The organism is Thalassospiraceae bacterium LMO-SO8, from assembly GCA_031655335.1.
Classification (GTDB): domain Bacteria; phylum Pseudomonadota; class Alphaproteobacteria; order Rhodospirillales; family Casp-alpha2; genus UBA1479.
On record CP134226.1, the window covers coordinates 2,708,201 to 2,765,871 of the forward strand.

The 57,671-nt window shown below is 60.7% G+C and carries 48 protein-coding genes (1 of these 48 cut by a window edge); 12 read left to right on the forward strand and 36 right to left on the reverse strand.

Annotated features, from left to right (window positions below; translation table 11 throughout):
* Positions 1-21 precede the first annotated feature (21 nt).
* The 21 genes from fliN to RJ527_13055 all read right to left on the reverse strand — a co-directional run bounded on the left by fliN (position 22) and on the right by RJ527_13055 (position 24,594).
* Positions 22-384 carry a flagellar motor switch protein FliN gene (gene fliN, locus RJ527_12955; GenBank protein ID WND74948.1) on the reverse strand — a complete coding sequence of 121 codons (363 nt, stop codon included), beginning with the start codon at positions 382-384 and terminating at the stop codon, positions 22-24.
* A 9-nt stretch (positions 385-393) separates the two neighbouring features.
* A complete protein-coding gene (locus RJ527_12960) occupies positions 394-1,578 on the reverse strand; it encodes a FliH/SctL family protein (protein ID WND74949.1) in 1,185 nt (394 codons plus the stop codon).
* A gap of 62 nt (positions 1,579-1,640) precedes the next feature.
* Positions 1,641-2,660 carry a flagellar motor switch protein FliG gene (fliG, locus tag RJ527_12965; protein ID WND74950.1) on the reverse strand — a complete coding sequence of 340 codons (1,020 nt, stop codon included), beginning with the start codon at positions 2,658-2,660 and terminating at the stop codon, positions 1,641-1,643.
* Positions 2,661-2,726: 66 nt separating this feature from the next.
* Complete coding sequence (gene fliF / locus RJ527_12970; GenBank protein WND74951.1) at positions 2,727-4,346, reverse strand: flagellar basal-body MS-ring/collar protein FliF; 1,620 nt, start codon at positions 4,344-4,346, stop codon at positions 2,727-2,729.
* 191 nt (positions 4,347-4,537) lie between these two features.
* Entirely contained in the window at positions 4,538-4,801 is a 264-nt protein-coding gene (locus RJ527_12975; protein WND78056.1) for a DUF1153 domain-containing protein, read from the reverse strand.
* Between the two features lie 363 nt (positions 4,802-5,164).
* On the reverse strand, positions 5,165-5,863 hold the full coding sequence (locus RJ527_12980) for an N-acetylneuraminate synthase family protein (protein ID WND74952.1): 699 nt from the start codon (positions 5,861-5,863) through the stop codon (positions 5,165-5,167).
* 20 nt (positions 5,864-5,883) lie between these two features.
* Positions 5,884-7,344: a glycosyltransferase gene (locus RJ527_12985; protein WND74953.1), complete on the reverse strand. Its 1,461-nt coding sequence runs from the start codon at positions 7,342-7,344 to the stop codon at positions 5,884-5,886.
* A 514-nt stretch (positions 7,345-7,858) separates the two neighbouring features.
* Positions 7,859-10,261, reverse strand: coding sequence for a flagellar hook-basal body complex protein (locus tag RJ527_12990; protein WND74954.1), 2,403 nt, complete (start codon positions 10,259-10,261; stop codon positions 7,859-7,861).
* Between the two features lie 104 nt (positions 10,262-10,365).
* Positions 10,366-11,100: a flagellar hook capping FlgD N-terminal domain-containing protein gene (locus RJ527_12995; GenBank protein ID WND74955.1), complete on the reverse strand. Its 735-nt coding sequence runs from the start codon at positions 11,098-11,100 to the stop codon at positions 10,366-10,368.
* Positions 11,101-11,145: 45 nt separating this feature from the next.
* Positions 11,146-12,969, reverse strand: a complete 1,824-nt coding sequence (locus tag RJ527_13000; protein ID WND74956.1) for a flagellar hook-length control protein FliK — start codon at positions 12,967-12,969, stop codon at positions 11,146-11,148.
* A 201-nt stretch (positions 12,970-13,170) separates the two neighbouring features.
* Positions 13,171-14,880, reverse strand: coding sequence for a GNAT family N-acetyltransferase (locus RJ527_13005; GenBank protein WND74957.1), 1,710 nt, complete (start codon positions 14,878-14,880; stop codon positions 13,171-13,173).
* 4 nt (positions 14,881-14,884) lie between these two features.
* Positions 14,885-15,835 (reverse strand): Gfo/Idh/MocA family oxidoreductase, encoded by a 951-nt coding sequence (locus RJ527_13010; GenBank protein WND74958.1) that lies wholly within the window; start codon positions 15,833-15,835, stop codon positions 14,885-14,887.
* 65 nt (positions 15,836-15,900) lie between these two features.
* Positions 15,901-16,650 (reverse strand): glycosyltransferase family protein, encoded by a 750-nt coding sequence (locus tag RJ527_13015; protein WND74959.1) that lies wholly within the window; start codon positions 16,648-16,650, stop codon positions 15,901-15,903.
* A gap of 6 nt (positions 16,651-16,656) precedes the next feature.
* Positions 16,657-17,937 carry a DegT/DnrJ/EryC1/StrS family aminotransferase gene (locus tag RJ527_13020; GenBank protein ID WND74960.1) on the reverse strand — a complete coding sequence of 427 codons (1,281 nt, stop codon included), beginning with the start codon at positions 17,935-17,937 and terminating at the stop codon, positions 16,657-16,659.
* A gap of 19 nt (positions 17,938-17,956) precedes the next feature.
* Positions 17,957-18,739, reverse strand: a complete 783-nt coding sequence (locus RJ527_13025; GenBank protein ID WND74961.1) for an NTP transferase domain-containing protein — start codon at positions 18,737-18,739, stop codon at positions 17,957-17,959.
* A complete protein-coding gene (locus tag RJ527_13030; GenBank protein WND74962.1) occupies positions 18,712-19,794 on the reverse strand; it encodes an N-acetyl sugar amidotransferase in 1,083 nt (360 codons plus the stop codon). Before RJ527_13030 ends, RJ527_13025 begins: the two co-directional genes overlap by 28 nt.
* Before the next feature lie 55 nt (positions 19,795-19,849).
* Positions 19,850-20,593, reverse strand: coding sequence for an imidazole glycerol phosphate synthase cyclase subunit (locus RJ527_13035; protein ID WND74963.1), 744 nt, complete (start codon positions 20,591-20,593; stop codon positions 19,850-19,852).
* Positions 20,594-20,597: 4 nt separating this feature from the next.
* A complete protein-coding gene (hisH, locus tag RJ527_13040) occupies positions 20,598-21,212 on the reverse strand; it encodes an imidazole glycerol phosphate synthase subunit HisH (GenBank protein ID WND74964.1) in 615 nt (204 codons plus the stop codon).
* Complete coding sequence (locus RJ527_13045; protein WND74965.1) at positions 21,209-21,949, reverse strand: NTP transferase domain-containing protein; 741 nt, start codon at positions 21,947-21,949, stop codon at positions 21,209-21,211. The genes hisH and RJ527_13045 overlap by 4 nt, the downstream gene beginning before the upstream one ends.
* 35 nt (positions 21,950-21,984) lie before the next feature.
* Positions 21,985-23,799, reverse strand: coding sequence for an asparagine synthase (glutamine-hydrolyzing) (gene asnB / locus RJ527_13050; GenBank protein ID WND74966.1), 1,815 nt, complete (start codon positions 23,797-23,799; stop codon positions 21,985-21,987).
* A gap of 81 nt (positions 23,800-23,880) precedes the next feature.
* Positions 23,881-24,594: a formyltransferase family protein gene (locus RJ527_13055; protein WND74967.1), complete on the reverse strand. Its 714-nt coding sequence runs from the start codon at positions 24,592-24,594 to the stop codon at positions 23,881-23,883.
* A gap of 180 nt (positions 24,595-24,774) precedes the next feature.
* On the opposite strand from RJ527_13055, the gene RJ527_13060 reads away from it, so the two are divergent.
* A complete protein-coding gene (locus RJ527_13060; GenBank protein WND74968.1) occupies positions 24,775-25,653 on the forward strand; it encodes an AAC(3) family N-acetyltransferase in 879 nt (292 codons plus the stop codon).
* A gap of 9 nt (positions 25,654-25,662) precedes the next feature.
* Here RJ527_13060 and RJ527_13065 read toward each other — a convergent pair whose 3' ends face one another.
* Genes RJ527_13065 through RJ527_13080 form a run of 4 tightly spaced genes read right to left on the reverse strand, consistent with a single transcriptional unit; the run spans position 25,663 to position 30,092 of the window.
* Positions 25,663-27,042, reverse strand: a complete 1,380-nt coding sequence (locus RJ527_13065; protein WND74969.1) for a class I adenylate-forming enzyme family protein — start codon at positions 27,040-27,042, stop codon at positions 25,663-25,665.
* Positions 27,039-27,284, reverse strand: coding sequence for an acyl carrier protein (locus RJ527_13070; protein WND74970.1), 246 nt, complete (start codon positions 27,282-27,284; stop codon positions 27,039-27,041). The genes RJ527_13065 and RJ527_13070 overlap by 4 nt, the downstream gene beginning before the upstream one ends.
* Before the next feature lie 10 nt (positions 27,285-27,294).
* Positions 27,295-29,142, reverse strand: coding sequence for an HAD-IIIC family phosphatase (locus RJ527_13075; GenBank protein ID WND74971.1), 1,848 nt, complete (start codon positions 29,140-29,142; stop codon positions 27,295-27,297).
* Positions 29,139-30,092 carry a class I SAM-dependent methyltransferase gene (locus tag RJ527_13080; GenBank protein ID WND74972.1) on the reverse strand — a complete coding sequence of 318 codons (954 nt, stop codon included), beginning with the start codon at positions 30,090-30,092 and terminating at the stop codon, positions 29,139-29,141. Before RJ527_13080 ends, RJ527_13075 begins: the two co-directional genes overlap by 4 nt.
* A 267-nt stretch (positions 30,093-30,359) precedes the next feature.
* On the opposite strand from RJ527_13080, the gene RJ527_13085 reads away from it, so the two are divergent.
* The 5 genes from RJ527_13085 to RJ527_13105 are packed head-to-tail and all read left to right on the forward strand — an operon-like array spanning position 30,360 to position 34,417.
* Complete coding sequence (locus tag RJ527_13085) at positions 30,360-30,668, forward strand: hypothetical protein (protein ID WND74973.1); 309 nt, start codon at positions 30,360-30,362, stop codon at positions 30,666-30,668.
* A gap of 44 nt (positions 30,669-30,712) precedes the next feature.
* The gene (locus tag RJ527_13090) at positions 30,713-31,438 is read left to right on the forward strand and encodes an SDR family oxidoreductase (GenBank protein WND74974.1); all 726 of its coding nucleotides are present in this window, start codon (positions 30,713-30,715) and stop codon (positions 31,436-31,438) included.
* Positions 31,439-31,491: 53 nt separating this feature from the next.
* On the forward strand, positions 31,492-32,133 hold the full coding sequence (locus RJ527_13095; GenBank protein WND74975.1) for an MBL fold metallo-hydrolase: 642 nt from the start codon (positions 31,492-31,494) through the stop codon (positions 32,131-32,133).
* Complete coding sequence (locus RJ527_13100; GenBank protein ID WND74976.1) at positions 32,130-33,134, forward strand: ketoacyl-ACP synthase III; 1,005 nt, start codon at positions 32,130-32,132, stop codon at positions 33,132-33,134. The genes RJ527_13095 and RJ527_13100 overlap by 4 nt, the downstream gene beginning before the upstream one ends.
* The gene (locus RJ527_13105) at positions 33,131-34,417 is read left to right on the forward strand and encodes an SDR family oxidoreductase (GenBank protein ID WND74977.1); all 1,287 of its coding nucleotides are present in this window, start codon (positions 33,131-33,133) and stop codon (positions 34,415-34,417) included. The genes RJ527_13100 and RJ527_13105 overlap by 4 nt, the downstream gene beginning before the upstream one ends.
* 71 nt (positions 34,418-34,488) lie before the next feature.
* Here RJ527_13105 and RJ527_13110 read toward each other — a convergent pair whose 3' ends face one another.
* A complete protein-coding gene (locus RJ527_13110; GenBank protein ID WND74978.1) occupies positions 34,489-35,775 on the reverse strand; it encodes a DUF4910 domain-containing protein in 1,287 nt (428 codons plus the stop codon).
* Between the two features lie 256 nt (positions 35,776-36,031).
* On the opposite strand from RJ527_13110, the gene RJ527_13115 reads away from it, so the two are divergent.
* On the forward strand, positions 36,032-36,793 hold the full coding sequence (locus tag RJ527_13115) for a class I SAM-dependent methyltransferase (GenBank protein ID WND74979.1): 762 nt from the start codon (positions 36,032-36,034) through the stop codon (positions 36,791-36,793).
* Between the two features lie 30 nt (positions 36,794-36,823).
* On the opposite strand, the gene RJ527_13120 is transcribed toward RJ527_13115, so the two are convergent.
* Positions 36,824-37,282: a flagellar biosynthesis repressor FlbT gene (locus RJ527_13120; GenBank protein WND74980.1), complete on the reverse strand. Its 459-nt coding sequence runs from the start codon at positions 37,280-37,282 to the stop codon at positions 36,824-36,826.
* Positions 37,283-37,857: 575 nt separating this feature from the next.
* Here RJ527_13120 and RJ527_13125 point away from each other — a divergent pair.
* From RJ527_13125 to RJ527_13135, 3 genes are all read left to right on the forward strand, one after another.
* On the forward strand, positions 37,858-39,126 hold the full coding sequence (locus RJ527_13125) for a flagellin (protein WND74981.1): 1,269 nt from the start codon (positions 37,858-37,860) through the stop codon (positions 39,124-39,126).
* 323 nt (positions 39,127-39,449) lie between these two features.
* Positions 39,450-40,721, forward strand: coding sequence for a flagellin (locus RJ527_13130; protein ID WND74982.1), 1,272 nt, complete (start codon positions 39,450-39,452; stop codon positions 40,719-40,721).
* A gap of 150 nt (positions 40,722-40,871) precedes the next feature.
* The gene (locus RJ527_13135; GenBank protein ID WND74983.1) at positions 40,872-42,242 is read left to right on the forward strand and encodes a tetratricopeptide repeat protein; all 1,371 of its coding nucleotides are present in this window, start codon (positions 40,872-40,874) and stop codon (positions 42,240-42,242) included.
* Here RJ527_13135 and RJ527_13140 read toward each other — a convergent pair.
* The gene (locus tag RJ527_13140; GenBank protein ID WND74984.1) at positions 42,239-44,233 is read right to left on the reverse strand and encodes a DUF115 domain-containing protein; all 1,995 of its coding nucleotides are present in this window, start codon (positions 44,231-44,233) and stop codon (positions 42,239-42,241) included. The genes RJ527_13135 and RJ527_13140 overlap by 4 nt on opposite strands.
* A gap of 212 nt (positions 44,234-44,445) precedes the next feature.
* Between RJ527_13140 and RJ527_13145 the strand changes: the two genes are divergently transcribed.
* Both RJ527_13145 and RJ527_13150 read left to right on the forward strand, forming a co-directional pair.
* A complete protein-coding gene (locus tag RJ527_13145; protein WND74985.1) occupies positions 44,446-45,348 on the forward strand; it encodes a hypothetical protein in 903 nt (300 codons plus the stop codon).
* Positions 45,349-45,629: 281 nt separating this feature from the next.
* Positions 45,630-46,472 carry a hypothetical protein gene (locus tag RJ527_13150; protein ID WND74986.1) on the forward strand — a complete coding sequence of 281 codons (843 nt, stop codon included), beginning with the start codon at positions 45,630-45,632 and terminating at the stop codon, positions 46,470-46,472.
* Between the two features lie 61 nt (positions 46,473-46,533).
* On the opposite strand, the gene RJ527_13155 is transcribed toward RJ527_13150, so the two are convergent.
* The 8 genes from RJ527_13155 to RJ527_13190 all read right to left on the reverse strand — a co-directional run.
* Positions 46,534-48,510, reverse strand: a complete 1,977-nt coding sequence (locus RJ527_13155; protein WND74987.1) for a tetratricopeptide repeat protein — start codon at positions 48,508-48,510, stop codon at positions 46,534-46,536.
* 56 nt (positions 48,511-48,566) lie between these two features.
* Positions 48,567-49,070 carry a flagellar biosynthesis regulator FlaF gene (locus tag RJ527_13160; protein WND74988.1) on the reverse strand — a complete coding sequence of 168 codons (504 nt, stop codon included), beginning with the start codon at positions 49,068-49,070 and terminating at the stop codon, positions 48,567-48,569.
* A gap of 168 nt (positions 49,071-49,238) precedes the next feature.
* Positions 49,239-51,644, reverse strand: a complete 2,406-nt coding sequence (locus RJ527_13165) for a hypothetical protein (protein ID WND74989.1) — start codon at positions 51,642-51,644, stop codon at positions 49,239-49,241.
* Between the two features lie 11 nt (positions 51,645-51,655).
* Positions 51,656-54,007 (reverse strand): flagellar hook-associated protein FlgK, encoded by a 2,352-nt coding sequence (flgK, locus tag RJ527_13170; GenBank protein ID WND74990.1) that lies wholly within the window; start codon positions 54,005-54,007, stop codon positions 51,656-51,658.
* 36 nt (positions 54,008-54,043) lie between these two features.
* Positions 54,044-54,487, reverse strand: a complete 444-nt coding sequence (locus RJ527_13175; GenBank protein ID WND74991.1) for a hypothetical protein — start codon at positions 54,485-54,487, stop codon at positions 54,044-54,046.
* A 28-nt stretch (positions 54,488-54,515) separates the two neighbouring features.
* Positions 54,516-54,845 (reverse strand): rod-binding protein, encoded by a 330-nt coding sequence (locus RJ527_13180; GenBank protein WND74992.1) that lies wholly within the window; start codon positions 54,843-54,845, stop codon positions 54,516-54,518.
* Positions 54,845-56,005: a flagellar basal body P-ring protein FlgI gene (locus tag RJ527_13185; GenBank protein WND74993.1), complete on the reverse strand. Its 1,161-nt coding sequence runs from the start codon at positions 56,003-56,005 to the stop codon at positions 54,845-54,847. Before RJ527_13185 ends, RJ527_13180 begins: the two co-directional genes overlap by 1 nt.
* Before the next feature lie 293 nt (positions 56,006-56,298).
* Positions 56,299-57,671, reverse strand: the 3' portion of a protein-coding gene (locus RJ527_13190) for a flagellar hook-basal body complex protein (protein ID WND74994.1). Its footprint extends 250 nt past the window's final position; 1,373 of the gene's 1,623 nt are visible here — the last part of the coding sequence; its start codon lies off the right edge, out of view; the stop codon is at positions 56,299-56,301.

Below are 57,671 nucleotides of genomic sequence, written 5' to 3' on the forward strand. Positions count from 1 at the left end.
GTCTCTCCTGGCCGGTCCGTGTTAGCGGTCGGTCTTGATGATTTCCGTCATGGTCACGCCCAGACGGTCTTCGACGACCACCACTTCGCCGCGCGCGACCAGCCGGTTGTTGACGTAGATGTCGATGGCCTCACCGACCTTTCGGTCGAGTTCGATGACGGCGCCCCGGCCAAGGCGCAAAAGCTGGCTGACCTGCATGGTCGCCTTGCCGAGAACGGCGGAAACCGTCACCGGGATATCGTAGACCGCTTCCAGATCACGCGCGCTTTTCGGCAGGTCGGTGACTTCCGGCAGGCCCGAGGGGCTTGCCGACGGTGCGGAACCGTCGCCGCCGTCACTGCCGTTGGACACGAATTCGCCCAGTTCAAAATCGTCTTCGGCCATGGTTCTCTCCTAGTCCTTCAGATCGTCTTCGAGTTCCAGATCCGCGCCGCCGATCCGTTTCGGTTCGGGCGCCGCTTCTTCGCTTGATGGGGATATGCCGTCCTGCATGCCTTCGGGGGCCGCGTCGGCGATCAGGTCGTCCGACGGCACGGGGGGGTGGCTGTCTTCTTCGCTGACCGGGGCGGCGGGTGCCTCGGCCTCGATTTCCGCCATGATTTCCTCCGACGGCACCGGCGGGGGGCCGTCCGCGGCCGCGTCGGACGGGGAGGGGGCGGGCTCGGTCACGGGTTCGGCCCCGGGGGGCGCCGTCATTTCCGCGGTCTCGGGCAATGTCTCCGGGGTCTCGATCGCCGGTTCGGCGGTCTGATCGTTGTCCGCGCGGGTGTCGGCGGCGATGTCATCGACAGGTTCCGGGGTGATGTCGGCGGGCGTTTCCGCCGGTTGGACGGCTTCAAGCTCGGCGGCGGGAGATGCCGGCGCCTGCGCCGCGTCCGCTGCGTTCGCCGCCGACGCGGGATCGGCCTCGGGCATTGCCGGGCTCTTCAGGTTGCGGGCGATGATGTCGTCGAGTTCGCGGGCCAGGTCGCTGGCGCTGCGCATCACGCCGCCCGACGACCATTCCAGCCGGCAATCGCCGACGGCCAGGGCCGGATCGCCCAGAAGCTTGATATTGCCGCGGAACCCGGACATTTCCGAAACGGCCTGAATGCGGTCATGCAGCGCTTCGGCAAGGTCCGCGGGAACGCGGACGATGACTTCCGGTTCGCCGGACAACTGGTCGAGCACCGTCTCGAGCATGGATTGCACCTGATCCTGGGCGGTCTTCTGGTTCAAGGTGGGGAACAGCTTGCGGACCAGCGCCGCCGCGACGGATATGGCGTGATGCGTCAGATTTTCGTTCGCTTCGGCCTGGGTCTCGAACAGGGATTGCGTCTGCTGCATGATCGAATTCAAGGTATCGGCGATTTGCTTATCGACCGTCGATGACGCTTCCTCCGTGCCCAACCGCTTGCCTTCGGCAAGGCCTTCCTCGCGGGCGCGGGCCAAATCGTCCTCGGAAAAGGTGGGGGCTTCCGGTTCAGGCTCGGGTTCCGGCTCGGGCTCGCCCGCTTCGCGCATGGCGGCCTCGGCGGCAGCCTTGGCACGAGCCTTCTCGCGCCGCTCCGCCAATTCGTCGAAGTCGGTATCGAACATGAACTTCTTGTAAGGGGTCTCGCCCACTATCTCTGCCTTCATTATCATTGTTTTTCAGCGCCCTAGAACACCAGTTCGCCTTCTTCGTCGCCGGTGGCGATGACGATTTCACCGCTGTCGGCCAGGTTCTTGGCGACCTGCACGATGGCCGACTGGGCCTCGTCCACGTCCTTCAGGCGCACCGCCCCCATGGCCTCCATGTCTTCCTTCATCATCTTGCCGGCGCGTTCCGACATGTTGGAGAAGAACAGATCCTTGACCTCGTCCGACGCGCCCTTGAGGGCCAGCGCCAGCTGTTCCTTCTCGACCTGACGCAGCAGGGTCTGGATGCCGCCCGGATCGACCTTGATCAGGTCGTCGAAGGTGAACATCAACTGCTTGATGCGCTCGGCGCTTTCGCGGTTGCGTTCCTCGAGCGCCGTCATGAAGCGGTTTTCCGTGTTGCGGTCGAGGGAGTTGAAGATGTCGGCCATCAACTCGTGGCTGTCGCGCCGCGCCGTGCGCGCCAGGTTGGTCATGAATTCGTTGCGCAGGGTGCGTTCGACGTGGTCGATCACATCCTTCTGCACGGCCTCCATGCGCAGCAGGCGCATGATCACTTCCATGGCGAAGTTTTCCGGCAACAGGGCAAGAACACGGGCGGCATGGTCGGTACGGATACGCGACAGGATGACGGCGACGGTCTGCGGATATTCGTTCTTCAGGTAGTTGGCGAGCACCGCTTCGTTCACGTTGCCCATCTTGTCCCACATGGTGCGGCCGGCGGGGCCGCGCATTTCTTCCATGATGGCATCGACACGTTCGCCCGACAGGGCCGCGTTGAGCAGACGTTCGGCGGCGTCGATGGAGCCGACCAGACCGCCCGCCGACGACAGCTTGTCGGCGAATTCGACGAACAGGCGTTCGATGACCGAGGAATGGACGTTGCCGAGCGACGACATGGACGCGGACAACTCGCGGATTTCCTCGTCGTCCATGCGCTCGAACAGCATGGCCGCCTGGTCCTGGTGCAGGGACAGCAGGAAGATCGCCGCTTTTTCGGTGCCCGATAGGGCTCGGTAGTCGTCCTTGATGCGGGCCATTGACCTGCTTCTCCTCGCCCTCGTCTCTCTTCCGCGTTGTACAGGGAAGGGGCCGGGGGCCTTCGCTTACGCTTCCTGGTACATCCAGGCCCGAATGATGGAAAGGGCCTCTTCCGGGTGTTTCTCGACGATCTCGCCGACCTTCTTGACCGAGGACGCCTTGACCCGGCCCTCGACGCGGTCGATGTCGATGAGTTCCTCGAACTGCTCCTCTTCCATTTCGGCCGGGGCGGGCGCCGACGGTCCGCCCAGAAGACCGGCGGCATGGGAACTGGTATCCGCCAGCAGGCGGCCCGCGGCCTCCTGCGCCGACGGAATGGATTCGAATGCCCGGCTGACCAGCGGCCGCACGACCAGCAGGATCACCAGGATACCCAGGATACTCAGAACCAGGATTTCCGCCAAGCGCAGCAGATCGTTCTTGCCCAGGCCGAAGAACAATTCCAGGGGCTCTTCAAATTTGACCGGCGAGGTGAATTCCATGTTCACGACCTCGACGGAATCGCCGCGGTCGGCGTCGAAACCGATGGTCGAGCGCACAAGGGTGGACAGCAGTTCCATTTGTTCCGCGGGGCGGGGCGTATAGGTCGGGTTGCCGTCCTTGTCCTTGCCCTGAATCCCGTTGACCAGGACCGCGACGGTAACCCGCTTGAGGGCGCCGTCGGTTTTCACGTGGTTGACGGTCTTCTTCGAGATTTCGAAGTTGACCGTTTCCTCGGTCGAGCTTTCGTCGGATTGGGCGCGGGCACCTTCGCCGCCGCCGGGGGCGGCGTCGGGCAGGTTGGTGCCCACGGTGACGGCATCGGTTTCCGATTCCTGATTTCGGGCGGCCCGTTCCACGGTCTGGGTCGACCGCACGACCTGGCCGTCCGGGTTATAGATTTCTTCGGTGGTGGACACCCGGTCGAAATCCATATCGGCATTGACTTCGGCCCGGACGTTTCCGAAACCAACAGTCTTTTCAAGGAGTTCTTCGATCGTGCGCGCCATGCGGGCCTCGACGCCGCGGCGTCGTTCCTCATTCTTGGCGGCGATCGTGTTGACCGACTGGTCGTCTTCGAACCCGGGTGACAGCAACTTGCCCTTGTCGTCGATGATCGTGATGCGGCCCGGTTTCAGACCCGGCACGGCGGAGGCCACCAGGTTCTGCACGGCGGAGACCTGTTCGTGGTCCAGGCGCTTGTTGCTGCGCATGGCCAGCACGACCGAGGCGCTGGGTTGCTGTTCTTCGCGGGAAAACAGTTGCCGGCGGGGCATGACAAGATGCACGCGGGCACGATGGACGATGTCCATGGACTGAATGGTGCGGCCCAGTTCGCCTTCCAGGGCGCGGCGCAGGTTGACGTTCTGCAGGAAATCGGTGGTGCCCAGGGTGTCGGTCTCGTCGAAAATCTCGAACCCGACCTTGCCGCCCACGGGCAGGCCGCGGTCGGCCATTTTCAACCGTAATTCCAAAGCCTTATCAGCCGGAACCCAGACCGAGGTGCCCTGGTCACGGACTTCGGCGGGAAAGCCCAGACGGCCGACTTCCGCGGCGATGGTATTTGAATCGGTGGTGTTCAGTTCACTGAACAGAAGCGCCATATTGGGTTGGCCCAGCTTGGTCAGCAGGAAGATGAAGAACCCGAGCATCAGGAACATCACCCCGCCCATCATGGCGAGGCGAACCGGTCCCAGACCGCGCATTGCTTGAGTAAGTGCTTCCACTTGCGTCCCCCGTGGTTGCAGGAGTGTAAACCGGCTGGTTTCCCCAAACGGCTCCGGGCGTTATGCAGCGCCCTGAACGATCAGGAATTCCGTTATTTGCAGGTTATTGGGGGGGCGGTGAACAAGTGGTTAACGGTGGGCAATTTTTGCCCACCTGGGGACCGGCGCCGTCAGTTGCGGACGACGAGGTCCGGGCGCTGCGACTTGCGCTGCGCGATGTTGCGGTACACCTGAGTCCGGGTCGTGTGCAGACCCTTGAGGCCGTGATCGTCGATCAGGCGTTCCCAGGTACGGTATTCGTCCTCGGACAGGGAATAGCGCCGGCAGGCATCCTGTAGGGACAATAGCCCTCCGCGCACGGCGGAGACGACTTCGGCCTTGCGCCGGGCGACCCATCGTTTGGTGCCGGGCGGGGGCAGGTCCTCCAACCGCATGGGTTGTCCCAGCGGGCTCAGCGGTTCGACGTTGCCGCCTCCGGCTGAACGTCCGTTCCGAGCATCCTGATTGTGGCGCTTGAGCAAGGTCATGATGGCAACTCGTGTTCCGTCTTCCCTGGCGGCGGTGTGTCCGCTTGTCCGTTGTGAAGCCCAGTTTAGGGGCCGGATCTTTAAAGAAAGGCTAAAGAGCAGCGTTAATTTTTCCTGAATTCGGGATAGACCGTCGAACTTCCGGGCAAGAGTGGGGGGCGCATGCGCCGGCCACTAAGAAGGCACGACAAGGCGACCCCTTTGGCGGGTGGATCGTGGAATGAGCATGGAAATGGTGCACGACAACCCGGCCGCGCGACGGCAAAATGGCTAGGGCAAGGCGCGGTGGAGCCGAGAGATTTCACGCCCAAGTCGGACCATTTCCGCGAATTCTTCAGGCGTGGCGCTCAGCGCATGGTCCTTGACCACCTGCGATGCCTTGTTCAGCGTGAAATGCTTCTCGATGAATTGAGCGCCCCGGGCGATCGCCATCAGGGCTGCGGCAGACCCCTGATAATGGCAGCTGTATCCGAAATACGTATCTTCGCCGTACCGCTCGGGGAATCCCACGAGATCTTCGGGAAAGCTCGGATAGTGGGAGCGGCAGAATATGTAGCGCAGGTTTCCCCCTGGGGCACCGAAGGGCCAGTCTTCGCCGGTCCACATGCCAAGCGAGACGAAGGTCTCTTTTCCGGAATCAATCAAGCGCCGGACCAGGTCCGGATGATCGATGACGGTGCGCGAGGCAACCTTGTATCTGGAAAGGCCCGCTGCTTCCGCAAGCGGCAGGGCTTCCGGCTTGATGATCGAGGCCAACAACTCGATTTCATGGAAATCGCACCATTTGCGCAATTCGATCGCGCGTTCCGGGGTGATGCAGTTGATTTCGTCCGGTTTGTCGCGCCAGCCAAACTGAAACTTCGCGACGTCGGCGCCGGCAGCCTTTGCGCGGCGGATCATCTCGTACACGAGATTGAAGTTTCCGTCGTGATTAACGCCGATTTCGGCAACGAAAAGTGGAGTGGTCAATGGAGTATACCTTGTTGATGTCACAAAACGTTTTCGATGATCAGGCGAACCAGTTGGAAATCTTCCGGAGTGCGGATCCGGTAACTATGGAGCATCGGCATCAGGAAGTGGCCGACGCGGGATCCGCGAAAACTATCCTTTGTGATCGCTTCTCTCCAGGCGACCCGGATCGCCCGATTGTCCGCATAAAGGGCATCACGTTCAAACCGAAGCTGCATGTGCCGATCTCGGGAGACCGGCGTTAGGCCGTTCGAACCGTGAATGTAATGAAAGTCGGAATCCTCGTATACGCTGACGACACTGTCGGTGTTGTGGACCTGGAGTGTATTGACCGCGTTCTTGACATGGTCGGCGGTTAACAGAGGCGCGTTCGAATTGATGAATGCAACGATGTCCGGGTTCTTGCCATGGGTCGCTTCCAGGTCTTCCAACGCATGGTGAATGACGTGCTCGGCTTTGGCGAAATCGTCGCAAAGTTCCGGCGGGCGCTTGATCACCAGTACGTCGGGATGCCGCTTTTCGCAGTACTCGAACACTTCCTGGGCATCCGTCGTGACAACGATCTGGTCGAACACTTCGCTGTTGCGCGCGACATCCACAGTGTAGTCGATCAGGGGCTTGCCCTTGATTTCCCGGAGCGCAAGACCGGGCAGCCCCGGATAGCTGTATTTGGCGCCGATCAATCCTACGGTCGTGAGTTGGACGCCGTTCTGCCGCCGGCTGCTTCGATTGACGTGGGCGGCCCGGATTTCCGACTGCGCGGACAAGATCAGGTTGGTGTCGCGGCTGAGCGAGGCCCCGTGTTGCCGGTAAAAGAACAGAGGCGTGCTGACGTTGGCGACCGGATAGCGTCCAACGATCCTCAGCCAGATGTCATATCCGTCCTGCGCTTTGAGGCTTTCGTCATAACCGCCGATCGACTTCAGCACCCGCTTTCGGATCATCGTGCAGGCGCCATGAGCGGGCAGGTCTAAGACCTTGACCTCGCGCCCGATTTTTTTTCGGATGTCGACATCGATGAGTTCCCCGCCTTCGCCGACATAGAAATAATTGGGATACACCAGTGCGATTTCAGGATTTTTTATGAGGTAGGCCGACAGCACCAGCAGGGCGTTTTCATCCAGGTAGTCATCGGCATCAAGGCGCATGATGAAATCGCCCCTTGCCTCCTGTATCGCGCGGTTGGCGCAATACTGTAGGCCCCGTGCCTCTTCGTTCTTGAAGACCCGTATCTTGTTCGGCGCGATCTGCGCGTAATGCCGTGCGATCTCTTCGCTTTCGTCCGTCGGACAATCGAGGAAGATCAAGATCTCCCAATCATCCATGGTTTGGCTGAAAACGCTTTCGATGGCCTCTCTCATGAAGCGGCCGTAGCTGCGCGTGGGTATGTAGACACTGACTTTGGGACGATGGAACGCCTGCGTTTGCGACAGGAGGGGTTTTCCCAGTCCAGCGCCAGAATGCGAATGATCGTTTTTCATGTTTCGTCCCGTCGCAGCCGCCGGAGAACATTCAGACGGCAGGCTTGTAAAGGTCGGGCAGAGATCAATCGACCGAACATCAAGGGGCGCCTGAATCCGGTTTGGAAAGCGGAATTGGCTTCCGGTTGAGCAGGGCGCCGGGGCCCATCGGGGCACTGCTTGAGGTGGCCTTTCGACTGTTTGCAGAAATGGGCGCATCGGGCTGGAAATACCCTGCGTAAGATCAATCCGATTCGTCTCCGTCTTGTCGATTGCCCAAGGGGGGGCAGCATTTTTGCCTTGGTTTCGATACATTTGCAAATCGCTTCCACTACGAACAGCATCGGTGGAAAGATTCCACGCCGCGTATATGTTGCGATTTATTGTTAAAGAAAGGCTAAAGACCCGCCTTAACTTGCCCGGATTTTGAGTTCGTTTCCAATATGGAAACGGTCAAGAAAAAGGCCCTGGAACCCGCTGTTTCTTGGGTTCCAGGGCCTTTATTCGTTGCCGGCGCCTAGCCAACCGTTACGGGTTAACGGAGCCGGACCAGTTCGTCGAGCATTTCGTCCGCCGTGGTGATGATCTTGGTGGCGGCGGAGAAGGCGCGCTGCACGACGATCATCTTGGTGAATTCTTCCCCGATGTCGACGGTCGAGGCTTCAAGCGCCGACTGGGTGATGGCGCCGGCGGGGCCGGAGTTGGCGGACCGCAGGGTCGGATCGCCCGAGGCCTGGGTCGAGTTGAACACGTTCCCCGTGCGCGAGCCCAGTTCGTTGACGTTGACGAAGGTGGCGATCGGGATCTTGAACACAGGGCGGGTTTCGCCGTTGTCGAACAGGGCGGTGATCAGGCCGTCTTCCCGCACCGTGATCCCGGCGAAGGTCCCGAATTGCGAGCCGTCCTGTTCGATGAAGCCCGGGGTGAATTCATCGCCGAACTGGGTCAGGCCGTCGGCGATGCCGATGGTCCCGAAATCCAGGGACACCTGATCCGTGTTCGCCGGGTCATCGTCAAAGTTGGCGGCGCCGTTGGAGAAGCCCAACATCTCGATTTCCGACACCGCGATATTCGACGGAAGACCGGAGGAATCGAAGGTGATGGCGGCGGTCTTGTTGATGGTGAAGGCACTGCCGTCCGTCAGGTCCGCGCCCGTGAAGTCGATGGCGGTATTGCCGTCCGGCCCGGTCGGCAGGGTCGTCGTGCCGCCGGAGTTGGCGAAACCGCTCGAGAAGGTAACGTCATAGGTTCCCGACGTCAGGGTGTTCAGGACGAGCGTGTCCGTGATCGTGAAGTCGGCGGCTTCCGTGGCGTTGCTCGCCAAGCGGCGGCGGACGGTGGAGGCGCCGGAGGCGAACTCCGGATCGTTGGATTCAATCGACGTTTCCAGGGCGATCAGGACATCCCGGATATTCGCCGCGGTCGTCGAGCCGGCGAGGCCCGTGATATCGACCAGGTTGGAGCCGACGATGGACTGGACCGCATCGGTATCGAATTCGTAGACGATGCCGTTGATGGTGATGGCATCGCCGTCGTCAGGTGTGCGCGTGAATTTGAATTGGAACTGGTCCTGATACAGATTGTCGATCTGCTTGACCGTGTAGGACTCGGTCTGTTTGGTCGCCGCGGCGCCGCCCGACGTCAGCAGACCCGACGGATCGACCACGATGGATCCGGTCCCGTCCTCGGCGAACCGCACGGTCGACGCGTTGAACGGCGAGACCGAAATCCGGTTGTTCGTGAACCCGCCGTGGTTGGCGAAATCCGAGTCCGAGCTTTTCACCTTGTTGACAAGCGCGGTGACGAAGTTCGCGGTCGTCGAGGCCGAACTGGTATCGACGATCTTCAGGGTGTCGGTGTCGTCCGGGGTGATGCTGGCGCCGGTGTTCACGGGGCCTTCGTTGGCCAGCGGGCCGTCGACGGTAACGGTAAGGCCGTTGGCGCTGACCGATTGAATGATAAACGTGCCGTTGTTACCGGCGGTGCCGGCGACCGTGATTTCATCGCCCGGCGCAAGGGCGGAGAAGGTGCCCGCCGTGACGGCCGTAATTGTTTCCGCAGGCGTGGCGAAGGTGAGGGTGTTGGTCGTGTTCGGCGTGAAGGTGCCGAAATTCTGGAACCGATATTCGATGCCGTCGATGGAAATCGACGACCGGTTGGCAGGAATGGATTGGAATTCGACCTGGCCGCGGCTGTCGAAGGTGTTGCCGTTGGCGTCTTCCAGGGTCAGGACGTCCGTGCCCGAAGGCGGATCGACAGCCAGATCCCACTGGTTGTCGCGGCCGCCGCGGGTGTACTGGAACGAAATCGTCCGCGCGCTGCCCAGGCTGTCGAAGAACTGCACGTCCGAGCGGTGGGTCTGGCCGGCGGTCGCGCTTGCCGGCAGGTTGGCGCCGACCGCGATGCCCGTGGTCGCCGTCGCCGTGCCGCCGACCCGGTTCAGGTTCACCGTGGTCAGGAAGTCCGTCGAGATGACGTTGGTGTTGGCGATCAGGATGTCCGGGTTGTTGGGCGTGATGTTGCCGTCCGCATCCACGGGGAAGGCTTGCAGGTAGAAGCCCGCCGTGTTGCGCAGGAAGCCGTTGTTATCCTGGAAGAACTGGCCCGCCCGGGTGAACAGGTATTCGTTGGACAGCGACGGCGTGGCGGCTTCGTTGACCACGAAGAAGCCCTGGCCCGAGATGCCCAGGTCGGTCTGCGACGTGGAGGATTGCAGCAGGCCCTGGATGCCGGCGTCGGTTCGGGGCTTGGATTGCACGCCACCGGCCGAAAAGAACGTCGACGAGGTCTGCCGGGTGACCAGGGTCTGGAAGTTGACCTGCGTGCCCTTGTAACCGATCGTGTTCACGTTCGTGATGTTGTCGGCGATGGCGCCCATGGCGCTGGACTGCGCGGTAAGACCCGACACGCCCGAACTAAGTGCACCAAAAAGACCCATGTTACTTCCTCCTTACAATGCCGGTGGAAGGGTTCCAAATCCGGCTGTCGTCAGTCCTCGAAATTCGTCTCATGCCCCGGTGTCGGGACCGTCAGTTCACGTCCTCAGGTCGCGGCTTGGGGGTCCGGTTCCGGATCAGGTTCCGGCTCCGGCTCAGGATCCGGCGCCGCCGCCTGCTCCGGCTTCTGCACGGACAGGACGTTGTCCTGATCGACGCGCAGCGGGCCGATGAACAGGGTGGTTTTGCCGTCCACCACGCCGCCGCCCGTGACACGGCCGAAGGTGGTGTGGAACACGTCGAGCAGATTGCCCTGACGGTCGAAGGCCGTGACCTGCACCCGGTAAAGACCGTCCGGTTGCAGCTTGCCTTCGTTGGACGTGCCGTCCCATTCCACGGCGTGAATGCCCGGATCCGTCGACCCCTGAGCGGTGAATACCTGCTTGCCGTCCATGTTCGAGATGGTGATCTGGGTTTCGACCGAACCCAACGGCATGGCGTAGGTGAAGCGTCCGTAACCCTCGTCGAGAACAATGTCCTGGCCTTCGACTTCGACGATGTTGTCGATGAAGCCGACCAAGCTTGCGAGCTTGTTGGTTTCCTGCACGGCAAGCAGTTTTTCCAGGTTGGAGTTCTGGTAAATCTGCTGTTCCACGCTGGCGAACTGCACAAGCTGCGAGGTGAACTGTGTCGCGTCCATGGGATCGAGCGGATCCTGGTGCTGCAACTGGGTTGTCAGCAGGGTCAGGAAACGGTTCAGGTCCTCTTCCAGGCCCTGGGCGCTTTGCCCCGCTTGGGTATCGGTGTTAACCGAGCCTGAAATTCCGTTGATGATGGACATCGATCCGTTTCCTATTCCATGACCTGTTCAGCCGGGGCGTACCCTCTACGCCCTGACGTCGATCCGGCCGTTGTGGAGGATGCCCATTTCGTGGGCGGCCACGGCCGTTTCCATGACGTCGGACGCAAGAGTGTCGTCCTCGACTTCTTCGCCGCCTGTCTTGCCGGAGGCGAGTTGCTGCTGCTTGTTGCCGTCGTCCTGACCCTTGAGGTTGTAGTTCAGGTCGCCGGACTGCATGTCCAGGCCCGCATCCTGCAGGGCCTTCGAAAGCTGGTCGGAATCGCGGCGCAGCATTTCCAGCGTTTCCGGTTTGTCGGCGGTCACCATGGCGACCGTGCGGCCGTCGTGGGCAACTTCGAGGCGGACCTCGACGCGGCCGAGATGCTGCGGATACAGCCGGATGTTGATCTTGTCGGCACCGGCCTTGATCGCCTTGTTGATCTGCACGGTGACCTGATCCACCACCTTGTTCTTGGCGGCGTGCTGAGGCTGCTGCTGATGGGCCGTTTTCTGGGCCTGCTGCGCCTGATGCGAGGATTGGGTCTGGCCGGCGTTGGCGTTGGCCTGGGTGGCGTTGCCGTCGCCCGAGGTGTTGGCGCCGTGCGTGCCGGCGTTCGAGGCACCGGACGAAGCCTGCACCGGGCCCTTGGCGTCGGCGGTGATCTGCGCCGCGGTCTGGGCCTGGGTCGCCTGGCCGGTCTGTGCCTGGGCCTGAACGGCCTGGCCCTGCATCGGGTTCTGATGGCTCTGGACCAGGGCGGCCTGGGTAACCGGATTCTGGGCCTGGGTCTGCTGCGCGTTCTGCGCCTGCTGACCCGACTGCGCCGACTGCTGCTGGCTGTTCGCCAGGGCGGACGCCGCGCTCAGGGCCGACAACGGCCGGCCATTGGCCATGGCCGCGTCATCCTGAACGTTGACGTTCACCGCCAGCTTGGTATCGCCGCCCACGGCCTCGGCAATCTTGCCGGCCTGGGCTTGCAGAAGCGACTCGGCCTGCTTGGCGCCGTCCCCGTTGGCTTGTCCGTTGGTCTGAAGGTTCGCGATGTTGCGGATGTGCTGCGCCTGCTGGTTGGCGCGGATCAATTCGTGGTTCAGGGCGCGCTGATTCTGACCGGCCTGCGGGTCGGCCTTGGCCGTTTCCACGACCTCGTCACCGACTACCTGGGTGGTCTGCGTCACCTGTTTGGTTGCATCCTGGCCCTGAGCCTGAGTGGCGAGGGTGGCCAGCACGGCATCGGCCTGGCTGCCGGCAAGGGAAGCCTGGACCAGGGTTGCGTTCTCGCCCTGGTTCTGGGCCTGCGGCTGGGTGCCGGCCTGATTGCCGTTGCCCGAATCAGTCCCCGCATTGGCGTTCTGCGTGCCCGACTGGCCGTCCGAAGCCTGGACATTGTCGCCACGTTCGGCATTGCCGTCACGGTTGACCGCATCCTGGCGGCGGCCGTCGGAGTTGCCGCGGTCGTTGTCTGCCTGGGTGTTGCGGTCGGTGGCGGCAACGTCGGACTGGTCGGCGCGACGGTCGTCGCTATAGCCGCGTCCGGCATCGTCGCTCTGGCTGACCTCGTGGTCGTTGCCGAACTGGCGCTTGCGTTCCTGATAACGTGAAGTCTGTTCCACTTCCGTGCGTTCGACGCCGCGTGAAGCGGAACGGTCACGATAAGTTTCCTGACGGTTGTCGGACGGTCGGTCCATGCGGGCGACATCGCGCGCCGCGACCTGCTGGGTCTTGGACGCGTCCATGATCTTGCCCTGCATGTCCATGACCAGGGCCTGGAACGTGTCGAACAATTGCGAGTGGGTGGCGAACCGCCCTGCTTGGCGTGCCGCGCCTACTCCAGCAATACCCGAACTTGTGGCCGTAACGTGATCCATCGTGCTCATTCCTTACGCTTCGTTGGCTATCGATCCAAAAATCGGGCGTTCTGCTCCGCGAAAGTCATGAGCAAGCATCGGGCCAGTTGACGAGAAATCATCAACATATTGAAAAATAAGAATAAATTTCTGAGGTGATGCCGGGTGGACTGGGCAATACGGGGCCAACTCGGCAATTTTTGACCGGCAGGGGGAAAGAAGTTACCGCGCGGGCGGCCAATCACGGGCTCGGCGGCAGGCATAAATGATGTCCATGGCGCGGCCATCGATCGGGGTCGGTCCCGGTCGGCGATGGGTCTCCCGCATGCCGCTTTTTTCCATGACCCTCAACATGCCGGTGTTGCCGGCCAGGGTGCCCGCCGTGACTCGGGCGAGGCCGAGGTCGTTGAACAGATGGGTCATCACGGCGATCCAGGCCTCGGCCCCCAGGCCGGTGCCCCAGGCCGCGCGGTCGCCGATCAGGATGCGGATGTCGCCGGTTCGCGTGCGGGGATCGACATCCGTCGAGATGTTGCCGATGTGGCAGCGCCCGCGCGTCTTGTCGCGGATCGCCCACAGGCCATGGGGCGTGCCGGCGAAGCTTGCGATGAAGTCGCGGCAGCTCTCCCGGGTATGGGTCCTGTGGCGTTGTTCGGAAAACCGCACGACCTCGGGGTCGTTCAGCCAGCCCACGTAGGTGTCGGTCAGCAGGTCGTCCGGGAACGGTTGCAGCACCAGCCGCGGGGTTTCCAGAACCGGCGGCAAATAAGGCAGCGTTCCGTCCGGGGCCGGGGGCTCGTCCCGTGCCACGGCGGCCAGGGCGCGGGCGATGCGTCCGGCGGCGGCGAAGCGCGGGGCGGCGGCGGCACGCGCGGCCATGAACCCTGCCGGATCGGTCAGGGCATGGGCCAAGGCGCCGCACAAGGCGTCGCGCGTGGTGACATGGGGAACCGGGCCGTTTTCGCCGCCGGTCAGCCACTGGATTTCACTGTTCCTGGGCAGGACGGACAACACGGCGCTGCCCATAACGGCGGCCTCGGCCAACAGCGACGTCGACAGGCCGACCACAAGGTCGGCGGCGAACACCGCCGCATGGGCGCTGCCGCCCGCGCTGATCGCCGCGATTTCGGCATCATAGGCGGCGTACAGGCCCGCCGGTGTCTTGGGATGCAGGCGGAGCGCCACATGTGCCTCCGGCGCGACGCGGGCGGCGGCGTCGAGTAACTCTTCCAAAACGATCTCGGTGCGTCCGTCGGTGTCCCCCCGGCCGTGCAGGGAATAGTCCGGTCCGCGCCGGAATTCCGCGGGGTCGAGCCCGTCGGACAGTTCGGCGAGGAACAGGATCAGGGGGCCGTCCTTGGGCAGATCGGGAAAGACCTCCCGGCGCACGGCGGCGCGGCCCTTTGCGGCCAAGGCGTCGCCCGCGTCGCGCACGCGGTCGAACACCGGATTGCCGGTCACGCGGATGCGCGCCGGATCCACGCCAAGCGCCATGTAGGCGGCGCGCACGGTCTCGTCGGTGACCAGCAGCCAGTCCGTCAGATGGGTCAAGGGCCCGTCTCCCCGGCCGCGAAGGCGCTGGTCGGCGCTGGTCGGCCCATCGATCAGACAAACGGTCGGGATGCCGCGGCGGCGTGCCGCGTCAGCCAAGGCGAAGGCGGGTGTCTCCGGATTTTCCGAAGTGCCGATGACGACCAAGGCCGGTTTCCCTCTGCTCAAGAGCTGGGGGATAGCGGGATTTTCACCGACGTCATGCACGGCCTCTCCGCGGTCCTGGAGATAACCCAGAGCCGTGCCTGTGGCGTAGAGGGACAATTTTGCACCTTCGCCCCGCAGGGCGGCGTTCAGTCCCAGGACCATGTTGGCCGCGCCTGGGTCTTCCACGTAAACCAGAATCTCCACCAGGGTGGATGATTGTGTCGCATCGGACATGATGTCAATCCACTGGCAGACGCGCACCGCCCTCGGCGGCCGAGCTTAAAATCCGTTCCTTGATCTTTTCGTTGATCAAGGCGGAGGCCAGGGACGACCATGGCGCTGCCGTCCCGGCGGCGATGGCGGCCAGGTTGTCGTACATCCGATAGAGGCTGTCGCTGACGGTTGATTTCAAAATCTCGCCGGCATCCGGTGAAACTTCGTGGGCGTTTTCCAGGCCCCTGTTGTCGGCCACGGGGAAAAATGTCGCGCTTAATCCTTCGAGCAGCACCGATAGCCGCCCACGTTCCCCCCAGATGTCGAGACCCACTTCGCGGTAATGATGGAAATCGACCGTGCCGAAGGAAGCGACCGTGCTGTCTTCCAAGGTCAAGGCAAAGGGCAGTTGAAGGTCGCCCGGGACCGTGGAGTCGGGGCTCGGCACGGCGGGGCCGAGAGCCTGCACCGTCGTTACATCGCCCAGCAGCATTCGGAGAAAGTCGATCATATGGCTGCAATTGTTGGCGAGACCCTTGCCGTAGATGCCAAATACCGCCTGTGGTGCGCCGATCCGCGCCTTCAGGCCGCCGGCCGCGAGGTCGCGGAAGTTTCGGTCAGCCCGCCGCCAATAGTTGACCAAAACCGGAATGCCGCGTTCGGCGCAGATCGTGGCGAGGGCTTTCCCGTCATTGTCGTTGGGGCCGCTCAACGGTTTTTCCACAAGCACGGCCTTCAGGTCCGGCATCGCGGCGACAGCCTCTGCCCGCTGTCCGGGCGGTGTCGCCAGGACGGCGATCTCGGGCCGTACTTTTTCAATGGCGGCTGCAAGGTCCGTTTCGACGACCGGAATTTGCCATTTGTCGCGGGCACCGATAAGGGCGGCTTCACGCAGATCGACCGTGCCTAACCAATCGAACGCGGGGTGCGCCGACAGAACGGAGGCATGGCTCGCGTATTCGAAATAGCGGGCCATTTTCAGATCCTGACCCAGGCCGGACGCTATGTCCCCGAAGCCAACCATTAAGGTCCGGTACGCCGTCATCGAACGGGTTTCTCCTCGCAATGGCGATTGATCTCGCGAAGCGCCGGTTCTGCGGCGAAAAGGCCCAGGATTTCAGGGACACCGAAGGCGTCGCCGTATTGCGGGACAAGGCGTCCATAAATTTCCCGGATCAAGGCGAGGTCTTCCGGGTAGTCCATCTGCAAGCGTAGCTCCGGGGAGGTTTCCGACGCCGGAGCGGTCAGATGATGGATACGGTAGGTCTCTGGGTTTTCGTAGAAATACAGGGAGACATGCTCACGAATTGCCGGATCGTTCTGGGTTTCGGCGACAAACGCCAGATCGTCGAGCCGAAACACCTGGGCATCGATACCCTGGGGCCAAGTCAGGCGTTGGGTGGTGCTGACGACATCAAATTCCCCTTCGTTGAATTTGGTCACCGCCAGGTCGATGACGCGAGGATCCAGCAGGGGGGCGTCACCGCAGATTTCGACGACGATGTCGCCGGCCATCATGCGGTGGGCGTTGACGACGCGGTCAAGTACGTCTTCCTCGCTGCCGCGATAACAGGGCAGGCGGCGTTCCGCGGCCCAGGCGGCAATGGGATCGTCGGCCGGATTGACGGTCGTCGCGAGGACGATCGCATCCAAGGTCCGGGCCTGTTCAAGCCGCCGAACCAGGCGTTCCAACGCCGGCTCCCCGGCCACGTCCATTAAGACCTTGCCGGGTAGACGTGATGCCGACATGCGGGCCTCGATGCTGGCGACGATACGGGGCGCGGTTTGCATGTCAGGTCAGCCGGTTTCGGCAAGGGCGTTCAGGTCGCGGCGATGGGCGTGTACCTTGCGGATCGCGTCGACCATTTTTTCGGCCATAGCATCATCGACGTCATAGGCGCACGGTTCGAAGCAGATCGCTTCATTCTCATGCAGTCTTTCGGTGACAGGGCAGAGACCATCGTCATAACGCCGATCCGTCAGGGTGAACGGCCAGCCTTCGCGACCGATCGCCACGCGCCGTTGGAACAACGGCAGGCGATAAAGCGGTGGCACGTAGGCGAGGTAATGGGGGAAACCCTCTGCCGCCAAGGCCTTCGAGAACAACTCGCGGCTGACGCCGATGGCCTTTGCGTCGAATTTGACGAGCCAGATGTAATAGTTGTGGCGGCAGCCCGCGCGGACCACGGGCACCGTCCAGCCTTCCAGGTCGCGGGTGCCGTTGGACAGGGTTTCGGCCAGACGTTCGCGGACCGAGACATGGCGTTCGACATCCGCCAACTGCACCAGACCGACGGCGGCGGACAGTTCGGTCATGCGGAAATTGAAACCGACCATGTTGACTGCGTCAGAGACGCCGTCATGTCCAACCAGGTTTTCGCCGTGGTTGCGGATTAGCTGGATGCGGCTGGCGAGATCGTCATCGTCGGTGACGCAGACCCCGCCTTCTCCTGTATGGATGTGTTTGTGATAGTTCAGGCTGGCGATGCCGATATGGCCGATCTTTCCGGTCGCCACGCCCTCTTCGGAACCCAGGGGTGCCTGGGCGTTGTCCTCGATCAGATAGATGCCGTGCCGGTCGGCGAGGTCGCGCAGTTGGCGGAGCCGCGCCGGATGGCCGAACAAATTGACGGCCACGATGGCGCGGGTCTTCGGCGTGATCTGCGCCGCGACCTTTTCCGGATCGATGCAGAAGGTTTCGTCCTCGATATCGGCGAACACGGGAATGCCGCCGTAAATCAAGGGCGACACCGCCGTCGCCGACATGGTCCAAGGCGGCACGATGACCTCGTCGCCGGGGCTCAGGCCGATGGCGCCCATGGCGGCGATCAGGCCGGACGTATTGGAATTGACGCTGACGGCATGTTTCACGCCGAAGCGCGCGGCCCAGGCGGCCTCGAATTCGCGGACCCTGGGTCCGCCCAGGAATTCCGGCCCCGGCGAGCCGAAGAAGCCGGACAGGCATCCTGAATCGATGACCTTGCCGACGGCGGTTTTTTCCGCTTCTCCCATGGAAGAATAGGAGGGGGGTTCATTGGCGATTACGGGCGTTCCGCCGAGGAGTGCAAGCTGGCTCATTATCGTCGCCTATATTCCTTCATTCCGCCGTCGATGCTGTTAGTTCATTGCGCAAGTCGACGGTGGACAGGTGGTCGAGTGGATTGCCACGCTCCACAAGCCGGACCTTCAGCGCACGGGCAAGCGCGAGGTCTTCGGGCGTGTCGAGGGTCAGGGGCGTCGTCCGCAGGCCCGGCCGGGATGCGGAAACGTTGACGATGGAGAACGCCTCCGGGTTCTTGTAGATGAACGTCGTGACGTGTTCCCGGTCTTCGGGATCGGTCGCCGTTTCGTCGAGCCGCGCCAGACAGTTCCCGGACAGCGCCTCGACCGTAATGCCGGGCGGAAAGGTCGGGGGAAACCGGTTGGTGGTGATATCCGGGGAGGTCTCTGCGTGGCGCGACAGGACACGGTCGATAACCGCTGGGTCCATGAAGGGGCTGTCGCCGGAGACGCGGACCAGGGGGTCCAATCCGAAATGCGCCGCGCAGGCCGCAGCCCGGCCCAGAACGTCCAGGTGCGGGCCGCGAAAGACCTCGACACCCAGGTCGCGGCAGGTGGCGTCCGTGCGGCAAAATTCGGAAATGGCGTCGTCGCCGGGCAGGTCCGATGTGGCGACGATGATCCGGGCCGGGGATGACAGGTGGGTCATGCGGTCGATCATTTCACCTAAAACGGGGCGTCCGCACAAATCCGTCAGGGACTTGCCGGGTAGGCGCGAAGATCCCATTCGCGCGAAAATAACGACTCCCGTTCGTGTCATGTCATCAACTCTGTCATACGCCTTCGTAAGGCTTATGGAAGCGGGTGACGGAGACGCCATTCATTGCCGCGGTGTTCCCAAATTTGGGGGTCGCGGTGCTTGTCGACGGCCTCCGTGAATTCGGCCTCCGTCATGCCGAGATACTCAAGATGCTCGTCATGATAAGTTACAGGAAATTCGGAATCGTATTTGCGTGCCAGTTCCAGGCCCTCTTCGCGGGACATCTGGCCATTCTGGATCATCCGGCAGGCGTCGCGCACCGCGCGGCCGAACCCGAATTTGACGAACTGCATGTAGTAGTAGAGGTTGTCGATCTTGTCATCGAGGCTGTCGAAGTTGGTGAAAGTGCCGTCTGTGCGGCCGTTGTCCGCCAACTGGAAATCAACCTTGTCCTTGATGAAGTCGTAATTTTCTTTCATGGACCACCGGAAGAAATACCCGAAATACAGGGCCTTCACGCCAATCTCCTCGACCGCGCCCAGGTCCGGGTAGAGATAGGGTGCCAAGTCCTTTTCTTCGATCTCTTCGTCCATCCAGTTGTAGGGATCGTCACCGATCTGGTGCTCCAGGACTTCCGCGAAATCGCGCATCTTCCGATGCTCTTCCGAGAGCAACCGGCCGCCATATTCGCTTTCACCGTGCTCGGCATAGAAAACCAGGGGAATGCGGTAGTTGACGGCGACCTGTAGGGGGACGGCGTTGATGCCGGCGTGCCAATGAATCTTCGGATCGCCCCGTTCGATGAAGAAACGGCGGGCCAGGCGGCGGCAGACTTTCTGATTTGAACGCACCATCAGGTGGTCGTAGCCGAGGCGGATCATTTCTTCCCGGTTATGGACGGCAATATCGTTGGGCATCATCGGCGAATAGGTGACGAGCAGCGGATTGAGGCCGAACTCGAACTTCAGCTTCCAGGCGATGGCGCTTGAATCCTTGCCGCCTGACCAGGGCACGACGCAGTCATAGGCGCCGTCCTTGGCGCGGTAACGATCGACGTATTCCTCGAACTCGCGGCGCCGGGCCGTCCAGTCGATGCTTTCCTTGGCCTTGGCCGTGTGGCACGCGTTGCAGACGCCATCCTCGTCGAAAACGATGCGTGGCCGGGTATCCGGCATGAGACAGGTCTTGCAGTATCTTACCATCGAAAGCTCTTTTGTGAGGGAATCCCGCCTACAATCTGACCGGAATACCTTTCTGTTTCATAAATTTTTTGGCGCTGGCGATGCTGATTTCCGTAAAATGGTAGATGTTCTGGGTGCAGACGGCGGACAGACCGCCCTGTTCGATCCCTTCGACGAAATGTTTCCAGTTTCCGGCCCCGGCCAGGCCCAGGACCGGCACGGTGACCGCCGCCGAGACCTGTCGGCAAAGATCCAGATCGTATCCCTGTAGGGAGCCATCGCGTTCGACGGAGGTCACCAGAATTTCGCCCGCGCCCAGGTCCTCGCCCTCCCTGGCCCAATCCGCTGGGGATTTGCCGGTTGGGGTCGTCGCGAAATGGGAATAGACCTCGTATCCATCCCCGGTCTTGCGCGCGTCGACGGACAGGACGACACATTGCGACCCGTAGGCCTCGGCGATCTGGGTGATTAACTGTGGGCGGACCAGGGCGCCGGTATTGACGATAACCTTGTCGCCGCCCACGGCCATCATCTGTCGGGCGTCGTCGAGGGTCCGGATGCCGCCGCCGACGCTGAGCGGCACAAAACATTCCTTGGCAAACTGGCTGACGACTTCATAGAAGGCCGACTTGTCGGCGGTGGGATCGCGGGTCACGTCAAGGATCACAATCTCGTCCACGGACCAGCTGTCCACGAAATTGTGCGTGTACCGATAATCCGGTTCGAACAGCTTGGTCCTGAACAAAGTGCCTTCATTGAAGGTCAGAACAGTGATGAGGCGGTTGCGCAACACGGGCTTATGCTTTTTCCAGGAAATTGCGAAGTAGGGCCAGGCCGTGTTGTTGGCTCTTTTCCGGATGGAATTGCGTTCCGAACACGTTGCCCCTCTGGATGGCGGCGACAAACCTGCCGCCGTAGTCGCAGGTCCCGGCGACCGTATCGGCGGGCGGCGAGTCGAGCCTGAATTCATGGACGAAGTAGAACAAGGCCTCGTCAGGAATTCCGTCGAATAGAATACAGTCGCCGTGCTGCCGGACATCGTTCCAGCCCACATGCGGAAGCCGCAGAGCATCGTCGTCGGGGGTCAGGCGCGTCACCGGCGCGTCGATCCAGCCGAGCCCTTCGGTGCGGGTGAATTCGCTGCTTTCACTCCCCAGAAGCTGAAACCCGAGACAGATCCCCAAAATCGGGATGCGTTCCCCGATCACCAGGCGGTTCAGCACATCGACGAGGCCACGCGCGTTCAGGTTGGCCATGCCTTCCGGATAGGCGCCGACGCCCGGCAGGATCAGCTTCTCGCATTTCGCCAGATCATCGGGGGCGGCGGTGATCGTGCCGGTAAACCCGACCTTGGCGATGGCCCCGGCGACGGAGGTCAGGTTCCCGAGCCCGTAATCGATGATGCCGATCATGAATCCCCCTGGGTTTTCTGTGGCACCCGGTAGGTGGGATCGAACAGCTTCGGCTCCCGTTCCGCCAGGGCCTCGATCTCGGTCACGCCGAATAGCGGGTTTTGCGGATAGAGGGCGTCAAAAATCTTGGAAATCCGATGGTAATCGTGAACCGTGTCGAGAAGGCATTTCAAATGGCTGCGATCCGGTTTGCGGTGGATTTCGATTTTTGGAAAGCGCTCCGGAAGCCGTTCAAAGAACGGGATCATGGTTTCCCGTTCGTACATGTCCCGGGTCTCCCGTTCCAAGGCGCGCAGCGCCTCCGTCTTCAGGACGTGGGTCTCGGTGCCTTCCGGAAAGCCTGAATTGCCAGGGTAACAGGCCCAGGCGGCGCCGGTGCTGGTTGCAGCCTGGAGCAGACCGGCCGCGAGGTCGGGGTCGGTCACAGGGCAATCCCCCCACATCCGCACCAGAATGTCCGCCCCCGTCAGGTCTGCCGCCATCAGGAACCTGGATACCAAATCGTCGTCCGGCCCACGGACAACCTTGATCTCAGGATAATCCGCCGCCGCCTCGGCGATGGGGTCGTGGGCCTCGCCCTCGGGGATGGCGAGTACGAAATCGTCAAGCCCCTTGATGCGCAGGGCCCGATCGAAAAGATGATGGATGACCGGCCGGCCACATAGCGGCAGCAGGGCCTTCCGGGCAAGCCGGATCGAAGTAAGACGCGCCTGAATGACGCCAACGGCCTTAGTCATCGGTTCCTCGCGGCGCTCCGGCCCGAATGGAGATGTCAGACCACGTCATGTTGATGATCCAGGAAGATACGGGCGGAGATGAAGCTGAACAAGAACTTGGAGAAGCTGTTGGAGGTCATGTCTTGATCGAGGAAGCGGGTGAACTTGTCGCGGTCGACCAGGTCGAAGATTGGGCCGTCGGCCAGAAGACGTTCCCGCGTCGCTGGATCGCGCCGGTCGACCAATGAATTGATGGAGGCGTTGAATCCCCGTTTCCGTTTGTCCAAGCGTACGGCATCGGGCACGAGCCCTTCGCCGGACCGGCGCAGCAGAAGCTTCGCGAAGCCGTCGCCAATGAGATATTCCGACGGGACGCTGTAAAGGAATTCCGCGAGGTGCCGGTCCAGGTAGGGGGATCTGTTCTCCACGGAGTACTGCATCGAATTGCCGTCATCCTCATGAAGGATGACGGGCACGACCTCGGCGAACAGCTCGTTCATCATCCGGTTGCGGAGCAGTTCGGAGGTGAATTCGGTCTCGGCAAAAGCCTCGTGGAAGTCGACGGCGAGAAGGCTTTCGAAGACATCCTGGTCCAATAGGATGTGTTCGCGGCAATCCGGAGACTTCACGAAGGTCATGGGATCCTGGAGAAGGGGATTTTGAACGTATTGTCCGAAACTACCGTTCCAGTCCGACAACAGGGCGTCGAAGTCGACCGTCGGATCGATCTGGGCGCGTTTCCACATCTGGGCAAGCCACATGGAATAGTGATCGTAGTATCCGGTGTACAGTTCGTCGGCCGCCGTCCCTGAAATCGACACCTTGTACCCGGCCTCGTGGATGGCCTCGGACAGAAAGGAATGGACGTAGTAGCTGATTGTCGCGATCGGAGCGTCGTGATAGGCGACCAGATCGTTCATGCGCGCGAAGAAACCTTCGGTCGAAGTATGGATGGCTGTGTGGCGGCAGCCCAAGGCCTCGACCATCAGCTGGATGTTGCGGCTTTCGTCATAGCGCTCGTCCCGGTCGATGATCGAGAAGCAGTGGATGTCATGGCCCAGCTGTTTCGTCGCGATGGCGGCTAGGGTCGAGGAATCGACCCCGCCGGAAAGACAAAAGGCGAGCGGGACATCGGCGCGGAGGCGCAGGCGGACGGAATCAAACAGTCGGGCCCGGGCGCCTTCCACTGCCTCTTCCGCCGACATGGGGCGGGGGATGTGGCGCAACTGCCAATAAAACTCAGGCACTTTCAGGGTGGCGGAATCGAGCGTCAGGTAGGTCGAGGGCGGCAATTCGAACACGCCGTCGAAGAAGGTATCGCCTTGGCTGTAGAGGGTGCGAAAGCCATTGGTCAAATAGCGCAGGATCTGGGATTGGTTGACCGGCGGCCGACGCCCTGCCAGGGCGATCAAGGTCTTGACCTCAGAGGCGAAATACAACGTCCCGTCTTGCGGCCAAAGATACAGGGGCTTTTCGCCGAATCGGTCACGGCACAGCGTCAGGGTGCCGGCCCGGCGGTCGACCAACGCGAAGGCCCACATGCCCTCCAGCTTGTCCAGGCAGGCGGGGCCCCACCGCCGCCAGGCGGTAAGCAGCACTTCCGTGTCGGAGGAGGTCAGAAAACGCTCGCCCAGGGCTTCCAGTTCGGATTTCAGCTCCAGGTAGTTGTAGATCTCCCCGTTGTAGGAAATCACGAGATCGCCCTGTTCGAACGGCTGGTTGGCGCGGGGGTCCAGATCGATGATCGAAAGGCGGGTGTGGAAGAGGGATGCGCGGGTCTCTCCCAAGGGCAGGTCGACGGAGCCCTGCGCGTCGGGGCCCCGACGCGCCATGGAACGCAATGCCGCCGCCGCGCGTTCGGGCGACGGCACCCTGCTTCCGATGGTTCCCGCGATACCGCACATCTCGTCGACTGCCGGATTACGAAGGGGAGGAAATGAGATGCGGGCGGGTCAATTGAGTGCCTCCGTATGGCGGCGGAATTTTTCGGCGCAGATTTCCTTGAGAACCCGGGGCATGAACGAATATTTCCGGCCGCGTTGCTGCAACGGCGTGATGATCCGCATGCGGCCCGCGGAGAACGACGCGACCGCAGCGTCGCTGATGTCGATGAAGGTTTCGGTGCTGGCGTGGCGCAATTGGTGCAGCTTCATGCCGTGGTGAAGGCGGATGGGCTTCTGTTCCAGAACAGCGCCGGTATTCAATTCCGGTGCAACATACTGAACTGTCGTGATCAACCCCTCGAAGTCTCCGTGATAGACCGCCCAAAGGTCCGTGTCGAGGCCCCGGTATTCCTGCGGCGCCCCGCAATGAAGTGTGACAAGACGCTGCCCGAGAACGGCAAGGATCGGGCCGGATAGCTTTCGCGTACCGAACACGATCGCCGCCTCGACCTTGAAGTCAGCCAGCTTCTCCGCCGCCGAAGACGTGGATAGGGACGGAAACTCGGCTGCCGGCGCAAGGTCGCCGAGCGCGGGCTCGGACCCGGAGAACCAAGTATGGCGTTCGAAGGCGTCGCGTTCGTCGTCTATCGGATGCGAGGTGTCGAAGGGGGCTGCGGGGAGGTCCGTTTCCACCAGAACGCCGGCCACCTTATGCCGTTCGGCCATGGCTGCGACGAAGCGGGCATGATGAGGCGATTGCGTTGTCAGAATGGCGATGCGCATGGAGCTACCGCAGTTTGTTGCAGGTTCTGGGTGAACTTGTAATCCCTAATGAGATGGGGATCATATATCGTTGCACGCTAGCTTTAATTCCTTAAGGGGCGGTTGACGCCCATCCCCGACCCGGGCACGAATAAGCGGCGCGCCCGGGCGCCGCTGGTTTCATCGATACGGATCCGCAATATGGCCAAGCTGACAGAGAACGACTTTTTCGAGGTTCTGGAGGCGCTGCTTCCCGAGGATGATGAGGTTGTCGCGATTTATTCCGGACTTTGGACCTTTGCCGGGGGGTTCGGCTGGCCGCCGGACCAGATGGGGGAACGCGTCCTGCGCCTGATCGAGGACTTCCTCGGTCCTGACCGAACCTTCGTGCTGCCAGCATACAGCTTTCTGGATTTCGCCCGGTTCCGGCGGTTCGACTTGGTCCGGACCATGACGGAAACCGGTGCCTTGCCTGACGCTGCCTTGGCCTGTTACGCCGCCGGGGATCGCGGCTGGATGCGCAGCCGATCGGCCATGAACAGTTATTTGGTTCGAGGGCCGCGGTCCGCCGACCTGCTCGCCCGGCCCTGCACGACAGCCTGGGGGGCGGATGGTGTCCTGGGGTGGCTGTGTGACGTCAATGCTCGGGTCTGCGTTCTCGGCGTGCCCTGGGTTTCTTGCAGCATGATGCACCACGCCGAGGAACTTCAGATGGTGCCTTATCGGTACTTCAAACGGTTCGCCGGAACGCTGTTCAAGGACGGCCAGGAAATCGGCCCCTGCGTCGAGGTCATGTATTCGCGTTCCCTCCATGCCGTGCCGGAATGGGACATCACCGGGTTCGGCGCGGAACTGCGGGCCCAAGGGGCCGTCGAGGTCAGCGATAACCGGCGCATCCCCATGGAGTCCGGCCCGGCGCGGGAGGTGCACCGCGTCAACAGCGACTTGTTTGCCGCCGATCCCTACTGCTACATCACCAACAAGGATGTTCTCGAAAGCTGGATCGCCAACGGCAAGGAGGCCGAGGTCGCCGGGCTCAAGCCCGAGGAGCGCTGGCCGCAGCCCGCCGCCGCCGATTGATCGGGGGCCCTATGACAGGTTGGCTCGGACTTTCTTGAACCGGACGTTGTGATGCCCTTCGGCATCGACCACGACGAACCGTACCGGCACCTTGTATTTCGCCAGGCGTTCGTTGCACTGCTGGCGCAGGCGTTCCGACAGTTCGAACGGGTCTTCCGGTTCGAACAGGGAGACCTTGGCCTGGACAACCTGGCCCATGATCGGGTGGGGGCGGGCCTCTACCGTCGCGTTGCGGATGTTGGACAGGGACATCAGCACGTTCTCGACCTCGATAGGATAGACTTTCTTGCCGCCGGTGTTGATGACCTCGGTCTTGCGGCCCAGGAACCGCATGTAACCGTCCTTGATTTCAACCTCGTCGCCGGTGCACATCCAGCCTTCCGCGTCGAACGGGTCGGGCGCATTCAGGTAGCCCACCATGTTGGCTTCGGACCGGATCCACAGAATGCCGTCGACCACCTTGGTTTCGAAGCCGCTGCCACCGACCTTGAGCCAAAGGGAGCCGTTGTCGCGGGATTCGGACCGTAGAACGCCCAGTTCCGACAACCCGTAGGTCTGCTTCAGTTTGGCGTTGGGGAAGATTTCCGAGACCTGTTGCAGGGTTGCCTCGGGCATCAGTTCGGTGCCGTAGGTGATCAGTTCGACCGAAGACAGGTCATGGGCCGCGTAGATGCGGCTGGCGATCAGGAAGTTGAGGAACGTGGGCGTCGTCGGCAGCAGGGTGGCGCGGGCGGTTTCGATCGCCCTGGCCACGACAGCGGGATCCCTGACCCCTCCCAGGCATACGCCGGCACCGCCGTAGGCAAAGGTCGACAGGAAGGTGTTGAAGCCCCCGAAGTGATCCATCAGCAAGAACAGAACCGTCCGCCACCCCTTGCGCGGTGTGATGAACTTGCGCGACACCTGGGTTACGTCCTGAAGGATGCCCTTGGGCTTGCCGGTGGATCCGGAGGTAAAGACGACCAGCCCCGGATGCCCGCGTTCGCGGAATTTGGCGATCAGGTCCGGCGTTTGCGGTGAGGGGCGATGTTCGCAAGTCACCTGATCGTCGGCGTTGAATCGGTAGAGTACAACCGCGCCCGCCATGTCCAGAAGACCGCCGAGTTCCGCATCGACGTCGCCGGTCAGGGGCACGATGATGGCGCGACGCCGAATGGCGGCGAGCATCATGGCGCTCGTCTCGGGGCTGAAGTCGCCGTACAGGGCGGCCACGTCCCCTGCATTGATGCCATCGTCGGCGAGGCGCTTGTCCCAGGCCTCTATGCGGCGCCAAAGGTCGGCATAGGTCGTTTCCATGCCGTTCCAGAACAATGCGGGGGCGTCCCCGCCGCCCTGGATGCGCGACAGGATGATGTCGTGGGCCGGAATGTCCTTGTCGCCTGAGGTCATGTGAATGCGATGCCGTGTTCTTCCAAGACGATCCTGATAAGCGGGTAGTTGAGAATTTCGACCGTCTGCTCCTCGGTAAAGGAGATGTCGAATTCAGCCTCCAGGGCCAAAACCAGATTGAGATGGCGCAGAGAATCCCACTGTTCCACCGTGTCGACGGAGGTGTCTTCGCCGATTATCGCCGCATCGATCTTGAGGATGTCCGCGATCACGCCCTTGAGCCGAGTTTCATTGCCGGTCATTTGTCGTTCCTTACTGCTCGTCCCCGCCGTCGTTTCCGTCGGCGAGGTGAATCCAATCCGGGATTTTTATATCCTGGCCGCCCAGGTCCAGGCGCCACGATGTTCCTTCGCCCTGTTCGGGAAATTGCGCAAATCCCCGCTTGGCGTAGAAGTCCGCGACCTGCTCATTCTTCTTGGTGGGAAGATAGGTGCCGACAATTTCCTGATAACCGTTCATCGCGGCATCTTTGGCGATGCGCGCCATCAGGGTATCCTCGGCACCGCGCCCCAGCGCCCGGCAAGACATCAGGAAGGTGTCAATCTCCAGGCGTTCTCCGTTCTCTTGCGGCTTGGTTATGGCGACGCCGATCAGGCCGATGTCAGAGACCTTGTCACGAAGTTTCAGGTAATAGACGCCCGTGTCCGGCGCCGCGAGGAAGCGTTCGATATCGCCTTCCGTATAGCGGCGGGTGGTCAGGTTGAATTGATTGGTTTTCTGGGTCAACTGCGCGACCCGCCCGATCTCGCGCGGGCCCGGCACGCCGATCGTGGCGACGATTTCCAGGCTGCGTAGGTAATCCTCCAACGATTCCGCGGTGCTCACCATCCGCTTGCGGGTGCGTTCGGCGGCCATCATCTCGCTGCGCTTGGCATCCTCCGCCGACAGGGTTGGCGTGTCGAAGAAGGCGCGGTCCGTCAGAAGGGTGCGGAAACCCGAGGGATCACCCGACACATGCAGGACGGCGACTTCCGGAACGGCCTGACGGATGAAGTCGCATTCGAAGGCGTTGTCATCCGCGAATACGAGCGCGTCGATGCCGATGTTCAATTCCTCGGCGATGCGCCGCAGGTTCGTCGCCTTGTCGTCCCAGTTGATCTGCGTGGCGACGAAATGCTCCTCGCGCAGGAGCATGTCCGGGTGTTCGCGCAGGACCTCGAGAACGTCCGGTTCATTGTTCTTCGAACAGATCGCCAGCATGACGCCGCGCCGGCGCAGGTTCAGGGCCTCGCGCTGAAAAGCTTGGTAGGCAGCACTAACCTTGATGCCGTCAAGGCCGTCCTCGCCGACAATTCCACCCCATAGCGTTCCGTCGCAATCGAGAACCAAGCATTTGCGGACCTGCCCGAACAACACCCGCAACAACGCCCCGTAATGGTCGCCGAGGGGGGCAAGAATTTCCGCCGAAAGCGGGGCCCGGGCGGCGTTCCAATGGCGGTCGTTAACGGCATGCCGGTACCCATGGGCCGCGAACAGGCTGAAGTAATCGACCCAATAGACATCGGTGATCTGCTTTGCCGCGGCGATCAGCGCCTGGTTCAGGCGGATCAGCGCATGGGTTTGATAGCAGGTGTCCTGTGCATCGAGAATGCCCATGGCGGGCGCGGCGGGAAGCGGGAAATTGTTGATCAGGATCGGGGCGTTGCTTTGACGCCGGATGGCGGAGAGCAACATCACCGTATCCTGGCACAGCCGGTCAATTTCCGTGGCGACGTCCTGCGCGGTCAGTTCGGGAAACGCCGTCGCCAGTTGCGGGGAAAGGGTTTCCAACCAATTGGCGATGATGATCGCATCGGGGTTGTGCCGGTAAAGTCCGGCATCGGGATTATGGACCTCGGCCGCGGAGGCATCGAAATCGGCGACATAGGTTTCCGGACGTCTGCCGCATAACAGGACCTGGGCCTCGATTGCCGGCAAAACCGGCTCGATTGTGAAATTCCGCAAAACCGCCAGACGATAGGGCGGGAATCGATCCTCGGGCGCGGCCTCCTTGGCGTTCGCAAGGGCCGAATAGGCAACATATCCGGGGTCCCGGCGCGCGCGGTCGAGGGCGGCCTCAAACGGCGACGGCGGCTTCGCGGCGACGTCGTCCGGCATCATGCGTGCTCCAGCAGCGCGCAATAATTGACGGTCACCAATTCCTCTTCCCACTTTTCCTCGGGAATGTTCTCTGCCGCGAGAGCCAAATCGTGGCGGATGCGGAACCCGGACTCGGCCATCAATTGCCGGATCTCGGCAGCGGAATGGAAATGGTAGACATGATCCAGCGCGGGGCAGTTCGCACAGGTCGACATGTAGACGGTGCCGCCTGGGGCCAGAAGTTCTTTGGTCCGGTCCATGAAGGCTCGTGCATCGTTCACGTGTTCGAGAACCTCGCCCATGACGATGAAATCGAAATCTTGGCCGCCGACGTCGGTGGTCAGGTAGTCGCCGTGCACGATCTTCAGCCGGTCGAGGTCGGCCTGGAAGGTCCGAAGAGTTTCCTTCGCGATGCGGATCGAGGTTTCGCTGATGTCAACGGCGGTTCCATGGATGTTGGGATAGCGCGACAGCATGGTCGAGGAGAACAGGCCGTGGCCGAGGCCGATTTCCAGATAGCGGCCAGTATTGGCGGGGGGCAGGTGTTCCAGGAAAAAACGGAACAATGCGTAATGGTTCGGCCAGAACATGTACGAAACCAAGAGGCCGATCATGTAATAGCGCATGACACTCAGGTCATTGTAGACGTGGGTCTGTGCCAGGCAGGAATTGTCGATCCGGTACTTCCCTGATTTCTTGAAGCGGATCTGTTCCGACAGGAAGTCCATGCACATCTTGTTGTATGCCCGGGCGGCCTCTGCTCGGGCGGTGTCGTCGGTCATGAAACTGTGGTTGAGAATTCGGCTCAGGCCTTCGGCGAAGGCCCAGTATTCCGGCCCGCGGGTCGCCAGGAAACCTTCGATTCGCTTCTTTTGAAGCGGGTTTTCACTGGCGATCAGATTGATAATCCGTGTCAATTCGGGGCAATCGTCTCTGCCTTGCGGCGCTTTGTCGGCGGCCATGGATGTCATGTCTGAGCCCTAAAATTCCTGCAAAGGCCGAATTGAGGTTTCGGCTGTCATGCCATGGTGGATGGGATATGGCCTGAAATCATTGCGCCCGACCGGGCGTTATGAAGCCGAGCGTTACGAAGATAGAACCACAATCCGATTCTAACGAAATGTTCACCTTTCTCCCCTCCGATATCGCGTGGCAATTAAACCAAATGTTAGTTGCTAAAGTCTTACCCTACAGGATACTAGCAAGCACCCGTGAGAACCGGAAGGAGCGACTCCGAGATGATCGACAAGCAGAAGGCGATGGCCCTTATTCAGGACAGCCTGGACAGTTTGAACCGCTCCGGCACAATCAAAAACGCCATCGCCGTCGATGGCGAGACGGTCCTGATGGGAAGCGGCGCAGACAGTGGCCTTGATTCCCTTGGCTTCGTCACCTTCATCATGGATCTGGAAGACCGGCTGATGACGGCGATCGGGGCCGATTGCGCCATCGTTCTGACCGATATCCAGGGGTTTGACATCAACAGCCCGACACTGACGGCGGGCATTCTTGCGGACCATGTCGTGGGGCTTTCCGCAGGCGCCTGATCCGCATGGCGTGACGGCGGCGTGGCGTAGAGGTTGGGGGCCATATGGCTGACACAGACCAAGGCAAAAAGGTGGTGGTCGTCACCGGTGCCAGCCGGGGGCTCGGTCGGGCATTGGCCGAACACTTTTTGGCAAGGGGTTATGTAGTCGCCGGCTGTAGCCGCGGGGAGGCGACGATCTCCGATCCCGCCTACCATCACTCGACCGTCGACATCCGTAACGAAGGCGACGTCCAGGCCTGGGCGCGGGCGCTGCGCCGCGAACTTGGCGGTGTCGACATCCTTATCGCCAATGCCGGTCTGGCCCGTTCGGCTCTGTACCTGTCGCTGACTCCGGGAGACGTCTTTGACGACTTTTTGCGCGTCAATTTCGCGGGCGTGTTCTACAGCCTGCGGGAGATCAGCAAACTGATGCTGCGGCGGGAGAATGCACGGATATTGACGATTTCTTCGACCATGGTGCCTCTGCATCAGGAAGGCACGGCCTGCTATTCCGCGACCAAGGCCGCGGTCCAGGAAATGACCAAGGTTCTGGCCAAGGAATTGGCGCCGCAAGGCATCACCTGCAACGTCATCGCGCCGGCGATGATGGATACGGAGGCGTCACAGGAACTGGCCAAGGATAACGATTGGAAGGAGCGGATGCTGCGGCTACAGACCATCCCCCGGGTGATCGCCATGGAGGAAGTCTGCCACGTCGCGGACTTTTTCGTTTCGCCCCAAAGCGCCGCGATTACCGGCCAAGTCATCTATATCGGGTTGGTTGATTGAACTCCATGGGGCCTGATCGAGAATGCCAGGTCGGGGACTACCGGATCGCTACGGTGAAAACCGGCCGTTGGAAGGAAAACGCCTATGTCGTTCAGCATGTGCCGAGCGGCGAGGCCGTCCTGGTCGATCCCGGCGACGATGCGGAACGCATCATGGGCGTCATCGCGGCGTTTGACGCGTCGCCCCGCGTGATCCTGCTGACCCATGCCCATTTTGACCACATCGGCGCCTTGGATGCCTTGTGTCGTGAATACGGTCTGCCGTTCCACATGCATGGCCGCGACCTGCCCCTGCTGCGTCGTGCATCCCTCTATGCCATGAGCTTCGAGCGCCGGGTCATCACCGTGCCCGACGCGCATGTGCCGCTGGAAGGGGCGCGGCTTGATTGGAAAGGGGCTCCGATTTCCTATGTCCATACGCCGGGCCATACGGACGGCGGCGTGTGTTACCATTGGAACGGCTTATGTTTTACCGGGGACACGTTGATGAAACGCTTGATCGGCCGCACGGATTTACCGGGGTCGAGCGGCGTGGGTTTGTCTGAATCGATCACCCGTTTGCTCGAAACCTTGGCCCCGGAAACGTTGATGTTCCCGGGACACGGCGGCACCTGGACCGTGGCGGAAGCCCGGGAATGGTGGGCGGTGAACCAGGCCGATCCGCCGGAATACTTGATGGAGGGGTTTGGGCGATGACGCGTGACCGGGACTACGGCGTCGGTGTCGTCGGTGTCGGGAAGTATCTGCCCGACGGCGTCCTGAGCAACGCGGACCTGGAAAAATCCAGCGGCATGTCGGCGGCCGATATCGAGGCCAAGACCGGCATCCGCACCCGCCGGATCGTCGGCGACGACGAAACGGCCTCGGAAATGTCCGCCGCCGCCGCCCGCGACGCCTTGGCCATGGCGGGCATTGGCCCGGAGGATCTGGGCCTGATCATCACCTGCACCTTCACCGGCGACTACGTCTATCCGGCCGTGTCCTGCCGCATCCAGGACATCCTGGGGGCCTACAACGCGGGCGCCTTCGACATCATGGCGAACTGCACCGGCTTCCAGGTCGGGCTCGGCGTCGCGGCCGACCGCATGCTGGCCGACCCGACCATCGACTACGTCCTGGTCATGGGCACGGCCCTGCAGTCGCGCTTCATCGACCGCACCGACGCCGCCTCGGCGATGTATTTTGGCGACGGCGCCGGGGCCGCCGTGCTCGGCCGCGTCGATGCCGGCTACGGCATCATTGCCAACGATGTCACGGCCAACGGCCGGGTGTTCGATGCCGTGCGCCTGCGCGGCGGCGGATCGTCATTTCCCATGCGCGCCGACAATGTCGACCAGGGCCTGCAGTACTATGAAATCCAGGGTCTGGAAGTCTGGAAGCAGGTCGTTCAGAATCAGCCGGTCTCCATGCGTCGGGCGTTGGCCAAGGTGGATATGACCGTGGAGGACGTGGATTTCTTCGTCTTCCATCAGGCCAATCTGCGGCTGATCGAATTCCTCATGGGGAAATTGCGCCTGCCCATGGAAAAGACGGTGATCAACGTGGACGAATACGGCAACACGGCGGACGCTTCGCAGGCCATCGCCCTGTGTGATGCGGTCAGTCAGGGACGGCTGAAGCGCGACGACATCGTGATCGTTTCCGGCGTCGGCGCCGGCTTCATTTTCGGCACAACCGTCATGCGGTGGCAGGGATGAGCTACAAGCGCGAAGATAGCGAAGCGAAGGAACTGCACCTGGGCGACCTGGCGCCGGGCTACACGGCCGAGTTGAACCATCAGGTAACGCAGGCGGATGTCGATGCCTTCGCCGCCTTGACCGGCGATTTCAACCCGATCCACCTGGATCCGGAGTTCGCCCGCGCCACCTCGTTCGGCAAACCGATCGTGCACGGCATGCTGACCTCGGCCTTCATCTCCACCATGGTGGGCATGCTGTTGCCGGGGAAGGGGGCGTTGTGGACGTCCCAGACTCTCAATTTCGTGCGCCCGGCCTTTGTTGGAGACACGATCACCGTGCGCTCGGAGGTCACGCAGGTTTCGCCCGCGACGAGGACACTGGTCGCCAAGGTGACGATCACCAATCAGAACGGCGCCATCGTGGTGACCGGCGACTCGACGGTTCGTCTCCTCGGTGAGGCCGAGGGTGAAACGGCGCCACCGAAATCGGCGGCCGGGAAACCGGCTTCCGCGATAGCGCCGCGGCCTGACCTTGCGGGTAAGGCGAAAGAAACAGCGGGTTCCGTCGTGCTGGTGACCGGGGGCAGCCGGGGAATTGGCGCGGCGACGGCATTGGCCCTGGCGGCGGACGGTCATGCGGTGGCCGTCAACTTCCTGCGGGATGCCGAAGCCGCCGATGGGGTGGCGCGCCAGATCACGGCGGCGGGTGGCCGGGCCGTGACCGTTGGGGCGGACGTTTCCAACATGGCTGCGGTCGATGCCCTGTTCACGGAAATCGAGGCGACGTTGGGTGCCGTGACCGGCATTGTCCATTGCGCGGCACCGGAACCGGTGCCGCAGCCGTTCGGCGACGTCGGATGGGACGATTTCGAGAAACAATTCCGGGTCCAGGTCGGCGGTGCTCACCATTGCGCCAAACGGGCCATTCCGGGCATGGCGGCCTCGGGGCTGGGCGGGGCACTGGTGTTTCTGGGATCGATCTACGGCGACAGTGCACCGCCGCCGCAACAATCGGCCTACGTGGCGGCGAAGGCCGGGCTGGCTGGGCTGACCCGCTCGCTGGCGTCGGAATTCGGCCCCCAGGGCGTGCGTGTGAACCTGGTGGCGCCGGGTATGACCAACACGCAGATGATCGCCAACCTACCGGACAAGGCCAAGATGCTGGCGAAAATGAACACGCCCTTGCGCCGTCTGGCGGAGCCAGAGGACATCGCCAGGGTTATTGCCTTCCTGATCGGGGACGGCGGGCGGCATATTACCGGCGAGACAATCCACGTATCAGGCGGTGTCACCATGGGATGATTTCGCCCCCGTGTCCGTCCGGGGCCGATCGTATTCTCTGAATTCTATACGGTATCGAGCCGCCGGTGGCCTCAGACGGCGTCGGCGTCCACGATCAGGCCGGCCTTCTTGAAGGCCGAGACGCATTCGTCGAACGCGAAGATCGGCAAATCGAACCAGTCGGCGATTTCCAACAGATCCTGTTCGCCGTCGACCGACGGCATCAGCGCGTAATAGGCCTCGCCGATGATGGTCGCGTTGCCGCCGACACCGGCGCCGTGCTGATAGGGGAAGACACCGTAACGGGACAGGAAGGGGGTCGCGGTATAGGTGCCCTTGTAGCGGCGCGCGCGATCGACGGCCATGCAGGCGGCCCAGCCGATTTCCAAGGTGCCAAGCAGATTGTCGGCCGACACGAGGTCGAGATTGTCCGCTGAAGAATGATATTCGGGGTATCCTCCTTCCGTGCTCGACCCGGCGCGGGTGATGTTGGCGATTGGCAGGTCGACGCCGATCGAGTTGAAATGCATGGGATCGGAGCCGCCGAAAATATTGAATTTCCGGGAATTGATTTCCTGGCCGCACAGCAGCATGGCGTGATGGGCGGCCCGGTCGAAGACCGAATTGTTCCGTTTTGTGCGGTCAATGCGGACCGGCCGGTCGTCGCCGCAAATTCCGAACTGGTATCCGCCGATGGTCTTGGCCAGGCGATCCGGATATTTGTCGATATAAGTGATCGGCCCGATCGTTTCCGGCCAGATCACCAGCCGGTACGAATAGTACCGATCCGGCACCTGAGCCAGCAGCCGAAACAGTTCGGCCGCGACGACACAGCCGCTGAGGTTGTCGTTGGCGCCCCTGGGGTGGCAGAGATAGCTGGAAATCAGAATTTCGGTCTCGACCTCGCCGGGCAGGTAGTATTCACCCATGCGGAGGAAACCTTGGTTGTGTTCGGTGTCGATCTTGACCTTGTATTTTCCGGGTTTCAGGCGCTGCAGCATGTTGTCCGGCATGCAAAGGCCCCAGGCTTTTCGAAAGTAGGCCTGGCGCAGGGGGACGGCATCCGGCAGGTAAGGCATGGTCACCACATGCTCGAGAAGTTCGTCCTTGTCGACCTCCCCCTCGAACGGCTGCGAATAGATCCAAACGCTATAGGGCTCCTTGGCGAAATCCAAGATCCGGTTGCCGTCCGGGTCTTCGACCCAAGCCTCGTTGACCTTGAATTCCGGGGGGATGGTCCAATCGAGAACCTCTGCGCCCGTCGGGAATTCGACAATCTCGAGCGGCAGGTATTTCCGCATGACCTCAAGGGATTGCAGGAAGCCCGGGCCGCAGAGAGAACGATAGACCGGGAACAGTTCCTCCATCTGCGCCCACATGGACTTCCGGTTTTCTGGGCCGGGTGGAATCAGTCCGGAAAACGTCTGTCGCCAATCCTCGGATCCACGCATTTCGGTCTCTGCCTTTTAAAGATCAATCGCGTCCTCGCGCAGGGTCTGAAGCCAACGCGAAGGTCGTATTGAATTAGGCGTTCCGGTTTAATATCGCGTTAATCCTAAACGCCGTAAATTCTCGACGATGTCTGAGGGCCGGGCACTCCGTCGGGACGAGCCCCAATATTCGATAGGAAGCAGCATGAGCGACGATAAGACTTACCTCGACTACACGTCGGATGCCGAAGGAATGGCGCTTTACCTGAAAAACCAGGAAAAGTTCGTAGAAGAGCCTCGGGAGTCCGACAAGGTTCTCCTGTCCCTGATCGGAAAGACCCTGGTTGAAATGGGGGCCGACGCGGAGGGGGCCCGGCTGCTCGACGCGGGCTGTTCGACCAGCAGCTTCCTCGGCCATGTGAAGGCCGCCTTTCCTGGCCTCAGTCTTTCAGGCATCGACATTGCCCCCAGCGTGATCGAAAGCAACCGCAAGAACCCCCGGCTGACGGGCATCGAGTTTTCCGAAGTCGATATGACAGTCATGCAGTTCGATGAGCCCTTCGACATCATCGTCTGCAACCGATCCATGATGTTCTTCGACACGCCGGTATTCCACACGGTGGTCAAGAACATCGCTAAGGCCCTGCGTCCGGGCGGGCGTTGGATCATGTTGGACTACATGAATCCCTTTGAACAGGAACTGACCATCGACGACGTGTCGGTCTGGTATCCGGAGGGCAATAGGCTGCATATGCGCAGTTACAAGACCTTCCGCGGCAGCCTCCAGGAGGCCGGGTTCAAGGAGCCCGCCTTCATGCCTTTCGAAATCCCCATCGACATGCCGGAGCATCCGGATCCGTCGCAGATTTACACGCGAACGGTCACGACCACGGAAGGCAAGCGCTTGCAGTTCCGGGGGGCGATTTATCAGCCCTGGTGCTTCCTGGTAGCCGATACCCCTGCGTAGGGCAGGGCGTCGATCGGAAAGAAGACGGGGTTACTCCGCCTTGCCGGCGACGGCTTCCTGTTCCGCAGCGCTCGTGGCCTCGTCGATTTCCTGCATCCGTTGCTCGAACCGGGCCACCGTATCCGACTCGTGCCGGATTAATTTCTGGGCCGCTTTCAGGGTGCGGTACTGGGTGCCTGTTTCCATCTGCGCCAGTATTTCATCGGCGATCGATTGCGCGCTGGGCGCGGCCGCGATGTACTGGTTCAGTAAATCCCGGCATTCAGCCAGATACTGTTCCGATTGAAGCGGGAAGATATATGCGCATTGCAGCGCATAATAGACGCGCGACGCCGGTGTCAGCTTCTCCGTTCCGGAAATAATGTCCTGTTCCCGGAGGATCGAGGCTTCGTTGTGAACCAGTAGCTTTGCGTTTGCGCCGACGTTTTCGATGACTGTTCCATTGATGATCATCTTATCGCCGGACTTGAAATCTAGTTTCAGGGGCATCCGTTGACATCGCCTCCCGACCGGGTAACTCGCGTGGACGATAGTGAGGAAGTTCCCGGGCTTGGTTAACTTGAATTTAGCCTTGCACAGTATAGTCGTTGTCGACTTACACCATCCAGCCGTCTTGCTGGGGCGACGGCGCGTGCTCGTTCGCCGCGATTTGGGCGAAGCGCTGAAATCCTTAAAATCTTACGGTTTTTCTAGGTTTGCGGGCGGTCTCGCCTCGCGCGGGGCGGTGGTGCGCCTGCGGGGCGGTGGCGGTGGGAACGGCCGCCGGGCTGGTCGGAATTGCTGAAAATGGGACAGAATCGGCCGGTCGATTCGCCCCTGGCGAGAGATGCTGTGGCCGCTCCGCAGGGCCGTTCCGGGCGGCGGCGGGCCGTGAAAACCGGCGTGCGAGGTGCGCGCGCATTCGATGGGTTTTTGTTCCTTGCGGTTTTTGTTTTGACAGGCGGGGAGGTGTCCGCGTATGCTCCGTTCCACGTGGAAGACCTAGAAAGGGTCTGATGCGGGGCTCAAGAATGAGTCTGTGAAAATCTACGGGGCCAGTCCCCAGCTTCAGAATGGAGTGAAAAATGTCTGACGTTACTCTTTCGTCCGCCGTGCGCGGATCGCTGCTTTCCCTTCAAAGCACCACTGACCTGATTGACCGGACAAACGGCCGTTTGTCTTCCGGTCTTCGCGTTGCCAGCCCGATCGACGATCCGGTGTCCTTCTTCTCGGCGAAAACCCTGAACGACCGTGCGTTCGACTTCGGCGAACGCAAAGACGGCATCGACCAGGGTGTTTCGACGGTGACGGCGGCGCTGGACGGCGTGGACGGCATCGACAGCCTGGTCCGTCAGCTTAAAGGTATTGCGAACTCCCTGAAATCGGCGACGGGTAGCCAATTTACCGACTTGGTCACCCAGTTCAACGACATCCGTGGCCAGATCGGTGACTTGGCCAGCGACGCTGAATATCAGGGCGTCAATCTGGTTGACGGCACGTCCGCAACCTTGACGGTGAACTTCGCCAACAACACCTCGTCGATCCTGACCGTCAACTCCACCAACCTGCGTCAATCGGGTCTCGGCATTGACGTGGCCGAACTCCGCACCGACTCCAAGGTGTCATACGCGGCCACGACGGGCACGACGATCACCAACACGGCGACCAACTTCTCGGCCATCACGTCGTTCTCCGACGCGGGCGGCACCTTCACGGTGACGTTTAACGGCACCGGTGAGCGTGTGTTCACCACGACCGGCGGCAACAGCCTGACCATTTCCTTCGGGACTGCCTCCTTCACGATCCGGGCGGCGACGAACGCCGACGTGACCATCACTCAGGGCGCCGTCATCACCCTGCAGGTTACGACGACGGTCAACGCTTCCGACTTCCTGGCCGCCACCAACTCCACGACGGCCGTCGAAATCAACCTGGATCAGACTTCCTTGCTCGCCGTGTTCACGGGCGGGGGTATCGTTCTCGGCACCGCCGCGGCGTCAACCGGGGCGATCACCCTGACCGACTCCTCGGGAACGTTCCAGGAAGTCGACTTCGTCGGTGAAGGCCGGACTGCCGACCTTGATGCCGTCATCACCGGTCTGGACAGTGCGTTGACGACGCTCCGGTCGGAATCCCAGAAGCTGGGCTCGAACGTGGCTCTGCTGCAGACTCGTCTGGATTTCACTGAGGCGCACATCAACACCCTGGAAGAAGGTGCGGGCAAGCTGACGCTGGCCGACCTGAACTCCGAAGGCGCCAACCTGTTGGCTCTGCAAACCCGGCAGCAGCTGGGTATTTCCGCTCTGGCCTTCGCCGGCCAGTCGGAACAGGGCATCCTGGCGTTGTTCAACTAAGCATAACCCGCTCCCGCGGCATCGGCCGCGGAGTTCGGATACGAATGCGGACCGCCGCCACCTTCGGGTGGCGGCGGTTTCGTTTTTGGTGCGCGTATGGGCCTGGATTCTGTACCGTTGCGCCGATAACCGTGCGTTCCGCCGTTTTCACGCGGGAAGGGATAAGGCTTGGAAATTTATTCTTTTTAAGGTGCTTTAAATCAAGATTTTGTTAACTACTGGCGTTTAGCCTAATATCAACCTCGTCTGCAGAATGCGCACGAACTTTCATTTTTTTTAGGTGGGTACGTAGAACACGCCACCGCTCCAGAAAGGCGCATACCATGTCGGATGTAACATTGTCGGCGGCTGTGCGGAATACGCTGCTGTCGCTGCAGAATACGACTGATCTGATTAATCGAACCAATAACCGCCTGTCTTCCGGGTTGCGTGTTTCCGGCCCGGTCGACGACCCGGTGGCCTTCTTCTCCGCGAAAGCTCTGAACGACCGTTCGTTCACCTTTACCGAGCGAAAGGAAGGTATCGATCAGGGGATTTCCACGGTCACGGCGGCCTTGGACGGCGTCGAGGGTATCGACAGTTTGGTCCGCCAACTCAAGGGGATTGCGAACTCCCTGAAATCGGCGAGTGGCGTTCAGTTCACCGACTTGGTCACCCAGTTTAACGAAATTCGCGGCCAGATCGGCGACTTGGCCAGTGACGCCGATTATCAGGGCCTAAACCTCATCGACAACACGTCGCAGTCATTGGCGGTGAACTTCGCCGACAATACCTCGAGCCTCTTGACCATCAATGCGGCCAACCTGCGTCAATCGGGTCTCGGCATTGACGTGGCCGAGCTTCGCACCGACTCCAAGGTGTCATACGCGGCCACGACGGGCACGACGATCACCAACACGGCGACCAACTTCTCGGCCATCACGTCGTTCTCCGACGCGGGCGGCAGCTTCACGGTGACGTTTAACGGCACCGGTGAGCGTGTGTTCACCACGACCGGCGGCAACAGCCTGACCATTTCCTTCGGGACCGCCACCTTCACGATCCGGGCGGCGACGAACGCCGACGTGACCATCACTCAGGGCGCCGTCATCACCCTGCAGGTTACGACGACGGTCAACGCTTCCGACTTCCTGGCCGCCACCAACTCCACGACGGCCATCTCGATCAACCTGGACGCGACGTCGCTACTCGCCGTTTACGGGGGCACGCAGGGCATCGTTCTCGGCACCGCCGCGGCGTCAACCGGTGGGATCACCTTGCTTGACTCTTCGGGGGCGTTCCAGGAAACCGACTTTTTGGCCGAAGGCGCGATCTCGGATCTCGACAACATTGTCGTGGATCTCGATGCGGCATTGGCTACCCTGCGCACGGAATCTCAGAAGCTGGGTTCGAACGTGGCCCTGCTACAGACCCGTTTGGACTTCACCGAATCCTATATCAACACCCTGGATGAAGGGGCGGGCAAGCTGACGCTGGCCGACCTCAATGCTGAAGGGGCCAACCTGTTGGCCTTGCAGACCCGGCAGCAGCTGGGTATTTCCGCTCTGGCCTTCGCCGGCCAGTCGGAACAGGGCATTCTGGCGCTGTTCAACTAATCCGGGTTTCCCATGCTGAACCGGGACGGTGAGGGCAATTTTCATTGTCCTCACCGTCCCGGGCGCCTGGGCGCTCTGTCCCGCTTTCGGCTTGTAACCCACGTCCAGCGCAGATGGTCGGATGTGACCTGACCGGCCAAGGGATGGCGAATGGCTTTCGAGCAGTTATTACTTCAGGGCAATCAATGGATCGAGCGCCAGGAGCCTCGGTCGGCGATCCCGTGTTTCATGCAGATTTTGCAGAGCGACCCGCGGCATGTCGGGGCTATGACCGGCTTGGCGAAAGCGACGCTACAGCTTAACGACCCAACCACGGCCTGGCAGATGTTGCAGACCGTTCTTGCGGCGGCGGCGCAGGATACGGACGTTCTGAATACCGCCGGAAATGTGAAGTTGGCCTTAGGCGAGATAGAGGAGGCGATCCGGCACTTCGAGGCGGCGCTGGCGCTCTGCCCGGATGAGCCGGGGATACTCCTGAACCTGGCGACCGCGGTTTGCGGGGGCGGTGATCTGGACCGGGCCGAGGCAATCTACCAACGCCTGGAAGCCGAAGGGCGGGCGACAGAGACCTCCAAATTCAACCATTCTCTGGTGCAGTTGTTGTGCGGACAGTTCGCGAAAGCCTGGCCCGGGTTTGAACTCCGCGGGCAGGCGGCAAACACGGGATTGGCCGGGCGAACATTCCCCGGTCAGCGATGGGACGGCAGGGAATCCCCCGGGGAAAGCCTGCTGATTCATGCGGAACAGGGGCTGGGCGACAACATCCAGTTCGTGCGTTATCTGCCACAGATTTCTCGGCGCGTCGGGCATGTCGTTCTGGAGGCGCCGAAGGCGCTGGTTGATTTGTTCGCGAACCTTCCGGGCGTTGATGAGATCGTTGTCATGGGCGAGGCGTTGCCAGACTGCACCCTGCACGCGTCGATCATGAGCCTTCCGGCGCTTTCAGGTACGGTTGAGGAGACAATCCCCGCCGATATTCCCTATCTTCCGGTCGTTTCCGACGCCGTCGCGACGTGGCGGGAAAGATTGGGGGCTGGCGACGGCCGCTTGCATGTCGGGCTGGTCTGGGCGGGGAACGCCGGGCATCGGCGCGATCGGGAACGCTCCTTGCCGCTGCGTACTCTTGCGCCGGCCTTGAAGATGGCGGACGGGGCCGTGTTCCATGCTTTTCAGATCGGCGAGCCGCTGGCGCAGGTCCACGCCGCCGCGGGAGAATTCGGTCTCGACATCAATGTTTTGTTTCCCGAGCCGCAACCCCTGACCGAGGTCGCCGCGGCACTGAGCGCGGTGGACCTGCTGATTTCCGTCGACACGGGATTGGCGCATCTCGCCGGGGCCATCGGCCGTCCGGTTTGGAACCTGATCACATATGTACCCGATTGGCGCTGGATGATGGGACGTGCGGATACGCCCTGGTATCCGACCATGCGTCTCTTTCGCCAATCCGCCGTGGGTGATTGGGATGCCGTCGTGACGGACGTGGGGACGGCATTGGCGATGGGGGCCGCCGGATCCGATTAGGGATTGGCGAGCGCCTCCAACTCCATGAACTCGCCCTGGTCGAGAACCGTAAGGTGCTTGATCGCGCGTTCCCGGCAGAGTTCCACGAGGTCGATGAATTCCTTGATGAACATGTCGTGGACTTTTTGACGGATTTCATCGTTCTGCGCCCGATGGGAGTAGTAGTCGCCTAAGATCAGAACCATGTTGAAGGTTCCGCGCAGCATCAGCGTGGAAAACTTCAGGTACCGATCATCCGCCGGCGGATGATAAAAAATCGAATTAAACTGAATGAATGGCTCCGTATCCTTGAAGTCGACCCAATTTTTTGCGACTTCGTGGACGTCGTCGGATGTGCGGTTGATCGCCCCGATGAGCAGGTCGATATTCCAGGCGGTATCGAAGTCTTCCTTGCTGAAGCGGGGGAAGGCCTCGATCATCGAGTGAACGATCTTGGATTTTTCGGTCGGCGGTTCGGGCAGGTCTACCGTTCGCGCCAGTTTCGGCGGCGCACCCTTGATCATCGCGCCGTTGCTGCAATTGAAGAACTTGATGTGCCGCGGCGCCATGTGAACCATCCTTTGGATGGAATCGAGCGCCCAGAACAGGCCGGTCGTCGTTCTTGCTTTGCCGCCGAAGTTGGCGGGGACCTCTACGTTGAACGGTGACTGGGGAATGATTGCGCCTTCGGTGTAGTGGTAGGAAACGGCGGCGTGGTGCTTGTCCGTTCCACGCTGTCCCATGTCGACGCCGAACAGGTAAATTTCGGAAAACCCGAGTTCCAGCACGAAGCCTAGACCTGCGTTCACGACCGTCGGGTCGAGGTTGTGAATGAAGTTTCGCACGTCGTCGGAAAATACGGGAAAGGGGCAAAGCGCAACCCGGTGATAGAACACCCGTTCCTTGAACATCGTTGCGGCCTCGATGTCCACGGTCGAAGCCGCGACGAGACAGATGTCGTCTATGTCGTGTTCCTCGGCAACGAATTCCAGGACCGTTGCGACCTCCAGGTTTTCCATTTCTACCTGGAAATCCGGCTTGATGCCGGCGGCCATGAGCGGGCCGAGCGCGGAGCCGCAGGAAATTACGACCCCGCGGTCGGCGTTTCGCTTTAGGTGTTCGATGGACTCATCCAGGGATGGGCCGCAGCCGACGACGAATGCGGGGCAGTCGCGGCGCGGGGTGGAGTCCGGGCGGAAATAGAATCGCGAGGTTCCGTCGGCCAAGTTGGTACGGGCGTTCCGGATCATCAGTTGTTCGTCGTAAAAGAAGCCGAGACCGGCCAGCAGCAGCGAGGCCTCCTGATTGAATTGCTTCGTGAATTCGTCGAAGGTGCTCGAAATGAAGTGTTGGTACACATAGGTGCCATCGACGGCCGTAACGGCAGTGCCGCGCACACGATGGCGCAGGCCGTCGATCAAGGCACGGACATCGTCGGAAATGAAGAAGAAGGTATCCCCGTTCCTTTCCTCCATCGTCGATATCAATTTGGCCCAATCATAGACTTCCAGGGATTGGTACAGCCCCTCGTAGTTGGCATCCATGATGATTATGTTTCGGCACTGGGTGCGTTCGACGAGCGCGTCCAGGTGAGGTGCGAGCCCGATGCCCTGCACGATCAGGTAGAAGGAGGGTTCAGACTGACGCTCAATTCTGAATTCTGCTCCGAGGTCCGCTCTTGCCTTGTCGAGAAAGCGTTCCACCAAGACGTTGCCGTAGGTATCCAGCGCTCCGGCTTGAAGTTCCGGCAAGGTAAGCCTGCTGGGTTTGTCCCAGAATTTCTTGAGTTGTTTCTCAGTGAAGCCGGTGATATCGCCGTCATAAAAGCGTTGCCCCATGAATTCAAGGTCGGGCGTTCCATCGTCATTGAATACCAAGGTAGCCAGGGGCTTGTGGGCTTCGATGGTGTCTGCCGTTGAGGGGTAGTAGCGTCTGAACGCCTCCATGTTCCGGGCGCGAAGAGCCTGTCGTTCTTCCAGGCTTGGCGGGGAACTGACAGCTTCTAAATCCATAGGCAAAAACTCTCGTGCTTAATAAAGGGGCCAGATTGCGGAAACGTGCATGTAAAGCAGTGTGTTCCCAATGCCGGCATCGTAGACGGCATGAGTATTAGAGGGTCAAGATTAATTCCCGATTAACCGCCCGTGCTCTATCGTGCCAGCTTATGAGCATATGGTGGGTCAACCGCGAAGCTCAGACCTCAGGATATTGAAGAGACCTTTCCATGGCCACGGTTTATGCCCACATCGGATCGGAGAAATGCGGTTCGAGTTTGATTGAGTTGATGCTTCTGAACAACCAGTCGATGCGTGACTTGTTGGAAAGCCAGGGGATCATCAGTGCCACGCAGTTTCATGTCGCCCTGCGAAAAGTTGTGGTGGGGACACAATGGGACGAGGGCATTCACGGCCGCCTCAAGGCGCAACTGCTCACGCCGCTTCGTATGTCCGGGAAGAATGTTTTTATTTCGGAAGAACTGCTGCTCAACCTTACGCATGAAAAAGAAAAACCCAATCCGCTGGATCTTCGGGTCTCGTTTTCAAAACGGTTATTGCAGGGGTTTGAGCAAATAAAGATCATCTTGATCGTGCGCCGCCAGGACAAGTTCATCGAATCTCATTACAATCAGCAGGTGAAACGAGGAGAAACCCGGGCCTTTGAAGAAGTCCTGGAGAACCTAACCCTCGACAACTATTGCTGGGACGTCATCGCCGACGCGTGGGCCGAGGGGTTCGGAAAAGACAACATCACAATCATTCCATTCGAGAGTTCGGTTTTGGAATCCGCCGAGGGCGGACCCAAGAATATTCTCTCTGCGGTCTGCCGGGTTATGGGCATCAATGTGGATATCCGCACGGACAACCTACCGATCGTCAACCCGAGTCTGCGCCCTGAACTGCTTAACGCGCAGCGCGAAATCAATGCGACGATGGACCGCGTGACGGCAGGAAAGGTTGCCGACATTCTCACAATGAAGGTCTTGAAAGTGCCGGGCGCCGCCCAGGGACTGTTTTCTCCCGAAGACCGGCAGCTCTTGTTGGATCGATATGCCGCATCAAACCGCCGGCTGTTCGAGAAGTATATCCCCCAGTGTTCTGTGGACGAATATTTGACGGCCGGGGATTAAGCTCATTACCTGATTTTTTTTATCTTCTTGTCTTGGTGTCGAGCTTGAACAAAGACGTTGGGAAGACGTCGGCGGGCTCCCTTCGGTAGAACGGCACGAGTTCATTTCCGTTTCCGAAACAGGAATCTATCTCACTGATATGTATAATATTTTTTTCTCGGGACGATGTGGAAGCCGTTTCCATCCCCTCGCTTTTTGGGCGACAAATTGATAGCGGACAAAGGGAAAGTGCAGTATAACAAAAAGTAAGTTTTTATATAGAGGCAGGGAGTGCAAGGCGGGTGAAGTTTTCGCCGACAGGTCTTGGGAATTTTGCAGCGGCGTTTGCGCAACGCTCGCTCGCGAGCCAGCGCATCGGTTTTGAATTGCGCTTCAACCAACTGCAGAACACCTTAATCGGTCGCTTCAACGAGGAGGTCGATAAGGCCAACGATACACCGCTCAATACCCAGCGCAAGATCAATACACTTCAGAAAAAGTCACAGGATTTAGTGGCCGCGCTGCCGGTCCTTCAGGAATACCGTCAGGGCAACACGAACAACAAAGGCCAGCTCGAGGCGTTGTTCGAGGAAATCACGGGCCTGTTTTCGACATTCAACCAGGACGCCACCGTTGACGCCGATGAGGTTGCCGCCTTCAACGCGCAGCGGGATGTGGTCGTCAATCGGCTTAATAATATTTTTGTGTTTTCCCATCCGGATATCAACGACGCCAATACCATCCAGCGCCTGAAGGATAACCTGGATACTCTGCGCGGTCTCGAGGTCGTGGCCGGGCCGCTGTCGGATCCTCAAAACCAAGCCGTCTCCGATACGTTGACGCGGTTCCAGACCGAGACCAGCATCGGTATAACCGTGACGCAGAACACGATCTCGACGACGTTGGATCTGGAACAGCGGATCGAATCCAAGTTCTCGTCCGCGGATGCGGAATTGTTGGAGTTGACGACGGAAGAGCAGGCGCGGCGCAACAAACAGATTGAGAATATGCAGATCGACCTTGGGAATCAGTTGCGGGCGATTTCCATTAGTTTCGAATTGAATGCCGCCTTCGCTGAATCCTTGCAGGCGCGCCTGACGAAAGCTCTGCCGCAGCCGGGTTCGGTTTTGAATCTGTTCTCTTGAGCAGCATTCGTCGCGAAGGTCTGAGCCACAGCCCTTCGCCGTTCTTATTAACAAACAAACGCTACGAGGTGGGGACTTCGCGCCCAAGCAGGCGCAAATAGGCCCGCTCGATGGAGCGCACATGCGGTTCCGGGTTGAACAGTAGGGCTTGACGCATTTCCTTGCGAAGGGTTCTCCGAATTTCAGACAGAGTGCCGACGTCGCTCAGGATATCAACCGTCAATTTGATCAGATCCGCCCGTGTTTCAGCGATCCAGCCTGGGCGGGCTCCCGTGTACACCACGCTTGCCCCCAGCCGGTCAAAAGGCCTTTCCCCCTTTAGCGAGAGGACGGGGACGCCCATCCATAGAGAATCCGCAATGATGCTCGGGTTTGCCCGGCGGCCGACATCGACGAATACATCGATGCTGTTCCAGTAGTCGGGGTCGACGATCATCTGGTCCGCGTATTTTTGCTCGGAAGACATTTCAATGCGGTCGGCAAGGTCGAATGCCTTAAGTTGGAATTTGATGCGGTTGAAGGCTTCCGGATCGACGACCGGGGTGGCGCCGGCGATAAGTCGTGCCTGTGGGATTTTATTGAGAATTTCGGCGAGCATCTCGGCTTCGTCCCGCATGATCGCTCCTGCGTCGCAGGATATGCCGATGGCGGGGGCGCCGGATTTCTCGACAGGCAGCTCACCGATGGCAGGCAAAGTTTTTCGAGGCTGATATGACAACAGGCCGAAGTCTACCTTGTGGGTCTTCTGGTCTTCACGTAATTCCTCCTTGGCCGCTGCGTCGGTGATATCGTCCGTCAGGACATAGTCGATGCCAGGCATGCCTAAGCCCATCCCCGCACCCCAGGCGCCAACCTGAATCTTGGCTGGGTGCATTTGCATGACTGTCGCGCGATTGTTTGCGTCATCGGTGCAAAGATCGATGAGAATGTCGATCTGGTCGCCGGTGATGATTACAGCCAGAAGTTCATCATCCAGATTGCCCACATAGCGCACGTTATCTGCGCTTGCGCGAAGCCGCTGAGTTGTCGAATCGCTGCCATGGGATTGCTGGTAGACGGTCACATGGAAACGCCGCCGGTCGTGCAACTGTAAAAAAGGCTCGACCATCCGAGTCTGGTCGCCGAACATGAACCTATTGGAAATGTAGCCTAACCTGATCTTCTCTTCGTCCGATCCGGTTCCGGTGTCATCATCAACGACGGCTTCTGGTGGCAGGCCGGGTGCATCTTTCAATCGGCGCTTGAGTTGCTGGTGCAACTCATCGATCATCTTGGCATGCCCCGGTGGCAGCGCCGAGGACCGCGCGAAAACCGCGGCGGCCAGCTCGATCGATTCCTTGTCCAGCTCCAAAGCGGCTTTGTGTTGCAGGGGGGCTTCCTCGAATTCGCCGAGCCGATAGCAAAGATTGCCCAATTTGAAGCGGGTGTCTGCGTCGTTCGGCTGAAGTTCGATGGCCTTCGACAAGTGCTGCAAGGCCTCGGTATAACGGCCCAATTCGCAAAGCGCGTCACCGTAATCACGGTGGCATTCGGGATTGTTCGGGTTGATTTTGAGTTCGCGCTCGAAATGCCGAATGCTGTCGAAAAATCTGCGGGCGTTATACTGCGACATGCCATGCAGGTAATTGACGGAGGGGCTTGCCGTCTTCAACGACGTGAAATAGTTCGAGAATCGAACCGGCAATAGACCTTCGATGGTCGGGTGCGGCATCAAGGTCATCGACAATTTCGCGTAAAACAGGCCTTCGTTGAGCCGTCCGACCTGCGTATAGAGATTGGCCAATGCCTCTGCGTACTCAAAGCATTCCGGGGCCAGGCTGGCCGCCTTCTCGAACAGTTCAAGGGCGCGGCCCAGCTCATTCATTTCAAGGGCGACCAAGCCGAGAAAATAGAAACTTTCCGGCCGAGTGTCGTCGATCATGACCAGGCGGTCGATGCCGGCCAGAGCACTTTCAGAATGTGCATTGCCGATCAGTTCAAGAACTTCGCGTGCAATGTCATCGTATTTCAGGGCAGCCTGATCATCAGGTCCTGTCATTCTTCCTAACCTCTAATCGACTGCTATCCACGGATGTGATTGCCGTATGCGGTTCGCTAGACATCCAGATCGATCGGTTTCGATCCGGACTGAGGGGGGCTAGCGGACGGCTCATCTGGCGCTTGGGCATTTCCAAGTTGCTCAGCCGGGGCCGCTTCGGTCTCTTTGCCCGCATTTTCAGGGACCTGGGCTAGACCAGCGGCGATGTTCCGGTTGATGTCGATAAGAACGGCAAGGGCCTCCGGCGTGGGTTTGGCCAGGGCGCCGACGGTGTGTTTGTCGACGAACTTGCATAAGGTCAGCATGTTGATACGGAGGTCGCTGGGAACCTCAGAATGTTCCAAGGTCAGTTCAGACTGAAAGATCGTCCACAGGCGCCAGTTCAAGCGAAGCGCCGCTTTTCGAGCGTCCTTCATCGTCTTCGGGTCGAGGTTGTCATCAATGATCGAGGCCGCCATCCGCTTAGCGGCTTCGATCAGCGCCCAAGCCTCGGTCTGCGCCGGGTTTCCGCCCACTGGCCGACGCTCGTATTTTTGAACTTGGTTCTTGTATGGAGGCATTTGTTCGTTGCACACCCAGAATTATAATAAGACACAACTTACCACGTGATCTTCGGAAAATTAAGTTGTCATAAGATTAACGGCAGCGGGCCGACCGCAGCGGAATCGCCTAAGAACCTGTAGAATTTACAGGATCATAAGCAACGCCACTGTGATGAACGTCAAGGCCTAAAGGAAGTTTGATAGGCTCAACTGCCTGACCCGCGAGAAGGTCTGGTATGAGGCCTCCAGAACCCGCTGGCTGTCCAGCAACCGCGTGATCGCATCTAGGGGGTCGATGTTCTCGATCTCGGCAACGCTGCTTTCGAAGTACGATATAATTTGGTCATTGGATGTTTTGATGTCGTTCAGAAGAACGGCCCGGTAGCCCAGGATGATCTCCATTTCCTCGATATTGCTGTTCAATTCCGCGCCGAACGGCGGCGGCGTCGAATTGGTGCGGTCCAGCGCGTCGTCCATCAGGAAGATGGCCTCGCTGACTCGGTTCACGTTCTGATCGAGGCCGCCTTCCGTTCCGTACTCTCCCTGCAGTACCAGGAACATGCCACGGATCGCTTTTTCGAAGGCCGGATCTACCCCGGTGATGTCGAGTTCGAAGGTCCGGGAGTCGCTGGCCCGATGGGTCAGTGACATCGTGTCGCCCTGGTAGTAGCTGGTAGCCGAGATCGTTCCGATGGTGTTGACCGCGTTCAGAGTGCCGGCGGTGACCGTCGGCGTGGTGTCATCGACGGTATTGGTCGGGATCAAGGTCGCCGTCCGGCCGTCCGACGAGACGGAGGCGATGGTGAAGTTGGTGCCGTCGTTGGCGGTGCCGGTGCCGGCCAGCGCGAAGACCGTTCCGGCCGGCAGATTGTTACCGGCGGCATCGCGGAAGAAACCGCCACCCAGGGTAATGCTATCCGCCGACGGCGTGTTATCGGCAAACGTGATGCTGCCAGTACCTGCGAGCACGGCATTCGTGGCGACTTCATTTGAATCGTCCACATCATCCGTAGCGATCAGGGTCGCCGTCGTCCCGTCAGATGAGATCGACGCGATGGTGAAAGTGGCGTTGTTCGCCACCGTGCCGGTTACGGTGATGCGACTACCCGCTGGAAGAAGGTTGCCCTTGGCGTCCGTGAAGGTCGAGCCCGCTAGCGTGATGGTATCGGCGTTGGCGCCGTTTTCCGTGAAGGTGACCTGGTCACCGCCGTTGGCGCTGGCGTCGAAGTAGAAGTTCCGTTCCGCTGCGTTGAACGAGAAAAGTTCGGGGCGGGAAGACACAACCCCCGTGGTGACCGTGGCAACCGTGGCATCGACACTTTCGTCGTCTTCAAGCGTGATGGTTGTGCCATCCGCCGAGACGGACTTGACGGTGAAAATCTTGCCGTCGTTTTCCGTATTCGTATTGTTGATTTTGATTTTCTGGCCGTTTTCCAGGGCAGAATAGGTGCCTGCGGTACCGGCGATCAGCTGATCCTCGCCGTCGGCACCTGTTCCGACGGAGAACGTGAGGGGGTTGCCGCCGCCCGCTGTGTGGACGGTCGCGCCGCTGCCGCCAGATGATACCAGGCGTTTGCTTTCCACGACCAGATTGGTGCCGTCGTTGCTGGCGACCGTGAATGTTCCGTTGTTGTCGACGGTTCCTGCAATGGTGATTACCGACCCTTCTGGAATGGCCTCCAGGGCGTCGGCGTTCACGGCCGTGATGGTATTGGTGCGGCGATCGAAGGTGACGAGAGCCGGGGTTGTCACCGACTGACGCGGATCTTCAGGGTTGGGGTAGGTGAATGTGGCGCCGACGGGCGTCGCCTCGTCGGTGAGCTGTTCCGTGCGGACATCGATCCAAAGACCGTTGGGATCGACGGAATCCACCGTATAGATGCCGTCGTTCAGGCCATCGACGGTCCCGGAAATCGTGATCGTCGTGCCGGCGGCGATGTTTTGGAACTGGCCGCTGGATGCGGTCGTGTTGATGCGGCTTTTCCCGGTGCCTGCATCGGCCTGCTCGAACGTCAGATGGGCCGGATTCAGGTCGACGCTGCTGCGGTTGATCGAAAAATTCTCAAGATTTGCGTCCCGGGTGGTGGGGACAGACACCCGGGCGCCGTCGAACACGGACTGGAACGCCTCGACCGTCGACAGGCCGAAGCTGACGGGTTCCGTGCGCACGGTGCCGCCGCCGAAGATGTAGCGGCCATCCGCTTCCGTGTTCAGCAGGTTCTGGATTTCCTTCAATGCGCGGAAGGCGTCGGCCTGGATTTGTTCGACCCGTTCCGGGTCTGTGTGATCGCCGTTGGAAAACTGGAACAGCAGTTCGCGGAAGTTGCTGATGGCCCCCTTGATCCCAGTGACCGCCGTCGTTTGGACGTCCAGGCGCAGTTGGGCCTGGACGTTGTTCGCGTTGAATCGTTCCAGACTGGACTTGGCGTTCTCAATGTTGACCAGACGTTGCGAGGACAAGGCCAGACCGCTGTAGGTCTGCGATTTCTTTTCCGTGCCGATCTGGGTTTCCAGGTCGTGTAGCGTCCTCTGCGTTTGCAGGAAACGGCTGATCAGAATGGTGTTGGAGGCGGAACTGCTGATTCTGGTCATCGTATAATCCCCTAGGCCACGGCCTGTTCCAGGCGGTCAATCATTTCCTGGATGACGGAAATTACCCGCGCGGCGGCGGAGAACGCCTGTTCAAACACGATCAGATCCGCCAATTCTTCGTCCAGGTTGACACCCCGGATGCTGTCGGACTTGAACTGAAGACTTTCGGTCAAGGTGCGCTGGCTATCGATTTGCCGGTCGTTGGTGTCGGAAAGCGACGAACTGCGCGCGATGATCGACGAGGCGTATTCGGAGAAGCTGACATTCAACGACGGCAGGCCGCCGGAAACCGCGAATGAGTTGGAATTGGACAGCATTGCGGACAGTTCACTGGCAACGCCGTTGCTGCCGGGCGATGTCAGGTATTCACCGGCCTGGCCTTTCGATGCGTCGAATTCCAAACGCCCGGACGAAACCAGACTGGGGGCCGCGACAATGTCCGACCGCACGGAAACCGCGGTCGATGCGCGGACATCGGATTCCTTCAAGCCCAGTTCGCTGATCAGCGTCGTGCCGGCGGTCGCCGGGGCGACGCCGGGCGAGGCGGAGTGCGTGACGGTGAAGGACCGGCCGTCGTCATGGGCAATCCGCAACCGGAAGCCCGAGCCGTCGGGCACCACGGAAGCGGTGATGTTCTCGATCGGTGGGAAACTGGTCCCGGTGGCGGGGGCGCCGACGGGATAGAACATCCCCGACGTGTCCGTGCCGCCGTTGTTGATGAGATCGGCGATCTGCTGCAGCGTCGCCCCTGCCGGGATGACGACATGGCCAAGATATTCCGGACCCGATCCCGTGTCCGGCGTGTTGGCGTCGCGGAAGCTGAGGACGGCGGAGGTGCTCACGAAGTTGGAACTGAGAACGTTCGAATCGTAGATGTTTTCCGCCAAACCGTCGACGAACAGGTTGTTCAGGCCGAAGAAGCTCGAAAACCCGGCAATCGTTTCATCGACGGTTCCGTCACCGTCCTTGTCGAATTCGATGGAGGCGTCTCCAAAGTCGCTGCCGTCGGCCGTGCCGCTTTCGTCGCGGAAACCGAATCCGAGCGAGGTGTTGTTGAGGTTGATGGACAGCTGGCTTTGATCATTCAGCGTCACCGATGCCGAGGGCGCGCCGTTGAGCTGGAAAAAATCTTCAAGTCGGGCGGCCAGTTCAGTGATGGTGATTCCACCCCTATAGTCTTCACCGTCGCCATAGACTTGACCGTATACCGGATCGGTTGTGTCGCCGGCGCCGGTGTTATCGTCATCGTCAAGGAGTTGTGACATCCGAATAGACAATGTCTCGTTCCCATCACTGTCGGTCAGGACCAACACGGAATCGGAAGAGTTGGCGAAGGAAATCGTCTGTTCCTGGGGCAGGGTGAAAATGCGCTGGCCGGTCAGTTCCTGATGGCCGGGGAACGGCGTGCCGCGGTTGTGAACCAGGTTGATTTGGTCGCGCAACTGCGCCGCCAGTTCGTCAAGTTGCGCCTGAAGATTCGGCAGGACATCGTCGCGCATGTCGAGCAGGCCGGCCAGTTGGCCGCCGCGGGCCTGGGTCGTCAGGTCGTTGATGGCAAGCCGTTCGCCCACATAGATGCCGTCGATCTGGCCGCTGGCGACCGTCGAGGTCGAACTCATGGCGGCCGCGGATTCGTGAGTGATGGTCGGCGGAATGGTGTCGACCAGTGTCAGGCCCGAGGACGTGAACACGACGACGTCGCCGTCGTTGCGCGAGAAGAAGCGGATATCGACCAGTTCGGACAGGCGGTCGATCTTGTTGTCACGCTGATCTTCAAGGTCCGTGGTGTCGTTGCCGGTCGAACCGAAGCGGATAATGTCGTCGTTGAGCTGGTCGATGTCGGCCGTCAATTGATTCATCTCGGAGACGACGGCGGTGATCTGCTGATCGGCCTGCAGCCGCAGATCCTGAATCGTGCGGCTCATGGCGGCGAATTTCTCGACCGCTGACTGGGCTTGGCGGACCAGTTCGCTCTGCTCAAGGATGCGGTCCGGCGAAACCGAGAGAAGTTCCGCGGCCTCCTTGAACTCTTCCAGAATATGCGCGATGGAGGTGTTGTCCCCCGGCGCGCCGAACGTTTCCTGTAGGCGCTGGTAGTAGCTTTCCTTGACCGTCACGTGGTTGAGTTCGCCCAGTTCCGTGCGGATGGTTTTAATCAGGCCGCCATCGACGACGCGGCTATAGCTGGCGATCGAGACCCCGGCGCCCTGGCCGGCCAGCACCACGGATTGCTGTTGGATGATCTTGCGTGAATACCCCGGGGTGTTCACGTTGGCGACGTTCTGGGAAACGATATTGAGCGCCGTCTGATTCGCCAGCAGGCCGCTTTGCGCTGATCTCAGTGCTTGTGTGATATCGCCCATGGTCGTTCGGTTCCCGTGTATTCGGTCGAGTGGCGGTTAAAGGTTTTGGTCAAGAGAGACGGCGACGGAATTGGCCGCCGCGCGCGTACCTTCCTTGCCCGTGCGGCCGTTCTTCGAATAGGTGCCGGAATGGGGAACGGCCTGCTGCACGGCTTCGGCGAACAGATCGATGACCTGCTTGTTGGCGGTCATGCCGACCTCGAGACGCATGGCGTTCTCGCCGACGGCGTTGGCCAGGCGGGTGCCCGCGACGGTCAGCTTCTCGTGCAGGTCGGGCGGAATGGCCTTCCAGTCCAGGTTGGCTTCATCCAGATCCTTCATGCTGTTTTCGTACAGGCGCGCAAGCGTCGCCTTGTCTTCCAGCATGGCTTCCACGTCGAGGAACCGGCGTTCGATGAGCGCCAGATTCTCCGCTTCGATCAAGTCGCTCATCTGGTCGGTCAATTCGACCATTCTTTCAAGGCGTTCCATCGGTTCCATGAGTGTAGGTCCTCCTGTCGGGCGCGTGTTAGCGCGCCTCCTGCATGCGGATAAGCTGGTCCAGAACGGTGTCGGCGATACCGACGCCGCCGGCCTTGGAAATGGCCTTGCCGTATTCGTCGATCTGCAGATTGCGCCAGATGTCCTCGGCCGGGCCGCCGCCAAAGGGTTTTTCGGCTTCGATGTTTTCGAACATCGGGCGGATCATTTCGGAAATGAAGACTGACTCGAAATCCTGGGCGACGGCGCGCATGCGCTGCATGGACATGGCGCTGTGCGCCTTGCCGGTCAGGGCACCGACCTTGGCCGAAGGCGCGGTCTGCAAGCCGACGAGCGTGGTATCGATGGCGCCGCTCATCACATCACCTGAATTTCGGCCTGGAGGGCGCCGGCCGCCTTGATGGCCTGCAGGATGGTGATCAGGTCGCGCGGGCCGATGCCCAGGGCGTTCAGGCCGTTGACCAGATCCTGTAGCGTGACGCCTTCGTTGAACACGGTCAGGCGCTTGTCCTGGCCTTCGTCGATCTGCACGTCCGTGCGGTCGACGGTGGTCGTCGTGCCGACCTCGGCGAACGGGCCGGGCTGGGACACCTGCGGGGTTTCCGTGATGCGGATGGTCAGGCTGCCCTGGGCGATGGCGACGGTGGAGATGCGCACGTTTTCGCCCATCACGATGGTGCCCGACTGTTCGTCGATCAGCACCCGGGCCATCTGGTCCGGCTCGATGCGGAGCTGTTCGATGTCGGTCAGCAGGTTGACCACGTTGTTGCGGTAGGTATCGGGAACGTGCAGTTGCACGGTCTTGGGATCGGACGGCCGGGCCGCGGTGGTGCCCAGGAAGGCGTTGACGGCCTGGGAGATGCGGCGTGCGGTGGTGAAATCCGGGTTCTTGAGGCTCAGCTTGACCACGTCCATGTCGCCGATTTCGAACGCGACCTCGCGTTCGACGATGGCGCCGTTGGCGATGCGGCCCGAGGTCGGAACACCCTTGGTCACGGTTTCGGCGTTGCCCTGGGCGGTGAAGCCGCCGACCGCGAGCTGGCCCTGCGCCACGGCATAGACCTCGCCGTCGGCACCGAGCATCGGCGTGACCAGAAGCGTGCCGCCCAACAGGTTGTCGGCATCGCCGAGAGAGCTGACCGTGACGTCGATGCGTGAGCCCTGGCGGGAAAACGGCGGCATGTTGGCGGTCACCATGACGGCGGCGACGTTCTTGGAATCCAGGCCGGAATCGGTCGTCTGCACGCCCAGGCGGTTGAGCATGGATTGCAGGCTTTCCTTGGTGAAGTGACCGTTGGACAGGGAATCCCCGGTGCCGTTGAGGCCGACCACCAGGCCGTAGCCGACCAACTGGTTTTCACGGATGCCTTCAAAATCCACGATGTCCTTGATGCGCGAGGCGGCGCCGGCGCTGCTGGGCAGACCGATGCTCAACGCCACGAAAAACGCCGCCGCGGCGGCGGCCAGGCGCAACGCCAAGGCGAGGCGGCCGCGGCCCGAGGTCTTGTCGCTGTTCATTTTTCCCGTTCTCGTCATCATTTCATTGTCTCGATTGACTGATGCCGGCCCTTTGCGGGCCATGGTTATTCCCACCTGTTATTAAGCGAAAAGCGTGCCATCCAAGGAGAGAGGTTAATCAATTGAAATATAACGATAAATTTTCAATAGCCGCCGCCTTTGATCGGCTTTTCCCGGCAAGAGACGCCCCGTCATGGGCAACAATTGCCGGGACCCTGAAACCGGAAAGGGCGGCCCGAAGGCCGCCCTGACAAGCATCCGCATGACCGGATAAATCCGGCAGGAGCACGCCGCTAGCGTTTGAGGTTCGCCGCTTCCTGCAACATTTCATCGGCGGTCTTGAAACTGGTCGCGGCCACGTTATAGGCAGCCTGGGCGGCGATCAGGCGGCTCATTTCCGTGCCGAGATCCACGTTGGAGCCCTCCAATGCGTTTCCGAGCAGGGTCGCGAAGCCGGACTCGTCGGCGAAGACCTGATTCGGCTCGCCGGAGGCTTCCGTTTCCTGGAAATTCTGGCCGGTGGATATTTCCAGGCCGTTCGGGTTGGGGAAGATCGCCAACGGAACCTTGTAGAGAACGCGGCGCGTGTTGTCCGTGAACTCGCCGTAGATCTCGCCGCCGGGCCCGAAGCTCAGGCTCGAGACGGCCGCGGACTCGGCGCCGTTGTGTTCATAGTTGGCGAAGGAAAAATCGCCGGCGAATTGGGTGAAGGTACTGGCATCAAACGTGAAACTTGCGGTTTCGCCGTTATCGAAGGTGACGTCGAACGTATATTCGGAATCCGATGTCAATGCGCCGGTGTTGCCGAATTCAAGGCGCTGCGGGATCGATGCGGTCGAGGAAAACGTGATGGCGTTTGTCGTCACTTCATCGGTGTTGAGAGGCACGGCCCCATCCAGGGTGATCTCCGCCTGGTTTTCCGAAATGCTGGCGATCGTATAGGTCTGGTCGTTGCCGCCGCTTCCCGCCACGGTGATCGTGTCACCCGGCTTCAACCCGGCGAACGTGCCGGCCAGCTGGCTGCCCAGTTGCGCACCCCCGCCCGGATTGTTGTTGGTGAATGCGGTAATGACGCCACCGCCGCCGGCGACGGTCGAGAACCGCACGGCATGATCGCCCAGCGTCGTCGAGACCGGCGTGTGGACACCGCCGGGCGATGTGGTCACGCTGGCGATATTGTCGCCGATCAGGCGGAAATCCCACAGGTTCGTCGCATCGAAAGCCTTGGTGAAATCGACGCGGATGCTTTGGGCGTCAAAGCTTGAGTCAACGACCTTGATGCTGCCGTTAAACGTCGTGCCCGAGGCGGCGTCGGCCGGCAGGTTGACATCGACGGACGCGGTCGTTGTCACTTCCCCGGTGTCTTCAAAGGCGAACTGGTCGACGCGCATGGGCGCCGGCGTGCCTAGCGTGAAGCTGCCGTCCGAATTGACAGCATAGCCCAACAGGAAGTTGCCGAACTGGTCCGCGAGATAGCCCTGGTTCACGGTCGCCGCCGTTCCGTCGGAAAGCGTGACGGAATCCGTCAGGTCGGTGACGTTGATGTCGAAGGCGCCGCGCCGCGTGTACTGGATGTTGCCGTTCACATTGATGTCGGGCGAGACCATGAAAAAGCCGCTGCCGATGATCGCCACGTCCAGGTTGCGGTCGGTGGTGCGGACTTGGC

Excerpts from the sequence above, each read along its gene's own strand:
- RJ527_13000 (WND74956.1), bottom strand. The coding sequence starts at position 12,969 with ATGGATCACGTTACGGCCACAAGTTCGGGTATTGCTGGAGTAGGCGCG.
- RJ527_12985 (WND74953.1), bottom strand. The coding sequence starts at position 7,344 with ATGAAAAACGATCATTCGCATTCTGGCGCTGGACTGGGAAAACCCCTC.
- RJ527_13060 (WND74968.1), top strand. The coding sequence starts at position 24,775 with ATGGCCAAGCTGACAGAGAACGACTTTTTCGAGGTTCTGGAGGCGCTG.
- RJ527_12995 (WND74955.1), bottom strand. The coding sequence starts at position 11,100 with ATGTCCATCATCAACGGAATTTCAGGCTCGGTTAACACCGATACCCAA.
- RJ527_13105 (WND74977.1), top strand. The coding sequence starts at position 33,131 with ATGAGCTACAAGCGCGAAGATAGCGAAGCGAAGGAACTGCACCTGGGC.
- RJ527_13175 (WND74991.1), bottom strand. The coding sequence starts at position 54,487 with ATGGAACCGATGGAACGCCTTGAAAGAATGGTCGAATTGACCGACCAG.
- RJ527_13180 (WND74992.1), bottom strand. The coding sequence starts at position 54,845 with ATGAGCGGCGCCATCGATACCACGCTCGTCGGCTTGCAGACCGCGCCT.
- RJ527_13055 (WND74967.1), bottom strand. The coding sequence starts at position 24,594 with ATGCGCATCGCCATTCTGACAACGCAATCGCCTCATCATGCCCGCTTC.
- RJ527_13130 (WND74982.1), top strand. The coding sequence starts at position 39,450 with ATGTCGGATGTAACATTGTCGGCGGCTGTGCGGAATACGCTGCTGTCG.
- RJ527_13015 (WND74959.1), bottom strand. The coding sequence starts at position 16,650 with ATGCAAACCGCGCCCCGTATCGTCGCCAGCATCGAGGCCCGCATGTCG.
- RJ527_13115 (WND74979.1), top strand. The coding sequence starts at position 36,032 with ATGAGCGACGATAAGACTTACCTCGACTACACGTCGGATGCCGAAGGA.
- RJ527_13085 (WND74973.1), top strand. The coding sequence starts at position 30,360 with ATGATCGACAAGCAGAAGGCGATGGCCCTTATTCAGGACAGCCTGGAC.
- RJ527_13065 (WND74969.1), bottom strand. The coding sequence starts at position 27,042 with ATGACCTCAGGCGACAAGGACATTCCGGCCCACGACATCATCCTGTCG.
- RJ527_12975 (WND78056.1), bottom strand. The coding sequence starts at position 4,801 with ATGCGGTTGGAGGACCTGCCCCCGCCCGGCACCAAACGATGGGTCGCC.
- RJ527_13120 (WND74980.1), bottom strand. The coding sequence starts at position 37,282 with ATGCCCCTGAAACTAGATTTCAAGTCCGGCGATAAGATGATCATCAAT.
- RJ527_13030 (WND74962.1), bottom strand. The coding sequence starts at position 19,794 with ATGCCGGATACCCGGCCACGCATCGTTTTCGACGAGGATGGCGTCTGC.
- RJ527_13185 (WND74993.1), bottom strand. The coding sequence starts at position 56,005 with ATGAACAGCGACAAGACCTCGGGCCGCGGCCGCCTCGCCTTGGCGTTG.
- hisH (WND74964.1), bottom strand. The coding sequence starts at position 21,212 with ATGATCGGCATCATCGATTACGGGCTCGGGAACCTGACCTCCGTCGCC.
- RJ527_13140 (WND74984.1), bottom strand. The coding sequence starts at position 44,233 with ATGGATTTAGAAGCTGTCAGTTCCCCGCCAAGCCTGGAAGAACGACAG.
- RJ527_13165 (WND74989.1), bottom strand. The coding sequence starts at position 51,644 with ATGACCAGAATCAGCAGTTCCGCCTCCAACACCATTCTGATCAGCCGT.
- RJ527_13005 (WND74957.1), bottom strand. The coding sequence starts at position 14,880 with ATGTCCGATGCGACACAATCATCCACCCTGGTGGAGATTCTGGTTTAC.
- fliN (WND74948.1), bottom strand. The coding sequence starts at position 384 with ATGGCCGAAGACGATTTTGAACTGGGCGAATTCGTGTCCAACGGCAGT.
- RJ527_13100 (WND74976.1), top strand. The coding sequence starts at position 32,130 with ATGACGCGTGACCGGGACTACGGCGTCGGTGTCGTCGGTGTCGGGAAG.
- RJ527_13155 (WND74987.1), bottom strand. The coding sequence starts at position 48,510 with ATGACAGGACCTGATGATCAGGCTGCCCTGAAATACGATGACATTGCA.
- RJ527_13010 (WND74958.1), bottom strand. The coding sequence starts at position 15,835 with ATGGCCCGCTATTTCGAATACGCGAGCCATGCCTCCGTTCTGTCGGCG.
- RJ527_12960 (WND74949.1), bottom strand. The coding sequence starts at position 1,578 with ATGTTCGATACCGACTTCGACGAATTGGCGGAGCGGCGCGAGAAGGCT.
- RJ527_13125 (WND74981.1), top strand. The coding sequence starts at position 37,858 with ATGTCTGACGTTACTCTTTCGTCCGCCGTGCGCGGATCGCTGCTTTCC.
- fliF (WND74951.1), bottom strand. The coding sequence starts at position 4,346 with ATGCGCGGTCTGGGACCGGTTCGCCTCGCCATGATGGGCGGGGTGATG.
- RJ527_13020 (WND74960.1), bottom strand. The coding sequence starts at position 17,937 with ATGAGCCAGCTTGCACTCCTCGGCGGAACGCCCGTAATCGCCAATGAA.
- RJ527_12990 (WND74954.1), bottom strand. The coding sequence starts at position 10,261 with ATGGGTCTTTTTGGTGCACTTAGTTCGGGCGTGTCGGGTCTTACCGCG.
- RJ527_13135 (WND74983.1), top strand. The coding sequence starts at position 40,872 with ATGGCTTTCGAGCAGTTATTACTTCAGGGCAATCAATGGATCGAGCGC.
- RJ527_13045 (WND74965.1), bottom strand. The coding sequence starts at position 21,949 with ATGACTAAGGCCGTTGGCGTCATTCAGGCGCGTCTTACTTCGATCCGG.
- RJ527_13160 (WND74988.1), bottom strand. The coding sequence starts at position 49,070 with ATGCCTCCATACAAGAACCAAGTTCAAAAATACGAGCGTCGGCCAGTG.
- RJ527_13110 (WND74978.1), bottom strand. The coding sequence starts at position 35,775 with ATGTGGGCGCAGATGGAGGAACTGTTCCCGGTCTATCGTTCTCTCTGC.
- RJ527_13145 (WND74985.1), top strand. The coding sequence starts at position 44,446 with ATGGCCACGGTTTATGCCCACATCGGATCGGAGAAATGCGGTTCGAGT.
- RJ527_13025 (WND74961.1), bottom strand. The coding sequence starts at position 18,739 with ATGGCGTCTCCGTCACCCGCTTCCATAAGCCTTACGAAGGCGTATGAC.
- fliG (WND74950.1), bottom strand. The coding sequence starts at position 2,660 with ATGGCCCGCATCAAGGACGACTACCGAGCCCTATCGGGCACCGAAAAA.
- RJ527_13075 (WND74971.1), bottom strand. The coding sequence starts at position 29,142 with ATGATGCCGGACGACGTCGCCGCGAAGCCGCCGTCGCCGTTTGAGGCC.
- flgK (WND74990.1), bottom strand. The coding sequence starts at position 54,007 with ATGGGCGATATCACACAAGCACTGAGATCAGCGCAAAGCGGCCTGCTG.
- RJ527_13080 (WND74972.1), bottom strand. The coding sequence starts at position 30,092 with ATGACATCCATGGCCGCCGACAAAGCGCCGCAAGGCAGAGACGATTGC.
- RJ527_13090 (WND74974.1), top strand. The coding sequence starts at position 30,713 with ATGGCTGACACAGACCAAGGCAAAAAGGTGGTGGTCGTCACCGGTGCC.
- RJ527_13070 (WND74970.1), bottom strand. The coding sequence starts at position 27,284 with ATGACCGGCAATGAAACTCGGCTCAAGGGCGTGATCGCGGACATCCTC.